Source organism: Mycolicibacterium vulneris (genome assembly GCF_002104765.1).
GTDB lineage: Bacteria > Actinomycetota > Actinomycetes > Mycobacteriales > Mycobacteriaceae > Mycobacterium > Mycobacterium vulneris.
Genome location: NZ_NCXM01000004.1, coordinates 168288 through 224293, shown reverse-complemented (window position 1 = coordinate 224293; position 56006 = coordinate 168288). Strand labels below are relative to the sequence as shown.

General features: G+C 66.8%; 60 protein-coding genes and 1 tRNA gene (2 of these 61 cut by a window edge). 33 read left to right on the top strand and 28 right to left on the bottom strand.

The genetic code is table 11. The features are described 5' to 3' along the window. Positions 1-430, bottom strand: partial view of a DUF559 domain-containing protein gene (locus tag B8W69_RS05985; RefSeq protein ID WP_085288993.1) — the 5' portion only. 410 nt of this gene lie to the left of the window's left edge; the window shows 430 of its 840 coding nt (coding positions 1-430); its start codon is at positions 428-430; its stop codon lies off the left edge, out of view. 103 nt (positions 431-533) lie between these two features. Beyond that, complete coding sequence (locus tag B8W69_RS05980; protein ID WP_439330590.1) at positions 534-1397, bottom strand: crotonase/enoyl-CoA hydratase family protein; 864 nt, start codon at positions 1395-1397, stop codon at positions 534-536. Positions 1398-1431: 34 nt separating this feature from the next. On the opposite strand from B8W69_RS05980, the gene B8W69_RS05975 reads away from it, so the two are divergent. The 4 genes from B8W69_RS05975 to B8W69_RS05960 are packed head-to-tail and all read left to right on the top strand — an operon-like array spanning position 1432 to position 6268. Further along, entirely contained in the window at positions 1432-3090 is a 1659-nt protein-coding gene (locus tag B8W69_RS05975; protein ID WP_085288992.1) for a medium/long-chain-fatty-acid--CoA/3-oxocholest-4-en-26-oate--CoA ligase, read from the top strand. Further along, positions 3087-3854, top strand: coding sequence for a fructosamine kinase family protein (locus B8W69_RS05970; protein ID WP_085288991.1), 768 nt, complete (start codon positions 3087-3089; stop codon positions 3852-3854). The genes B8W69_RS05975 and B8W69_RS05970 overlap by 4 nt, the downstream gene beginning before the upstream one ends. Before the next feature lie 39 nt (positions 3855-3893). Then, positions 3894-4721, top strand: coding sequence for an amidohydrolase family protein (locus B8W69_RS05965; RefSeq protein ID WP_085288990.1), 828 nt, complete (start codon positions 3894-3896; stop codon positions 4719-4721). Beyond that, positions 4718-6268, top strand: coding sequence for an acetolactate synthase large subunit (locus B8W69_RS05960; RefSeq protein WP_085288989.1), 1551 nt, complete (start codon positions 4718-4720; stop codon positions 6266-6268). The genes B8W69_RS05965 and B8W69_RS05960 overlap by 4 nt, the downstream gene beginning before the upstream one ends. Here the strand turns inward: B8W69_RS05960 and B8W69_RS05955 are convergent. From B8W69_RS05955 to B8W69_RS05935, 5 genes are all read right to left on the bottom strand, one after another. Continuing rightward, a complete protein-coding gene (locus tag B8W69_RS05955; protein ID WP_085288988.1) occupies positions 6254-6967 on the bottom strand; it encodes a serine hydrolase in 714 nt (237 codons plus the stop codon). The two genes, B8W69_RS05960 and B8W69_RS05955, sit on opposite strands and share 15 nt — an antisense overlap. A 138-nt stretch (positions 6968-7105) precedes the next feature. Next, entirely contained in the window at positions 7106-7324 is a 219-nt protein-coding gene (locus B8W69_RS05950) for a hypothetical protein (protein WP_085288987.1), read from the bottom strand. A 59-nt stretch (positions 7325-7383) separates the two neighbouring features. Next, entirely contained in the window at positions 7384-8895 is a 1512-nt protein-coding gene (gene fadD17, locus B8W69_RS05945; RefSeq protein WP_085288986.1) for a long-chain-fatty-acid--CoA ligase FadD17, read from the bottom strand. A 5-nt stretch (positions 8896-8900) separates the two neighbouring features. Beyond that, positions 8901-9998 (bottom strand): acyl-CoA dehydrogenase family protein, encoded by a 1098-nt coding sequence (locus B8W69_RS05940; protein ID WP_085288985.1) that lies wholly within the window; start codon positions 9996-9998, stop codon positions 8901-8903. A gap of 37 nt (positions 9999-10035) precedes the next feature. Then, positions 10036-11217: an acyl-CoA dehydrogenase gene (locus B8W69_RS05935; RefSeq protein ID WP_065028524.1), complete on the bottom strand. Its 1182-nt coding sequence runs from the start codon at positions 11215-11217 to the stop codon at positions 10036-10038. 212 nt (positions 11218-11429) lie between these two features. On the opposite strand from B8W69_RS05935, the gene B8W69_RS05930 reads away from it, so the two are divergent. From B8W69_RS05930 to B8W69_RS05875, 12 genes are all read left to right on the top strand, one after another. Next, a complete protein-coding gene (locus tag B8W69_RS05930; RefSeq protein ID WP_007772497.1) occupies positions 11430-11621 on the top strand; it encodes a ferredoxin in 192 nt (63 codons plus the stop codon). Positions 11622-11665: 44 nt separating this feature from the next. After that, on the top strand, positions 11666-12580 hold the full coding sequence (locus B8W69_RS05925) for a 3-oxoacyl-ACP reductase (protein WP_085288984.1): 915 nt from the start codon (positions 11666-11668) through the stop codon (positions 12578-12580). A gap of 236 nt (positions 12581-12816) precedes the next feature. Then, entirely contained in the window at positions 12817-13581 is a 765-nt protein-coding gene (locus B8W69_RS05920) for an MlaE family ABC transporter permease (RefSeq protein WP_085288983.1), read from the top strand. Positions 13582-13600: 19 nt separating this feature from the next. Next, positions 13601-14443: an MlaE family ABC transporter permease gene (locus tag B8W69_RS05915; protein WP_085289029.1), complete on the top strand. Its 843-nt coding sequence runs from the start codon at positions 13601-13603 to the stop codon at positions 14441-14443. A gap of 20 nt (positions 14444-14463) precedes the next feature. Next, positions 14464-15666 (top strand): MCE family protein, encoded by a 1203-nt coding sequence (locus B8W69_RS05910; RefSeq protein WP_085288982.1) that lies wholly within the window; start codon positions 14464-14466, stop codon positions 15664-15666. Further along, positions 15666-16718: a virulence factor Mce family protein gene (locus tag B8W69_RS05905; RefSeq protein ID WP_085288981.1), complete on the top strand. Its 1053-nt coding sequence runs from the start codon at positions 15666-15668 to the stop codon at positions 16716-16718. Before B8W69_RS05910 ends, B8W69_RS05905 begins: the two co-directional genes overlap by 1 nt. After that, positions 16708-17772 carry a virulence factor Mce family protein gene (locus tag B8W69_RS05900; protein ID WP_110881847.1) on the top strand — a complete coding sequence of 355 codons (1065 nt, stop codon included), beginning with the start codon at positions 16708-16710 and terminating at the stop codon, positions 17770-17772. Before B8W69_RS05905 ends, B8W69_RS05900 begins: the two co-directional genes overlap by 11 nt. Next, on the top strand, positions 17769-19211 hold the full coding sequence (locus B8W69_RS05895; protein WP_085288979.1) for a virulence factor Mce family protein: 1443 nt from the start codon (positions 17769-17771) through the stop codon (positions 19209-19211). The genes B8W69_RS05900 and B8W69_RS05895 overlap by 4 nt, the downstream gene beginning before the upstream one ends. Next, on the top strand, positions 19208-20362 hold the full coding sequence (locus B8W69_RS05890; protein WP_085288978.1) for an MCE family protein: 1155 nt from the start codon (positions 19208-19210) through the stop codon (positions 20360-20362). Before B8W69_RS05895 ends, B8W69_RS05890 begins: the two co-directional genes overlap by 4 nt. A gap of 12 nt (positions 20363-20374) precedes the next feature. Further along, entirely contained in the window at positions 20375-22102 is a 1728-nt protein-coding gene (locus tag B8W69_RS05885; RefSeq protein WP_085288977.1) for a virulence factor Mce family protein, read from the top strand. Continuing rightward, positions 22102-22809 carry an Rv1363c family protein gene (locus tag B8W69_RS05880; RefSeq protein ID WP_085288976.1) on the top strand — a complete coding sequence of 236 codons (708 nt, stop codon included), beginning with the start codon at positions 22102-22104 and terminating at the stop codon, positions 22807-22809. The genes B8W69_RS05885 and B8W69_RS05880 overlap by 1 nt, the downstream gene beginning before the upstream one ends. After that, entirely contained in the window at positions 22809-23300 is a 492-nt protein-coding gene (locus tag B8W69_RS05875; protein WP_085288975.1) for an Rv1363c family protein, read from the top strand. The genes B8W69_RS05880 and B8W69_RS05875 overlap by 1 nt, the downstream gene beginning before the upstream one ends. Positions 23301-23316: 16 nt before the next feature. Here B8W69_RS05875 and B8W69_RS05870 read toward each other — a convergent pair whose 3' ends face one another. The 3 genes from B8W69_RS05870 to B8W69_RS29790 all read right to left on the bottom strand — a co-directional run bounded on the left by B8W69_RS05870 (position 23317) and on the right by B8W69_RS29790 (position 25626). Next, a complete protein-coding gene (locus B8W69_RS05870; RefSeq protein ID WP_439330592.1) occupies positions 23317-23877 on the bottom strand; it encodes a hypothetical protein in 561 nt (186 codons plus the stop codon). Between the two features lie 102 nt (positions 23878-23979). Further along, a complete protein-coding gene (locus B8W69_RS05865) occupies positions 23980-25461 on the bottom strand; it encodes an alpha,alpha-trehalose-phosphate synthase (UDP-forming) (RefSeq protein ID WP_085288973.1) in 1482 nt (493 codons plus the stop codon). Next, entirely contained in the window at positions 25462-25626 is a 165-nt protein-coding gene (locus B8W69_RS29790) for a hypothetical protein (protein WP_007772513.1), read from the bottom strand. It abuts the gene before it with no gap. A 150-nt stretch (positions 25627-25776) separates the two neighbouring features. Here B8W69_RS29790 and B8W69_RS05860 point away from each other — a divergent pair, with 150 nt between their 5' ends. From B8W69_RS05860 to B8W69_RS05840, 5 genes are all read left to right on the top strand, one after another. Then, on the top strand, positions 25777-26472 hold the full coding sequence (locus B8W69_RS05860; protein ID WP_245843132.1) for an ABC transporter ATP-binding protein: 696 nt from the start codon (positions 25777-25779) through the stop codon (positions 26470-26472). Continuing rightward, complete coding sequence (locus B8W69_RS05855; RefSeq protein ID WP_085288972.1) at positions 26472-27260, top strand: ABC transporter permease; 789 nt, start codon at positions 26472-26474, stop codon at positions 27258-27260. Before B8W69_RS05860 ends, B8W69_RS05855 begins: the two co-directional genes overlap by 1 nt. Before the next feature lie 110 nt (positions 27261-27370). Then, positions 27371-28306 (top strand): enoyl-CoA hydratase, encoded by a 936-nt coding sequence (locus tag B8W69_RS05850; protein ID WP_085289027.1) that lies wholly within the window; start codon positions 27371-27373, stop codon positions 28304-28306. A 102-nt stretch (positions 28307-28408) separates the two neighbouring features. Beyond that, the gene (locus B8W69_RS05845) at positions 28409-29239 is read left to right on the top strand and encodes an SDR family oxidoreductase (RefSeq protein WP_085288971.1); all 831 of its coding nucleotides are present in this window, start codon (positions 28409-28411) and stop codon (positions 29237-29239) included. Positions 29240-29252: 13 nt separating this feature from the next. Beyond that, positions 29253-30044 carry an SDR family NAD(P)-dependent oxidoreductase gene (locus B8W69_RS05840; RefSeq protein ID WP_085288970.1) on the top strand — a complete coding sequence of 264 codons (792 nt, stop codon included), beginning with the start codon at positions 29253-29255 and terminating at the stop codon, positions 30042-30044. Between the two features lie 7 nt (positions 30045-30051). Here B8W69_RS05840 and B8W69_RS05835 read toward each other — a convergent pair whose 3' ends face one another. Beyond that, positions 30052-31617, bottom strand: a complete 1566-nt coding sequence (locus tag B8W69_RS05835) for an LCP family protein (protein ID WP_110881846.1) — start codon at positions 31615-31617, stop codon at positions 30052-30054. A 347-nt stretch (positions 31618-31964) separates the two neighbouring features. Beyond that, on the bottom strand, positions 31965-32207 hold the full coding sequence (locus B8W69_RS05830) for a hypothetical protein (protein WP_085288968.1): 243 nt from the start codon (positions 32205-32207) through the stop codon (positions 31965-31967). Between the two features lie 90 nt (positions 32208-32297). On the opposite strand from B8W69_RS05830, the gene B8W69_RS05825 reads away from it, so the two are divergent. Together B8W69_RS05825 and B8W69_RS30515 are read left to right on the top strand one after the other, a co-directional pair. Continuing rightward, positions 32298-33446 carry a TDT family transporter gene (locus B8W69_RS05825; RefSeq protein WP_085288967.1) on the top strand — a complete coding sequence of 383 codons (1149 nt, stop codon included), beginning with the start codon at positions 32298-32300 and terminating at the stop codon, positions 33444-33446. Positions 33447-33746: 300 nt separating this feature from the next. After that, positions 33747-33923, top strand: a complete 177-nt coding sequence (locus B8W69_RS30515; RefSeq protein ID WP_165762557.1) for a hypothetical protein — start codon at positions 33747-33749, stop codon at positions 33921-33923. Positions 33924-33940: 17 nt separating this feature from the next. On the opposite strand, the gene B8W69_RS05820 is transcribed toward B8W69_RS30515, so the two are convergent. Beyond that, positions 33941-35434, bottom strand: coding sequence for an amidase (locus tag B8W69_RS05820; protein WP_085288966.1), 1494 nt, complete (start codon positions 35432-35434; stop codon positions 33941-33943). 119 nt (positions 35435-35553) lie between these two features. Here B8W69_RS05820 and B8W69_RS05815 point away from each other — a divergent pair, with 119 nt between their 5' ends. The 5 genes from B8W69_RS05815 to B8W69_RS05795 all read left to right on the top strand — a co-directional run bounded on the left by B8W69_RS05815 (position 35554) and on the right by B8W69_RS05795 (position 39249). Then, positions 35554-36429 (top strand): alpha/beta fold hydrolase, encoded by an 876-nt coding sequence (locus B8W69_RS05815; protein ID WP_181447335.1) that lies wholly within the window; start codon positions 35554-35556, stop codon positions 36427-36429. Positions 36430-36517: 88 nt separating this feature from the next. Further along, complete coding sequence (locus B8W69_RS05810) at positions 36518-37186, top strand: S1 family peptidase (protein WP_085288965.1); 669 nt, start codon at positions 36518-36520, stop codon at positions 37184-37186. A 184-nt stretch (positions 37187-37370) separates the two neighbouring features. Then, a complete protein-coding gene (locus B8W69_RS05805; RefSeq protein WP_085288964.1) occupies positions 37371-37850 on the top strand; it encodes a lipoprotein LpqH in 480 nt (159 codons plus the stop codon). Positions 37851-37890: 40 nt separating this feature from the next. Next, the gene (locus tag B8W69_RS05800) at positions 37891-38898 is read left to right on the top strand and encodes an MAP_0585 family protein (protein ID WP_085288963.1); all 1008 of its coding nucleotides are present in this window, start codon (positions 37891-37893) and stop codon (positions 38896-38898) included. Between the two features lie 111 nt (positions 38899-39009). Then, on the top strand, positions 39010-39249 hold the full coding sequence (locus B8W69_RS05795; RefSeq protein WP_085288962.1) for a hypothetical protein: 240 nt from the start codon (positions 39010-39012) through the stop codon (positions 39247-39249). A gap of 13 nt (positions 39250-39262) precedes the next feature. On the opposite strand, the gene B8W69_RS05790 is transcribed toward B8W69_RS05795, so the two are convergent. Further along, on the bottom strand, positions 39263-40210 hold the full coding sequence (locus B8W69_RS05790) for a lytic transglycosylase domain-containing protein (RefSeq protein ID WP_085288961.1): 948 nt from the start codon (positions 40208-40210) through the stop codon (positions 39263-39265). A gap of 154 nt (positions 40211-40364) precedes the next feature. Here B8W69_RS05790 and B8W69_RS05785 point away from each other — a divergent pair, with 154 nt between their 5' ends. From B8W69_RS05785 to B8W69_RS05775, 3 genes are all read left to right on the top strand, one after another. Continuing rightward, positions 40365-41150 (top strand): DUF732 domain-containing protein, encoded by a 786-nt coding sequence (locus tag B8W69_RS05785; protein WP_085288960.1) that lies wholly within the window; start codon positions 40365-40367, stop codon positions 41148-41150. A 194-nt stretch (positions 41151-41344) separates the two neighbouring features. Then, a complete protein-coding gene (locus B8W69_RS05780) occupies positions 41345-43192 on the top strand; it encodes a hypothetical protein (protein ID WP_085289025.1) in 1848 nt (615 codons plus the stop codon). Positions 43193-43528: 336 nt separating this feature from the next. Continuing rightward, positions 43529-43741: a dodecin gene (locus tag B8W69_RS05775; RefSeq protein ID WP_085288959.1), complete on the top strand. Its 213-nt coding sequence runs from the start codon at positions 43529-43531 to the stop codon at positions 43739-43741. A 928-nt stretch (positions 43742-44669) separates the two neighbouring features. On the opposite strand, the gene B8W69_RS32190 is transcribed toward B8W69_RS05775, so the two are convergent. The 4 genes from B8W69_RS32190 to B8W69_RS05760 form a co-directional block, all read right to left on the bottom strand. Beyond that, complete coding sequence (locus B8W69_RS32190; RefSeq protein WP_439330589.1) at positions 44670-44819, bottom strand: DUF7239 family protein; 150 nt, start codon at positions 44817-44819, stop codon at positions 44670-44672. Between the two features lie 55 nt (positions 44820-44874). Beyond that, positions 44875-45027: a hypothetical protein gene (locus B8W69_RS30510; RefSeq protein ID WP_165762556.1), complete on the bottom strand. Its 153-nt coding sequence runs from the start codon at positions 45025-45027 to the stop codon at positions 44875-44877. A gap of 200 nt (positions 45028-45227) precedes the next feature. Further along, positions 45228-45299 (bottom strand) — tRNA-Thr (locus tag B8W69_RS05765). Between the two features lie 28 nt (positions 45300-45327). Beyond that, entirely contained in the window at positions 45328-46044 is a 717-nt protein-coding gene (locus tag B8W69_RS05760) for a hypothetical protein (protein WP_085288957.1), read from the bottom strand. 158 nt (positions 46045-46202) lie between these two features. Between B8W69_RS05760 and phoP the strand changes: the two genes are divergently transcribed. Further along, positions 46203-46922 carry a two-component system response regulator PhoP gene (gene phoP, locus B8W69_RS05755; protein ID WP_085288956.1) on the top strand — a complete coding sequence of 240 codons (720 nt, stop codon included), beginning with the start codon at positions 46203-46205 and terminating at the stop codon, positions 46920-46922. Positions 46923-46948: 26 nt separating this feature from the next. Continuing rightward, positions 46949-48391: a sensor histidine kinase gene (locus B8W69_RS05750; RefSeq protein ID WP_085288955.1), complete on the top strand. Its 1443-nt coding sequence runs from the start codon at positions 46949-46951 to the stop codon at positions 48389-48391. Here B8W69_RS05750 and B8W69_RS05745 read toward each other — a convergent pair. The 10 genes from B8W69_RS05745 to B8W69_RS05695 all read right to left on the bottom strand — a co-directional run. Then, positions 48379-48783 carry an HIT family protein gene (locus tag B8W69_RS05745; protein ID WP_065028492.1) on the bottom strand — a complete coding sequence of 135 codons (405 nt, stop codon included), beginning with the start codon at positions 48781-48783 and terminating at the stop codon, positions 48379-48381. The two genes, B8W69_RS05750 and B8W69_RS05745, sit on opposite strands and share 13 nt — an antisense overlap. Before the next feature lie 38 nt (positions 48784-48821). After that, complete coding sequence (locus B8W69_RS05740; RefSeq protein ID WP_085288954.1) at positions 48822-49241, bottom strand: ketosteroid isomerase family protein; 420 nt, start codon at positions 49239-49241, stop codon at positions 48822-48824. 17 nt (positions 49242-49258) lie between these two features. Beyond that, positions 49259-49975, bottom strand: coding sequence for an FAD-dependent oxidoreductase (locus tag B8W69_RS05735; protein ID WP_245843131.1), 717 nt, complete (start codon positions 49973-49975; stop codon positions 49259-49261). A 24-nt stretch (positions 49976-49999) separates the two neighbouring features. Next, positions 50000-51127: an NDMA-dependent alcohol dehydrogenase gene (locus B8W69_RS05725; protein ID WP_085288953.1), complete on the bottom strand. Its 1128-nt coding sequence runs from the start codon at positions 51125-51127 to the stop codon at positions 50000-50002. A gap of 146 nt (positions 51128-51273) precedes the next feature. Beyond that, positions 51274-51828, bottom strand: a complete 555-nt coding sequence (locus B8W69_RS05720; protein WP_085288952.1) for a hypothetical protein — start codon at positions 51826-51828, stop codon at positions 51274-51276. Between the two features lie 6 nt (positions 51829-51834). Then, the gene (fdx, locus tag B8W69_RS05715) at positions 51835-52047 is read right to left on the bottom strand and encodes a ferredoxin Fdx (protein WP_085288951.1); all 213 of its coding nucleotides are present in this window, start codon (positions 52045-52047) and stop codon (positions 51835-51837) included. A gap of 12 nt (positions 52048-52059) precedes the next feature. Further along, the gene (gene cyp51, locus B8W69_RS05710) at positions 52060-53415 is read right to left on the bottom strand and encodes a lanosterol 14-alpha demethylase (protein WP_085288950.1); all 1356 of its coding nucleotides are present in this window, start codon (positions 53413-53415) and stop codon (positions 52060-52062) included. Then, entirely contained in the window at positions 53412-54239 is an 828-nt protein-coding gene (locus tag B8W69_RS05705) for an SDR family oxidoreductase (RefSeq protein ID WP_085288949.1), read from the bottom strand. Before B8W69_RS05705 ends, cyp51 begins: the two co-directional genes overlap by 4 nt. Next, positions 54240-55457, bottom strand: coding sequence for a cytochrome P450 (locus B8W69_RS05700; protein WP_085288948.1), 1218 nt, complete (start codon positions 55455-55457; stop codon positions 54240-54242). Beyond that, positions 55458-56006, bottom strand: partial view of a TetR family transcriptional regulator gene (locus tag B8W69_RS05695; RefSeq protein WP_085288947.1) — the 3' portion only. It continues 87 nt past the right edge of the window; 549 of the gene's 636 nt are visible here — the last part of the coding sequence; its start codon lies off the right edge, out of view — the gene reads right to left on this strand; the stop codon is at positions 55458-55460.

Sequence of the window (56006 nt, the reverse complement as noted above, 5' to 3'; positions counted from 1 at the left end):
GTTTCGTTGCCCGCGCGAGCGCATCGAGGGCGGCGACCGCTCTGTCAATGGGGTTGCGGCAAGCAATGTCAAAAGCTGTCCGCGCCGCGGATGTCGTGGGTACGCCACCGATCACTCGGACTTCATTGCGTGCCAGTGAGTCCGACCATGTGTTGATCCCGGCCGGCGGACGACGGTGTTGGTAGAACAATTGCGCTGGTGCCCGGTGGTCGATCCATTTGGCCCCATGCAGCGCCGAGGCGGAACGGCCGGCGACGATGCCACGGCGCCGCGACCACAGCCACGCCGCGCACGCACGTGATGTGGCAGTCAGTTCCGTACCAGGGGCGACGTAGACGTCGGGGTGCAGAGCGACGAATCGACTCCGCAGCTGATGCCGGGTAAGGGCGCCGGTCGCGAGCGCCTCGCTGCCGATGAAGGGTTCGTGCACGCGAGCAGTGTGGCGCGAAGGGCTGACAGTGACGCCGAGCGTGCACTCAGGGCGATGAATCGGCCAAAAAGCCACCCTGAGTTCACACTCGGCGATCAGCTGCCTAGCGGTTTTTGAAGTTGGGCTTGCGCTTCTCGGCGAACGCCCGTGGGCCTTCCTTGGAGTCCTCGGAGAGGAACACCGGGATGCCGTTGGCGGTGTCGGGCTTGAAGGCCTCTTCCTCGTGCATGCCCTCGGTCTCGCGGATCGTCTTCAGGATCGCCTGGACGGCCAGGGGCCCGTTGTTCTCAATGACCTCGGCGATCTCGAGCGCCTTGGTCAGCGCCTGCCCGTCGGGAACGACGTGCCCGATCAGGCCCATCTCCTTGGCTTCGGTGGCGGTGATGTGCCGTCCGGTCAGCAGCAGGTCGCAGGCCACGGTGTAAGGGATCTGGCGCACCAGGCGGACCGCCGAGCCGCCCATCGGGTACAGGCTCCACTTGGCTTCGGAGATGCCGAATTTGGCGCTCTCGCCGGCGACCCGGATGTCGGTGCCCTGCAGGATCTCGGTGCCCCCGGCGATGGCCGGGCCCTCGACGGCGGCGATCAGTGGCTTTTTCAGCCGACGGCCTTTGAGCAACGCGTCGATTCGCGACGGGTCGTAGCTGCCGTCCTTGAACGACTCACCCGGCGGCTTCTGGGTTGCAGTCTTGAGGTCCATGCCCGCGCAGAAGTAGCCACCGGCGCCGGTCAGGATGCAGCAGCGGATGTCGTCATCGTTGTCGACGCGGTCCCAGGCCTGGACCATGATTTCCATCATTTCCGTGCTCAAGGCGTTGCGGCGGTGTGGCCGATTCATGGTCACGATGAGGGTGTGACCACGCTGTTCCACCAGCGCGTCAGGTCCGGTCTCCCCGTTTTCTGTGTTTGCTGGGGTTCCGGCATTCTCCACGGACACGGCTACCGCCTTTCCCTCGACAATGGGCACGAGCTTGCCTCGAAATGTAACACGTTCTAATTTGGTGGCCGTGGCCTTGAATATTGCCGACCTTGCAGAGCACGCCATTGACGCTGTGCCCGACCGTGTCGCCCTGATCTGCGGCGACGAGAAGTTGACCTATGCCCAGCTAGAGGAGAAGGCCAACCGCCTGGCTCACTACCTGTTGGAGCAGGGGGTGAAAAAGGACGACAAGGTCGGACTGTACTGCCGCAACCGCATCGAGATCGTCATCGCGATGCTCGGCATCGTGAAGGCCGGCGCCATCCTGGTGAACATCAACTACCGCTATGTCGAGGGCGAGCTTCGCTACCTGTTCGAGAACTCCGACATGGTCGCGTTGGTCCACGAGCGCCAGTACTCCGACCGGGTGGCCAACGTGCTGCCCGAGACACCCGAGGTCAAGACGATCCTGGTCGTCGAGGACGGCAGCGACAACGACTTCAGCCGCTACGGCGGTGTGGAGTTCTACTCCGCGATCGCGGGGAGCTCGCCCGAGCGCGACTTCGGTGAGCGCAGCGCCGACGACATCTACCTGCTCTACACCGGCGGCACCACCGGCTTCCCGAAGGGCGTGATGTGGCGCCACGAGGACATCTATCGGGTGCTGTTCGGTGGAACCGACTTCGCCACAGGCGAATTCGTCAAGGACGAGTACGACCTGGCCAAAGCCGCCGCGGCCAACCCGCCGATGGTCCGCCACCCCATTCCGCCGATGATCCACGGCGCCACCCAGTCGGCCACCTGGATGTCGATCTTCTCGGGCCAAACCACCGTGCTGGCACCGGAATTCAACGCCGACGAGGTCTGGCGCACGATCCACGACCACAAGGTGAACCTGCTGTTCTTCACCGGCGACGCGATGGCCCGGCCGCTGCTGGACGCGCTGCTGGCAGCACAGGAAGGCGCAGAGAGCGAGGCGTACGACCTGTCGTCGCTGTTCCTGCTCGCCTCCACCGCGGCGCTGTTCTCGCCGAGCATCAAGGAGAAGTTCCTCGAACTGCTGCCCAACCGGGTCATCACCGACTCCATCGGATCGTCGGAGACCGGATTCGGCGGCACCAGCATCGTCGCCAAGGATGCGCCGCACGCCGGTGGCCCGCGCGTGACGATCGACCACCGCACCGTCGTGCTCGACGAGGAGGGCAACGAGGTCAAGCCCGGCTCCGGTGTGCGCGGCTTCATCGCGAAGAAGGGAAACATTCCCATCGGTTACTACAAGGACGAGAAGAAGACCGCCGAGACGTTCAAGACCTTCAACGGCGTGCGCTACGCCATCCCCGGCGACTTCGCCGAGGTCGAGGCCGACGGCACCGTCACGATGCTCGGCCGCGGCTCGGTGTCGATCAACAGCGGCGGTGAGAAGATCTACCCCGAGGAGGTCGAGGCCGCGCTCAAGGGCCACCCCGACGTCTTCGACGCCCTGGTGGTCGGAGTGCCCGACCCCCGGTACGGCCAGCACGTCGCCGCCGTCGTACAGCCCCGGCCGGGCACCCGGCCCGCGCTGTCGGAGCTGGACAGCTTCGTGCGCTCCGAGATCGCGGGCTACAAGGTGCCGCGCAGCCTGTGGCTGGTCGACGAGGTCAAGCGCTCGCCCGCGGGTAAACCCGACTACCGCTGGGCCAAGGAGCAGACCGAGGCCCGTCCGGCCGACGACGTGCACGCCGCTCACGCCACTGCGTGACCGACTTCGTCAAACGTAATCCGGCCGCACCGACCGGTTTCTTCGCGGCCGAAGCCGCAGGGCTGCAATGGCTTTCGGCCGTCGAGGGTGGTGTGCCGTGCGCGCAGGTCGTCGCCGCGGACGACACGAGCCTGACCCTGCGGCGGCTGGAATCGGTGGGCCCGACCCCCGAGGCCGCGCGCACGTTCGGCGGCCGGCTGGCCGTCACGCATGACGCCGGTGCCCCGGCGTTCGGGGCCGGTCCGGACGGCTGGGACGGGCCGGGCTTTTTCGGCCCGCTGTCACAGCCTCTGCCGATGTCGTTGCGCCCGCACCGCGACTGGGGCGAGTTCTACGCCGAGGAACGGCTGGCCCCGATGGCCGAACTCGCCGGCCCGCGGCTCGATGCCGGCACCCGCGACGCCGTCGACTCCGTCGCGGCGCGTTGCCGTGCGGGCGATTTCGACGACGACGACCGGCCGGCCCGGCTGCACGGCGATCTGTGGAGCGGGAACGTGATGTGGACGCCCGACGGTGTGGTGCTCATCGACCCCGCCGCGCACGCCGGTCACCGCGAGACCGACCTGGCGATGCTAGCGCTGTTCGGCTGTCCGCACTACGACGCGGTGATCGCCGGCTACCACGAGGTGCGACCGCTACGGCCCGGCTGGCGCGACCGCATCGGGCTGCACCAGCTCTTCCCGCTGCTGGCGCACGTCGTGCTGTTCGGCGGCGGGTACGCGCAGCAGGCGCACGCCTGCGCCCGCGCGGCGCTGACCATCTGACCTCGGTCCGCGACGGGCCCCGGTCTAAAGTCGAATCGCATGACGATCGATGTCTGGATGCAGCATCCGACTGCGCGGTTCCTGCGCAGCGACATGCTGGCATCCCTGCGGCGGTGGACGGGCGGGACGATCCCCGACACCGACATCCCGATCGAGACGACCCTGGCGTCGATGGACTCCGCCGGCGTCGAATTGGGCGTGCTCAGCGCCTGGCGCGGGCCGGGCGGAGCGGACCTGGTCTCCAACGACGAGGTGGCGCAATGGATTGCCGCGCACCCGGACCGGCTCGCCGGCCTGGCCACCGTCGACCTGGACCGGCCGATGGCAGCCGTCCGGGAGTTGCGGCGCCGCATCGCCGACGGGGGATTCGTGGGGCTGCGGGTGGTGCCGTGGTTGTGGAATGCCCCGCCCACCGATCGTCGCTACTATCCGCTGTTCGCCCAGTGCGTGGAATCCGGCGTACCGTTCTGCACCCAGGTCGGCCACACCGGCCCGCTGCGCCCGTCGGAGACCGGCCGGCCGATTCCCTACATCGACCAGGTGGCGCTGGACTTCCCGGAGCTGGTGATCGTCTGCGGCCACGTCGGCTACCCGTGGACCGAGGAGATGGTCGCGGTGGCCCGCAAGCACGAAAACGTCTACATCGACACCTCGGCGTACACGATCAAGCGGTTGCCCGACGAACTCGTCCGGTTCATGAAGACCGGAACTGGGCAGCGAAAAGTGTTGTTCGGCACCAATTATCCGATGATCACCCACGAGCACGCGCTGGCGGGACTGGACGAACTCGGGCTGACCGACGACGCTCGCCGAGACTTCCTGCGCGGCAACGCCGAACGAGTTTTCCGACTGGAGGTAATGAAGTGAACGGTGCCCAGGCCCTGATCAACACCCTGGTCGACGGGGGCGTCGACGTGTGTTTCGCCAACCCGGGCACGTCGGAGATGCACTTCGTCGCCGCACTGGACGCCGTGCCGCGGATGCGCGGCGTGCTGGCGTTGTTCGAGGGGGTCGCCACCGGCGCGGCCGACGGTTATGCCCGCATCGCCGATCGCCCGGCCGCCGTCCTGCTGCACTTGGGCCCCGGGCTGGGCAACGGCCTGGCCAACCTGCACAACGCCCGTCGCGCGCGGGTGCCGATGGTGGTGGTGGTCGGCGACCACGCCACGTATCACAAGAAGTACGACGCCCCACTGGAATCCGATATCGACGCGCTTGCCGGCACCGTCTCGGGATGGGTGCGCCGAACCAGTGACGCCTCCCAGGTATCCGCCGACGCCGTCGAGGGCATCGCGGCCAGCCGGTGGGGTTCGCAGATCTCGACGCTGATCCTGCCCGCCGACGTGTCCTGGTCCGACGGCGCCCAGCTGTTCTCCAACCTGGAAACGCAGCCGACGGGCGCCGATTCGCTGCTGGCGCCCGAGGTGCTCGAGGTGCTTCGCTCCGGGGAGCCGACGGTGATCATGGTGGGCGGCGACGCCACCCGCCACGCGGGCCTGGCGGCGGCCACCCGCATCGGGGCGGCCACGGGCGCCCGCGTGCTGTGCGAGACCTTCCCGACCCGGCTGGAGCGCGGCGCCGGCGTCCCCGCGGTCGACCGGCTGGCGTATTTCGCCGAGGCCGCGATGGCCCAGCTGGACGGCGCCAAGCATCTGGTGCTGGCCGGCGCCAAGTCGCCGGTGTCGTTCTTCGCCTACCCGGGCATGCCCAGCGATCTGGTACCGGCCGGCTGCGAGGTGCATGTGCTCGCCGAATACAGCGGCGCGGCAGACGCTTTGATCGCCCTGGCCGATCAGCTGGCACCGGGCACCGAAGCGCCGGTGGCGCCCGCATCGCGTCCGCAGCTGCCGACGGGTCCGCTGACCTCCGCGTCGGCCGCCGACGTGATCGGGGCGCTGTTGCCCGAAGCCGCGATCGTGGTCGACGAGTCGAACACCTCCGGTGTGTTGCTTGCGGGGGCGACGGCCGGCGCGCCGGCGCACGACTGGCTGACCCTGACCGGTGGGGCGATCGGCTACGGCATCCCGGCCGCGGTGGGCGCCGCGGTGGCCGCCCCGCACCGTCCGGTGCTGTGCCTGGAATCCGACGGCTCGGCGATGTACACGATTTCGGGATTGTGGACCCAGGCCCGCGAGAACCTCAACGTGACCACCGTGCTGTACAACAACAGCGCCTACGACATCCTCCGGATTGAGCTGCAACGCGTCGGCGCGGGGTCCGCGCCCGGGCCCGAAGCGCTCGCGCTGCTCGATTTATCAGACCCCACAATGGATTTCGTGAAGATCAGCGAGGGCATGGGAGTGCCCGCGCGGCGCGTCACCACCGCCGAGGAATTGGCCGACGCGTTGCGCGCCGCCTTCGCCGAACCCGGACCGCACCTGATCGACGCCGTGGTGCCGTCAATAACGGGCTAGGGTCGGCAGCCGGCTCAGCAGCCAGTCCGTCATCGTATTGACTACCTCGACGCCCGTTTCGAACGCGCCGTCGTCCGCGTCCGCTGCCAGCGCCACACCCCATTGGCCGGACGGCGTCGGGACGATGCCGAACTGGCGGACCAGATACCCGCCATGCACGCCCGGGCCCCAACCGCCCTTCGCGGCATGGCCTTTGGCGGCCAGCCCCCACTGGTCGCCGGCGACCAGCCGCTGCATGAGGTCGATCACTTCCACGGCATCGGGGATGGTCGACAGCTCCGCGGCGAATCGCGCCTGGCGCTGCAAGCTCCACTGGGTTTGGCCGAAAGCGGTGAAGCCACGGCGAAGTCGCCGCGATTCGACCACCGTCGCGGTGTCACCGCCTTCGGCCACCACGCCCTGGACCCGCCGCGCCGCGTCCATCGGCGCGCCCAGTTGCGACCACAACTGTTCGGAGGCGCGATTATCGGATTCGGTGATGGCCTTCACCACCAGCTCGCGCGAGCCCAGCCAATCGTTGCGCAGCGCCGCGATCGCCAGGGGCACCTTGATGGTCGACCATGCCACGCCCGACCACCAGCTGCCCAGGGAAAACGTTCTGTCCGGCCGGGCGATCGCGACGCCGACGCTCGCCGGTGCCGCGTCGGAGAGCTGTTCGAAGCTGGCTTCCAGCGCGAGTTCGAGAGGCCGTGCGGTCATGCGCTGATTTCCCTATCCGCGTCCGTGACGATGACGCCGAGGTGGGCGACCGGCGCATCCACCATCGCGTCTCCTTGTCCTTGCGGCATTTTCATTTGCGGCCCCGCATTCATCTGCGGCGTGTGCGGGGCAAGGTCGTCAGCCCGCCGGTGGCGGGAGCGGCGGCAGCGGCGGCCCTTGCTCCGGCGGGGGAGGAGCTTCCCACCGTTCGGGGTCCGGCGTCGGCGGTGACCACACCAGCGGCAGCGGGGGCGGCGGGGGCGGCTCCGCCGCGGCGGGGACCGCACCCAGCCCGAGCGCGGCGGCGCCCAGCGACCCGACCAGGATCGAGCCGGCGATCACTTCGCGGATTTTCATCAACCGCTGAGCTTACTGCCAGGAGCACGCATCAGGCGGCAACGCCCGCCCTCGGGCGGCTAACGGTGGATCTTCCACACCGGGTCGCCGCAGTCGACGCCCTGGGCGGCCAGCTGTCGCTTCAGCACTTTGAACGTCACCGTCCGCGGGAGTTCGGCGCTGATCCGCACGTACGACGGCCACTGTTTGGGTCCCAGGTCCGGCTGCTCCGCCAGGAAGGCGCGGAACTTCCCGTCGTCGAACTCGGTGCCCGGCGCCATCACCACCGCGGCCATCACCTGGTCGCCGACGACCGCGTCCGGCACCGGGTACACCGCGACCTCGGCGATGTCGGGGTGGCGCAGCAACACCCGTTCGATCGGGGCCGCACCAAGGTTTTCGCCGTCGACCCGCATCCAATCGCCCAGCCGTCCAGCGAAGTACGCGTACCCGGCGTCGTCGCGGTAGGCGAGATCACCGCTGTGGTACACCCCGCCGGCCATCCGCTCGGTCTCGGCCGCCTCGTCGTTGTAGTAACCCTCGAAACGCCCCGGCCCCGCGGTGTTGACCAGTTCGCCGACCACGCCCGGCGGGCATGACGCGCCGGTGTCGGGATCGATGATGTCGATGCCGTCGGGAAGCGGGCCCAGTGAACCCGCCGGCGTATCGGGCGTGCGCGCGATGGCCACGCCGCCTTCGGTGGAGCCGAATCCGTCCTGCACAACGCACCCGAACCTGCGTGCGAAGCGCTCGATGTCATCGGGCACGCCCTCGTTGCCGTAGACCGCGCGCAGCGGGTTGTCCGCGTCGTCGGGACGCTCGGGCGTGGCGAGCACGTACGACAGCGGCTTGCCCACGTAATTGGCGTAGGTGGCGCCGTAGCGGCGCACATCGACGATGAAGTTCGAGGCGGAGAACTTGCGCCGCAATGCCATCGAGCCCTCGCAGGCTGCCGCCACCGCCCAGCCGACGAGCACCGCGTTGGAATGAAACAGGGGCATCGACACATAGCAGACGTCGTCGCGGCCGAGGTCGAAGCGCTGTGACATGGTCACGCCCGCGATCGCGACCTTACCGTGGCTGCACTTGACTGCCTTGGGCTCGCCGCTGGTGCCTGACGTGAAGATCAGCATGAAAAGATCCGCCGGCGAGGCGTTCTGAAAAGAGATTGGCGCGTCGCGGTGCGCGGCGATCTCGTCGGCCCAGGCGGGGGAGTCGGCATTCAGATGCTCGATGTCGCCGAGCGTCTCAGCCGACTTCGAGTCGGCCAGCACCAGTTGGCAGTCGGCCCTTGCGATGTCGCGTTGCAGCGCCTCGCCGCGGCGCACCGGGTTGAGCCCCACCGGCACGATCCCCGACATTCCCGCCGCCGCCAGCATCGCCGAGAAGAACGGGGTGTTCTCCAGCAGCACGCCGACATGCGGCGGCCGGCCGGGGTCGAGCCGCGCCCGCAGCGCCGCGGCAATGGCGGCACCGTGCTGCAGGTGATCGCGCCAGCTGGTGAACGAGTCCTCGAAGTAGATACCCCGGTCGTCGATTTCGGTCAGCGGCGCCAGCAGCTTGGCGACCGTCAATTCATCGGTGAGATCCATTGCGCCTAAGCGGGTGTCTCGGCCAGCTCCCGGCCGATCCGGCGCAGCTGCCCGGTGGCACCGCCCAGGGCGAACTCGGTCTCCTTGGCGGCCAGGAAGTAGCGGTGCGCGGGGTGATCGGTGTCGACGCCGACGCCGCCGTGCACGTGCACGATGGTGTGCGCCACCCGATGACCGGCGTCCGCTGCCCAGAACGCCGCACTGGCGACGTCGATCTCGGCCGGAATGTCCTCCGAGACCCGCCATGCCGCCTGGGTGAGGGTGAGCCGCAGCCCCTTGACGTCGATGTAGCCGTCGGCCAGTCGCTGCGACACCGCCTGGAAGCTGCCGATCGGGCGGTCGAACTGCTCACGCTCGCGTGCGTATTCGGCCGTCATCTGCAGGCCCCGCTCGAGCACCCCGAGCTGGAAAGCGCTGCGGCCCAAGGTACCCAGCGTGCCGAGCCACGTCACGACCTCGGCGCCGCCGACCTTGCGGCCCTCGTCCACCTCGGTCCCATCCAGGGCCAGGCGCCCGACGCTGCCCAGGCCGGTGGTTTCCAGTGCGGTCACCGTGACGCCGGGGGCGTCGGCGGCGACCAGGAAAACCGCCGTGCCGGAGTCCGTTTCGGCGGGCACCAGGAACGCGTCGGCCACCGGGCCGAAGCCGACCTGGGTGCGGGTTCCGGTCAGCCGGTACCCGCCGCCGGCGCCGACGGCCTGCACGGGGCCGTCGCCCATCTCGCCGTCGAGGGCGACGGCGAGCGTCTTCTCACCGTTGACTGCCGGCACGCCCCAACTCTGTTGCAGCTCTTCGGAGCCGAACCGGGCCAGCGCTCCGGCACCCAGCACCACCGACTCCAGGTAGGGCACCGCCGCCAGCTGGTGTCCCAGCGCGACCAGGATCGCGATCTGCTCGAGCGCGCCGAAACCGTCGCCGCCCAGCGATGAAGCCGAGGCGCTGGACAGGATGCCGGCGTCGATCAGCTTGCGCCACAGGTCGCGGTCGAACCGCTGATCGAGCCCGTCGAGCTCACGCTGGTGTTCGGGGGTGCATACCGAGTCCACGATGGTGTCGACCAGGTTGCCGAGGTCGTTCGCCGCTTCGGTGGTGGTGAAATCCATGAACGTCCGTCCTTCTATTCCGTAGCGGCTCAGCGGCTCAGCGGTTCCGGGGCAGGCCTAGGGCGACCATGCCGATGATGTCGCGCTGCACTTCGTTGGTGCCGCCGCCGAACGTCAGGATCAGGCAGGCCCGATGCATCCGTTCGACCCGGCCGCGCAGCAACGAGCCCGGCGAATTCTGGCGCACCGTTGCGGCGGTACCCAGCACCTCCATCAGCAGCCGGTAGGCCTCGGTGGCCAGCTCGGTGCCGTACACCTTGGCCGCCGACGCGTCGGCGGGTGACAGCGCTTCGTCTGCCGCCGAGGCGAGTTCCCAGTTGATCAGCTTGAGTACTTCGGCCTTGGCGTGCACGCGGGCCAGGTTGATCTGCACCCATTCCGAGTCGATCAGCCGGGCGCCACCGGCGTCCTTGGTGTTCTGCGCCCATTCGCGAACCTCGCGCAGGGCCAGGAAGATCGGTTGCGGCGAGACCAGCGCGACCCGCTCGTGGTTGAGCTGGTTGGTCACCAGTTTCCAGCCGCCGTTCTCTTCGCCGACCAGGTTGGTCACCGGGACGCGCACATCGGAGTAGTAGGTGGCGCTGGTGTCCACGCCGGCCATGGTGTGCACCGGCGTCCAGGAGAAACCCTCGGCGGTCGTCGGCACGGTCAGCATCGAAATGCCGCGGTGCTTCTTGGCCTCGGGGTTAGTGCGCACGGCCAGCCACACCCAGTCCGCATAGGCGATCAGGCTGGTCCACATCTTCTGGCCGTTGATGACGTAGTCGTCACCGTCGCGCACCGCCGTGGTGCGCAGGTTGGCCAGGTCGGTGCCGGCGCCGGGCTCCGAGTAGCCGATGGAGAAGTGCAGCTCGCCCGCCGCGATCTTGGGCAGGAAGAACTTCTTCTGTTCCTCGGTGCCGAACGCCATGATCGTCGGCGCCACGCTGTTGATGGTCAGGAACGGCACCGGCACGCCGGCGATGGCAGCCTCATCGGTGAAGATCAGCGAGTCCATCGGGGAGCGGTCCTGGCCGCCGTACTCCTTGGGCCAGTTCAGGGTGAGCCAGCCGTCCTTGCCCATCTGCGCGACGGTGTCGCGGTAGGCGGTGCCGGTGCCGACCTCGCCGCCGCCCGAGGAGGTCAGCGCCTCGCGGCGCTCGGGGGTCATCAGCTCGGTGAAGTACGACCGCAGCTCGCGACGCAGCTCCTCTTGTTCGGGGGTGTAACTGATACGCATTTCGGCCGTCCTTGAGGTTAACGACGTTCGGAGTAACAAGCCTCGTCACAGGCTGCAGCTCGACCAACGGCTACCCGTTCGCCTCCCCGGTTGTAACACGTTCTAGTCTGGGAATCCAGCGACCGTTTCGCCAGATGTGTCGGGGCCCTATGGTGGACCTACATACTGATGAGGCGTGTCCTCAGGTGAAGGCCAGGTTCAAGGAGGGTGCTGTGCGGGTGATCGTGGACCGTGACCGATGCGAAGGTAACGCAGTGTGCTTGGGAATTGCGCCAGATATCTTCGACCTGGACGACGAAGACTACGCCGTGGTGAAGCTCGACCCGATTCCCGCCGATCAGGAGCAACTGGCCGAGCAGGCGATCGCCGAATGCCCGCGCGCGGCACTTCAGCGCGGCGACTAATGCGAGCCCAGAGCGCGTAACCCGAAACTAGAGGTATTCATAAATTGACTAGCAGCACGAACGTGACCGATCTCTCCGGAAAGGTCGCGGTGGTGACCGGTGCGGCCGCGGGCTTGGGACGCGCCGAGGCGCTCGGCCTGGCACGCCAGGGCGCGACCGTCGTCGTCAACGACATCGCCGCGGCGTTGGACGCCTCCGACGTCATCGACGAAATCAACTCCGCCGGTTCGAAGGCCGTCGCGGTGGCCGGCGACATCAGCGAACGCTCCACCGCCGACGAACTGGTTGCTCAGGCCGACTCGCTGGGTGGCCTCGACATCGTGGTCAACAACGCCGGGATCACTCGCGACCGGATGTTGTTCAACATGTCCGACGAGGAGTGGGATCTGGTCATCGCCGTGCACCTGCGCGGTCACTTCCTGCTGACCCGCAATGCGGCGACCTACTGGCGCAACAAGGCCAAGGACGCCGGCGGCCAGATCTTCGGGCGCATTGTCAACACCGCCTCGGAGGCCGGGCTGGTCGGTCCGGTGGGGCAGGCGAACTACGGCGCCGCCAAGGCGGGCATCATCTCCCTCACCCTGACGGCAGCGCGGGCGCTGGGCCGCTACGGCGTGTGCGCCAACGCCATCTGCCCACGTGCGCGCACCGCGATGACGGCCGACGTCTTCGGCGACGCACCCAAGGTGGAAGCGGGCGGCATCGACCCGCTGTCGCCCGAGCATGTGGTCAATCTGGTGCAGTTCCTGTCGTCCCCGGCGGCGGCCGAGGTGAACGGTCAGGTCTTCATCGTCTACGGTCCACAGGTGACATTGGTCGCTGCGCCGACCGCGGAGCGGAAATTCAGCGCCGAGGGCCCCGCCTGGGACCCTGCCCAGCTGAGTTCGACGCTGCAGGATTACTTTGCTGGCCGTGATCCTGAGCACAATTTCTCCGCGGGCGCACTGATGGAGCAATAGCCTTAAAAGGCTGGCTGACCGGGGGGGAATCGCCAGTAGAACGTGTGTCAGTTTTACACGTGACAAGTGCTTCTGAGCTGGCAAATTAACGGTTCGGATAAGGAAGCCCTGTTCATTGACATGGTCAACTTGTTCTGAGTTAATATGATCCGGCTCACACCCAGCCGCATGGGACCGTAGACGACGCAAAGGCCACACATAGACTTCGCCGAGACCAGACCGAGGGGGGAACCGCGTTGAGGGAACAACTTGCGGTTCCCGCCCGCGCCGTCGGCGGATTTTTCGAAATGATGTTGGACACAGGCCGCGCGGCTTTCCGCCGGCCGTTTCAAATCGGTGAGTTTCTCGACCAGACGTGGATGATCGCGCGCGTGTCGCTGGTCCCCACGCTGCTGGTGTCCATCCCGTTCACGGTCCTGGTCGCCTTCACCCTCAACATCCTGCTGCGCGAGATCGGCGCCGCCGACCTGTCCGGCGCCGGGACGGCATTCGGCACCATCACCCAGCTGGGGCCGGTGGTGACGGTGCTCGTCGTGGCCGGCGCCGGTGCCACCGCGATCTGCGCCGACCTCGGCGCTCGCACCATCCGCGAAGAAATCGACGCGATGCGGGTGCTCGGCATCGACCCGATCCAGCGGCTGGTCGTGCCCCGCGTGCTGGCCTCCACGGTGGTGGCCCTGCTGCTCAACGGCTTGGTGTGCGCCATCGGTCTTTCCGGTGGCTACGTGTTCTCCGTCTTCCTGCAGGGCGTCAACCCCGGCGCGTTCATCAACGGCTTGACAGTGCTGACCGGCCTGCGCGAGCTGGTGCTGGCCGAAGTCAAGGCGCTGCTGTTCGGCGTGATGGCCGGCATGGTGGGCTGCTACCGCGGCCTCACCGTCAAGGGTGGGCCCAAGGGCGTCGGCAACGCGGTCAACGAGACCGTGGTCTACGCCTTCATCTGTCTGTTCGTGATCAACGTGGTGATGACCGCCATCGGCGTGCGGATCTCGGCGAAGTGATGGGATGGGTGCGCACGCCATGAGTTACGACGCAACACTGCGGTTCCGCCGCATCTTCACCCGGCTGCAGGAGCCCGTCGACGACTTCGGCGAGCAGGCGTTGTTCTACGGGCAGACCATGCGGTATGTCCCCAACGCGATCACCCGCTACCGCAAGGAGACGGTCCGGCTGATCGCCGAGATGACGATGGGCGCGGGAGCGCTCGTCATGATCGGCGGCACGGTCGGTGTGGCCGCCTTCCTGACCCTGGCCTCCGGCGGTGTCATTGCCGTGCAGGGGTATTCGTCGCTGGGCAACATCGGCATCGAGGCGCTGACGGGATTCCTGTCGGCATTCCTGAACGTCCGTGTCGTCGCGCCGGTGATCGCCGGTATCGCGCTGGCCGCCACCATCGGCGCCGGCGCCACCGCCCAATTGGGCGCCATGCGGGTGTCCGAGGAGATCGACGCCGTCGAATGCATGGCGGTGCACTCGGTGTCCTACCTGGTATCGACCCGCCTGATCGCCGGCCTCATCGCGATCATCCCGCTGTATTCGCTGTCCGTGCTGGCCGCGTTCTTCGCCGCCCGCTTCACCACGGTGTACATCAACGGGCAGTCAAAGGGGCTCTACGACCACTACTTCAATACATTCCTTATTCCGTCGGACCTGCTGTGGTCGTTCCTGCAGGCGATCGTGATGTCGATCGCGGTGATGCTCATACATACCTATTACGGCTACAACGCCAACGGCGGTCCGGTCGGCGTCGGGATCGCGGTCGGCCAGGCCGTGCGTACTTCGCTGATCGTCGTGGTCGTCATTACATTGTTCATCTCGCTCGCTGTGTATGGGGCGTCCGGTAACTTCAACCTCTCCGGATAAGAGGACCGCTTAAAAGGGACATGGCAGAAACAGACGCGCGACGCACAACCGTCCGGCTGGCAGCAGCAGTGCTGGCCAGCCTGATTGTGGCTTTCGCTGTGCTGACTTACCTTTCCTACACAGCGGCCTTCGCGTCGATCGACACCGTCACGGTGTCAGCACCCCGGGCCGGGCTGGTGATGGAGAAGGGCGCCAAGGTCAAATACCGGGGTATTCAGATCGGCAAGGTCGAAACCATCGACTATTCCGGTGACCAGGCGCGGCTGACGCTGGGCATCAACAGCGACGACATTCGTTTCATCCCGTCCAACGCGACGGTGCACATCGCCGGTAACACCATTTTCGGTGCCAAGGCCGTGGAATTCATTCCGCCGCAGGCTCCCTCGCCGACGTCGCTGCGTCCGGATGCGCATGTGGCGGCCTCTTCGGTGCAGCTGGAAGTCAACACCTTGTTCCAGTCGTTGATGGACCTGCTGCACAAGATCGACCCCGTCGAACTCAACGGCACGCTGAGCGCGTTCGCGGAAGGCCTGCGCGGCCACGGCGACGACCTGGGCGGCATCCTGACCGGCCTGAATACGCTGACGCGCCAGGCGAACCCGAAGCTGCCCGCGCTGCAGGAGGACTTCCGCAAGACCGCGGTGGTGGCCAACGTCTACGCCGACGCGGCGCCGGACCTGACCACCGTGATCGACAACCTGCCGACGATCAACAAGACGGTTGTGGACCAGCAGAAGAACCTGGACAGCACGCTGTTGGCCACAATCGGCCTGTCGAACAACGCGTATGAAACGCTGGCCCCTGCCGAAGAGGACTTCATCGCTACCATCAACCGGCTGCGGGCCCCGCTCAAGGTGGCCGCCGACTACTCGCCGGAACTCGGCTGCCTGTTCGCCGGCGTCGAGCGCGGTATCAAGGAATTCGCCCCGTTGCTCGGTGTCCGCAAGGCAGGCCTGTTCACGTCGTCGAGCTTCGTGCTGGGTGCTCCTTCCTATACCTACCCCGAATCGCTGCCGATCGTGAACGCCTCGGGCGGCCCGAACTGCCGTGGGCTGCCTGACATTCCGACCAAGCAGACCGGCGGATCGTTCTTCCGTTCCCCGTTCCTGGTGACCGACAACGCGAACATCCCGTACGAGCCGTTCACCGAGTTGCAGTTCGACGCGCCCTCCACGCTGCAGTTCTTGTTCCACGGCGCCTTCGCGGAACGGGACGACTTCTGATGGCCGACTCGGGGATGCCGTCGCACCGCGAGATGATGACCAAGGTCAGCATCTTCGTGGTGGCCATGCTGCTGGTGTCTGCGGGGCTGGTGGTAATCTTCGGCGACTTCCGCTTCGGCCCCGAAAGCACTTACCACGCAACGTTTACCGACGTGTCACGGCTGAAGTCCGGCCAGAAGGTGCGCATCGCCGGTGTGCCGGTCGGCGCGGTGTCGGGCATCAAGCTCAACCCCGACAACACCATCGACGTGAAGTTCAGGGTCGACAAGCGCTACACGCTCTATTCGTCCACGCGCGCGGCGATCCGCTACGAAAACCTGGTCGGCGACCGGTTCCTGGAGATCACGTCGGGCCCCGGGGAGCTGCGCAAGCTGCCGGCCGGCGCGACGATCAACAGCCAACACACCCAGCCCGCACTGGATCTCGACGCGCTGCTGGGCGGACTGCGGCCGGTGCTCAAAGGGCTTGACGCCGACAAGGTCAACACCATCAGCAGCGCGGTCATCCAATTACTGCAGGGTCAGGGCGGCGCGTTGTCCAACGTGCTGGCCGACACCAGCGCGTTCTCCTCGGCCCTGGGCCAGCGGGACCAGCTCATCGGCGACGTGATCAACAACCTCAATACGGTGCTGACGACCGTGGACCAACGCAGCGCACAATTCTCGACCAGCGTCGATCAGCTGCAACAACTGATCACCGGGCTGGCCCAGCACAAGGACGACATCGCCGGTGCCATTCCACCTCTGGCGTCGACGACGACGGATCTGACTCAGCTGCTGAAGAATTCGCGCCGACCGCTGCAGGGCATCCTGGAGAACACCCGCCCGCTGGCCACCGAACTGGACAACCGCAAGGCCGAGGTGAACAACGACGTCGAACAGCTGGGCGAGGACTATCTGCGGTTATCCGCCCTCGGCGCCTACGGGTCGTTCTTCAACATTTACTTCTGCTCCGTGACGATCAAGATCAATGGCCCGGCCGGTAGCGACATCCTGCTGCCGCTCGGTGGCCAGGTGGATCCCAGCAAGGGCAGGTGCGCTTTTGTCAAGTAACTCAAGGCGCGAGCGCGATCCACTGCGCACGGGCATCTTCGGCGTGGTGCTGGTTCTGTGTGTCGTGCTCATTGCGTTCGGCTACTCCGGGTTACCGTTCTGGCCCCAGGGCAAGATCTACGACGCCTACTTCACCGACGCCGGCGGCATCAATCCCGGCAACGCCGTTTATGTTTCGGGTTTCAAGGTCGGCAAGGTGACCTCGGTGGGTCTGGCCGGCGACAGCGCCAAGATCAGCTTCAGCGTCGACCGCCACGTCGCGGTCGGCGACCAGTCGCTGGCCGCGATCCGCACCGACACCATTCTCGGTGAGCGCTCCATCTCGGTGACCCCGGCCGGCGGCGGCAAGGCGACCACCATCCCGCTCAGCCGCACGACCACGCCCTACACGCTCGCCGGCGCGCTCGAGGATCTGGGCCAGAACGCCAACAACCTGGACAAGCCGCAGTTCGAGAAGGCGCTGAACGTCCTGACCGACACCCTGCACGACGCCAACCCGCAGTTGCGCGGTGCGCTGGACGGCGTGACGTCGCTGTCACGCACGCTGGACCGCCGTGATGAGGCGCTGCAAAGCCTGCTGGCACACGCGAAGTCGGTCACCGGCGTGTTGTCGCAGCGCGCCGACCAGGTCAACAGACTGGTCGATGACGGTAACGAGTTGTTCGCCGCCCTCGACGAACGGCGCAGCGCCCTGAGTCAGCTGATCTCGGGGATCCAGGACCTTTCCACGCAGATCTCCGGCTTCGTCGCCGATAACCGCAAGGAATTCGGTCCTGCGCTGAACAAGCTCAACGACGTGCTGTCCAACCTCAACGAGCGCCGCGACTACATCACCGAAGCCCTCAAGCGGCTGCCCACCTACGCCACCGAGCTGGGTGAGGTCGTCGGTTCGGGTCCCGGATTCAACGTCAACGTCTACGGCGTGATCCCGGCGCCGCTGATTGCCACCATGTTCGACTTCTTCTATCAGCCCGGCAAGATGCCTGCCAGCCTCGCCGACTACCTGCGTGGCCTGATTCAGGAACGCTGGGTGATCAGGCCGAAGTCGCCATGACGCAGCGAATCCTCGGCAGCAGGGGGCTGCGCTACGCCACCATCATCGCGCTCGTCGCGGTGCTGGTGGGTGGCGTGTATGTGCTTTCGTCGCAAGCGAACAACCGCAAGATCGTCGGCTACTTCGCCTCAGCGGTCGGCCTGTACCCCGGTGACCAGGTGCGCATCCTGGGTGTCCCGGTCGGCACCATCGACACGATCGACCCGCGGCCTTCCGACGTCAAGATCACCATGTCGGTGAGCAAGGACGTGAAGATCCCGAAGGACGCCAAGGCGATCATCATGTCGCCAAACCTGGTGGCGGCCCGGTTCATTCAGCTGACACCGGCGTACACCAGCGGTCCGGAGATGGCCGACGGCGCCAGCATCGGCCCGGGCCGCACCGCGGTCCCGGTGGAATGGGACGAAGTCAAGGAGTCGCTGACCCAGCTGGCCGTGCAACTCGGACCCACGGCCGGATCGATGCAGGGCCCCCTGGGTGCGGCGATCAACCAGGCCGCCGACACGTTCGACGGCAAGGGCCAGTCCTTCCACAACGCGTTGCGTGAGCTCTCGCAAGCCGCTGGGCGGCTTGGGGATTCGCGCGGCGACATCTTCGACACGGTGAAGAACCTGCAGGTGCTGGTCAACGCGCTGTCGTCCAGCAACGAGCAGATCGTCCAGTTCGCCGGCAACGTCGCCTCGGTGTCGCAGGTGCTCGCCGACAGCTCGCGCCACCTCGACACCACGCTCGGCACCCTCAACAAGGCGTTGTCGGACATCCGCGGTTTCCTGCACGAGAACAACTCGACGATCGTCGATACGGTCAACAACCTCAACGACTTCGCGAAGACGCTCAGCGACCAGAGCGACAACATCGAGCAGGTGCTGCACGTCGCGGGCCCGGGTATCGCCAATTTCTACAACATCTACGACCCCGCCCAGGGCACACTCAACGGTCTGCTGTCAATACCGGAATTCGCCAACCCCGTGCAGTTCATCTGCGGTGGATCCTTCGAAACCGCCAGCGGCCCAAGGGCACCCGACTACTTCAAGCGCGCCGAACTCTGCCGGGAGCGATTGGGACCGGTGCTGCGCCGGCTCACCGTGAACTACCCGCCGCTGATGTTCCACCCGCTCAACACAATTACGGCGTACAAGGGCCAGATCATCTACGACACCCCGGAGACGCAGGCCAAGTCGGCGACCCCGGTGCCGCAGCTGACCTGGGTCCCGGCCAAGGGTGCCCAGACGCCGCCCGCCGCCCAGAACCCGGCGGATCTGCAGGCCCTGCTGGTCCCGACGGCCCCGCAGGCCGCCCCCGGGCCGGGCCAACCGGCACCGGCGGGTGCCGCTCCCGCGCCTGGCCCCGCTCCCGGAAGCGCGTTCGGTCCGTTGCCGGGTCCGGCTCCGGGCCAGGCACCCAGTGGGCCGGCGGCCGACTTGGGCGGTGGCGGATGAACCGAATGTGGTTGCGCGCCGGTGGATTGGCGACCGGCAGCATGCTGCTGGCCGGCTGTCAGTTCAGCGGGCTGAACTCGCTGGCGATGCCCGGCACCGCCGGTCACGGCAGCGGCGCCTACTCGATCACCGTCGAGCTGCCCGACGTGGCGACGTTGCCGCAGAACTCTCCGGTCATGGTCGACGACGTCACCGTCGGCAGTGTCGCCGGAATCTCGGCCGAACAGCGGGTCGACGGATCGTTCTATGCGGCAGTGAAATTGGCGCTCGACAAGAACGTGGTGCTGCCCGCCAACTCGACCGCGACGGTCGCCCAGACCTCGCTACTCGGTTCGATGCACATCGACCTGGCCCGGCCGAAGGACAAGCCGGCCGTCGGCAAGCTGAAGGACGGGTCGAAGATCGCCGAGGCCAACACCGGCCGCTATCCCACTACCGAAGAGGTGCTCTCGGCGCTCGGCGTGGTGGTGAACAAGGGCAATGTCGGTGCCCTGGAAGAGATCACCGACGAGACCTACCGGGCAGTCGCCGGCCGCCAGGACCAGTTCGTCGACCTGATCCCCAGGCTCGCGGAGCTGACCTCGGGACTGAACCGTCAGGTCAACGACATCATCGATGCCGTCGACGGACTGAACCGATTCTCGGCGACCCTGGCGCACGACAAGGACAATCTGGGCCGGGCGCTGGACACGCTGCCCGAGGCAATTCGCGTGCTCAACAAGAACCGCGGCCACATCGTCGAGGCCTTCGCCGCGCTGCACAAACTGGCGAACGTCACCTCGAACATCCTGGCCAAAACCAAGGTGGACTTCGCCGCCGACATGAAGGACCTGTATTCGGTCGTCAAGGCGCTGAACGACAACCGGAGGAACTTCATCACTTCGCTGCAGTTGTTGCTGACGTTCCCGTTCCCCAACTTCGGTATCAAGCAGGCCGTGCGTGGCGACTACCTCAACGTGTTCACCACCTTCGACCTCACCCTGCGCCGCCTTGGTGAAACATTCTTCACCACCGCGTATTTCGACCCGAACATGGCCCACATGAATGAGATCCTCAACCCGCCCGACTTCTTGACCGGCGAGATGGCCAACCTGTCCGGACAGGCGGCCGATCCGTTCAAGATCCCGCCCGGCACGGCTTCAGGACGGTAGGGGCGGGCGCAGATGCACGACAGACTGACCAAGATCCAGCTCGCGATCTTCGCCGTGATCACGGCCATCACCCTGACAGTGATGGGGATCTTCTATCTGCGGCTGCCCGCGACGTTCGGTATCGGAACCTACGGCGTGAGCGCCGATTTCGTCGCCGGCGGCGGCCTGTACAAGAACGCCAACGTCACCTACCGCGGCGTCGCCGTCGGCCGGGTGGAGTCGGTGGGCCTGAGCCCCAACGGCGTCATCGCCGACATGCGGCTGAACAGCGGCACCGCCATCCCGTCGAACGTCACCGCCACCGTCAAGAGCGTGTCGGCGGTCGGCGAGCAGTACATCGACCTGGTGCCCCCGAGCTCGCCGGCATCGACGAAGTTGACCAACGGATCCCGCATCCAGCGGCAGAACACCCGGATCGGCCAGGACGTCGCCGACCTGTTGAAGCGCTCGGAAACCTTGGTCAACAGCCTCGGCGACACCCGGCTGCGCGAGCTGCTGCACGAGACCTTCATCGCGGCAAACGGTTCCGGCCCGGAGATGGCCCGGCTCTACGAGTCCGCCCGGCTGCTGGTGGACGAGGCCAACACCAACTATCCGCAAGTCTCGCAATTGATCGATCAGGCAGGCCCGTTCCTGCAGGCCCAGATCCGCGCCGGCGGCGACATCAAGTCGCTGTCCGACGGGCTGGCGCGGTTCACCTCCGAGGTGCGTCAGGCGGACCCGCAGCTTCGGGACACGCTGGCGACGGCCCCGGGCGCCACCGACGAGGCCAGCACCGCGTTCTCCGGCATCCGCCCCTCGTTCCCGGCCCTGGCCGCCAGCCTGGCCAACCTCGGCCGGGTCGGCGTGATTTACCACAAGTCGATCGAGCAGCTGCTGGTCGTCCTGCCGGCGCTGTTCGCTGGCATCACCACCGCCGCGGGCGGCGCGCCGCAGGATGAGGGCGCCAAGCTGGACTTCAAGCTCGACCTCAACGACCCGCCGCCGTGCGCCGTCGGCTTCCTGCCGCCGCCGTTGATGCGCACCCCGGCCGACGAGACGGTGCGCGAGCTGCCGAAGGACATGTACTGCAAGACCGCGCAGAACGATCCGAGCACCGTGCGCGGCGCGCGCAACTACCCGTGCCAGGAGTTCCCCGGCAAGCGCGCCCCGACGATCCAGCTGTGTCGCGATCCGAAGGGTTACGTGCCGGTCGGCCGCAACCCGTGGCGCGGCCCGCCGGTGCCGTATGACACCCCGGTGACCAACGGCTTGAACGTGTTGCCGCCCAACCACTTCCCGTACATCCCGCCGGGCGCTGAGCCGGATCCGGGTACACCCATCGTCGGGCCGCCGCCCCCGGGCGTGGTGCCGGGGCCGGGGCCACTGCCGAACAAGCAGCCGGCCTTCGCCCCCCCGCCGCCCAACGACAACGGGCCGCCACCGCCGTTCACCTCGTGGCAGCCTCCCGGGGTACCCCCGGTGCCGCCTCAGCTCCCGTATCCGAAGTGGCTGCCCCCGCCGGCACCGCCGGAGGGCATCAACCCGCCACCGGCGGGCCCGGGGCCGGAGAAGCCGTGGGGTCCGCCGCCCGGAGGGCAGCCGCAGGCCAGCGGGCCGCCGGCATATGCGACTTACGACGAGAAGACCGGCGCGTTTGTCGATCCGGCGGGTGGCACTGGTATCTTCGCGGCCGGCGCCACCGGTACCTCCGGCGCCGAGAACTGGGTGGACCTCATGCTTGATCCAAGGCCGATGTAATGGACCCTGCCGTGGCAGACGAACCGAAGACCACGCCGCGGGTTCGTCGACGAGCTTCGCGTGCGGCGGGCCCGGCCAAGGGTGACCCGGCCCGCGACGTCACGGTCAAGACCGAGGTACCGGCCGCACCCAAGCCGTCGGCGAAACCCGTCAAGGCCCTCAAGTCCATCAAGCCGCCGCCACGACGGCAGCCGCACCGCGCCCTGGTCGCGTGGATTTCGTTCGCCGCGGCACTGTTGGCGGTCGGGGCGCTGGCCGGTTGTGTGGCAGCGCTGCTCGTTCAGCAGCGTCACGCGTCCGCGGCGCAGGCGCGCGATCAGCGTTTCGTCGACACCGCCACGCAGACGGTGGTCAACATGTTCAGCTACAAGCAGGACAACATCGACGAGAGCGTGAACCGCTTCGTCAACGGCACCAGCGGCCCGTTGCGCGGCATGCTCGGCGCCAACAACAACGTCGAGAACCTCAAGGGCCTGTTCCGCTCCACCAATGCGACGTCGGAGGCCGTCATCAATGGCGCCGCACTGGAAGGCATTGACGCCGTGAGCGATAACGCGTCGGTGCTCGTCTCGGTGCGCGTCACCGTCGCCGACATCGACGGGGTGAACAAGCCGTCCATGCCCTATCGCTTGCGCGTCATCGTGCACGAAGACGAGGCCGGGAAGATGACCGGCTACGACCTGAAATATCCAGACGGGGGTAATTGATGCGATGGCGGCGTTGGCTGCTGGTCGTCGCGGGTTACCTCGTAACCGTGGCGTTCGTCGCGTTGTCCGCGGTGGCCGGCTGGATGTACTGGGACCGGGTGCAGACCCGCGGCGAGCAGGCGGCGCGTGCGGTGCTGCCCGGGTTGGCAGCTAAGGAGATCCCCGAGGTCTTCGCGTACGACTACCAAACCGTCGAGCGGAGCCTGTCGGCAGCGTATCCGTTGTTGACCCCCGACTATCGCGCCGAGTTCCAGAAGAGCGCCAACAACCAGATCATCCCCGAGGCCAAGAAGCGCGAAGTGGTCGTGCAGGCCAATGTCGTTGGCGTGGGCGTGATGTCGGCCAAGCGGGAATCGGCGTCGGTGATGGTCTTCATGAACCGGACCGTGACGGACAAGTCACGCCAACCGCTGTATGACGGCAGCCGGTTGCGGGTCGACTTCAAGAAGGTCGGCAAGCAGTGGCTGATCGCCTACATCACGCCGATCTGACGCCGCCGGTCGACGTTCAGTAGCACATCGCAATACCGTTGCAGTACAACGGGTAACGGTTGATCGGGCTGGGCGGCGGACCGATCATCGCCAGCGAGAAGGGTTCCTTCTTCATCCCCGGCTGCATCCCGCACACGGCGCCGTGCAGCGTGGTGTGGGTGCCGCTCATCGTCTCGTCGCTGAACGCGAAGGTTTCGGTGGAGGGTGCGGTGCCGCCGCCCGGGCATGCCACACCGTCGGCCTTGTCGACCTTGAAAGTCCACAGCATGCTGGACATCCGCGCCCGGCCGCCGAAATTCTGCTGCTTGTCCGCGGCGCTGATCTGCTCGGGCGTCGAGCTCACGATGTTCAGCGCGCAGTTCATCGCGAACACGATCGGGTCGGAATAGTCGTTCATGTTCCGGGTGCCCGAGGGCTGATCACACAGCGCCGAGATGGTCCAGGTCACCCCGGACACGCCCGCCTCGTTGAAGTTGTAGGTGCCATCGGCCGGTGGTCCGAGCGCCTTGGCCGGTTCACCGGACTGCAGCGCGATTCCCACCGCGACGGCCGTGCAGATGCCGGCACCCGCGGCCATGCCGTGACGGAGCTTCACCTGATACTCCTCCCTCGCGTGCGACGCTGCACCTGAGTATCACAGCGTTCCGGCGTCAACACCATGGGGTCCTGCCCGCGCGAGCTAATCGGTGTCACCGGTTCGAGATTCGGCGAGCGCATCGAGGAACGACCGTGCCCAGCGGTCGACGTCGTGCACGAGGACCTGGCGGCGCAGTGAGCGCATCCGGCGCCTTCCGTCTTCGGCGGATTGGTTCAGCGCGGCCTCGATCGTGTCCTTGACGCCTTCGAGGTCGTGCGGGTTGACCAGATACGCCTGCCGGAGTTCGGCGGCGGCGCCGGTGAATTCGGACAGGACGAGCGCGCCGCCGAGATCGCTGCGGCACGCGACATACTCCTTGGCGACCAGGTTCATCCCGTCGCGCAGCGGGGTGACCAGCATGACGTCGGCGGCAACGAAGAAAGCGATGAGTTCGTCGCGGGGGACCGGCCGGTGCAGGTAGTGCACCACCGGATGTCCGACTTCGGCGTACTCGCCGTTGATGTGGCCGACCTGGCGTTCAATGTCGTTGCGCAGCTGCTGATAACTGTCCACCCGTTCGCGGCTGGGTGTCGCCAGCTGGACCAGCACCGTGTCGTCGCGCTTGACCCGGCCCTCCGCGAGCAGCTCCGAAAAGGCTTTCAGCCGAACGTCGATGCCCTTGGTGTAGTCGAGCCGGTCGACGCCGAGCAGCACCTTGCGGGGGTTGCCCAGCTCGGCCCGGATCTCTCGGGCCCGGCGCTTGATGTCGCGGTGCCGCGCCGCCTGGTCCAGCGAGCTGGAGTCGATGGAGATGGGAAAGGCGCCCACCCGAACCGCACGGGACTCGAGTTCGACCTCGCCGTACCGCGCCCGCACTCCCACCGCCCCGCGCGAGGTGTTGGCGCCGGTCAGCCGTCGGGCAAGAAACAGGAAGTTCTGTGCGCCGCCGGCCAGATGGAAGCCCACCAAGTCGGCGCCGAGCAGGCCTTCGACGATCTCGGTCCGCCACGGCATCTGCATGAACAGCTCGACCGGCGGAAAAGGAATGTGCAGGAAGAAGCCGATGGTCAGGTCTGGCCGCAGTTCGCGCAGCATCTTGGGGACCAGCTGCAGCTGGTAGTCCTGCACCCAGACCGTCGCGCCTTTTGCCGCGGCGCGGGAGGTGGCTTCGGCGAAGCGGCGGTTGACGGCGACGTAGCGGTCCCACCATTCGCGGTGGTAGATCGGTTTGACGATGACGTCGTGATACAGCGGCCACAGCGTGGCGTTCGAGAAACCCTCGTAGTACTCGGCGACGTCGGCGGCGCTCAGTTTGACCGGCCGAAGCTCCAGGTCGTCCTGAACGATGGGCTCGTCATCGTGGTCGGTGTCCTCGTCGACGGTCCCGGGCCAGCCGACCCACGCCCCGCGCTGTCGACGCAGCAGCGGCTCGAGGGCCGTGACCAGCCCGCCCGGGCTGCGTTTCCACGCGGTGGTGCCGTCGGGGAGGCGCTCCTGATCGACCGGCAACCGGTTGGCAACCACGACGAAGTCGGAATTGCCGAATTCGGCTGCCTTCGAGCCCCGCCCTCCCCCGGAAGACATTTACGCGTCGAGTTTCGCCGGCCCGATACCCAGCATGGACAGAAACACGCGGCACTCGTCGGCGTCGTTGGCGTACGCCGCGACGACCCGCCTGGCCTGGCTCGCAGTGTCGTCGGCCACCGGCTCGACGTCGCCGATTTCGCCAGGATCAGATTTTGTAGGCATGACTTAACTGTAGGCGACGTCTGCGACCGGTCGCAGGCCGTTCTCACCAGCTAACGGGCTCTAGCCGCATTTATGGCTGGTTTGCAGGGCTTCGCCGCGCCGCTCGCGAAGACACGATCGGCCGTCGCCGCGGTGGTGCAGGATTAGCAGGTGGTCGATTGGGACGCCGGTAATGACGTGGTATTCGAGTTCGTCGATGTCGTCGTGGAACGGCAGGGAGTGCGGGCTCTGGACGTGCTGACCGCCGCCATTCCGGGTCACGGTGTGACGGCGGTGTTCGGGCCGTCGGGCTCGGGCAAATCGACCCTGCTTCGGCTGTGCAACCGGCTGGAGCTGCCGACGAGCGGACGGGCCTCTTTCTACGGGTCGGACATCGCCGGGCTCGACCCGCTGTGGCTGCGGCGCCGGGTGGGCATCTGCTTTCAGCGCCCGACGCCATTCCCCGGCACGGTCGCCGACAACCTGCGGGCCGCCGATCCCGACGCGTCCGACGCGCGGATGCACGAAACGCTGGCCCGTGTGGCGCTGACCGGATCGTGGTTGGAGCGCGACGTGGCCGCCCTCTCGGGTGGCGAGGCGCAACGCGTGTGCCTGGCCCGCACCCTGATGGCGCAACCCCAGGTGCTGCTGCTGGACGAACCCACTTCCGCCGTCGACACCGAGGCGGCCGAAGTCATCGAGCGCGCGGTGCGCGAACTAGCCGCCGACGGCGTTCCCGCCCTGTGGGTCACGCATGACTCGGCGCAGGTGGAAAGGGCGGCCGACCGGGTCCTGCGCCTGGAGTCCGGCCGGAGCCTGGGCCTGGGCCCGGTCGCCTCGAAGCCCGGCGACGGCTCGGTGGCGTGATGAACGGTCAAGTCGGCTGGGTGGGCCTGGCGACCTCGCTGATCCTGGTGGCGTTCGCGGCCGGGATCTCGCTGTGGCGGCGGCTGGGTTTGGAGCGGCAGCTGCTGTGGGCCGCCGCCCGCGCGCTGGTGCAACTGCTGCTCGTGGGCGGTGCGCTGACGCTGCTGTTCGAGCCGGGCCGGTCGCTGTGGTGGTCGTGGGCGTGGGTCGCCGGAATGGTGGCCTACGCGGGGGATGTCGCCCGGCGCAGGGCGCCGGAGGTCCCGCGGTTTGCGCCGCTGGCCGTGGCCGCGTTCGCCGGCGCGGCCGTGGTGACGCTGGGGGTGATCTTCGGCCTGCGGGTGTTCCCGCTGCAGGGGCGCACGCTGGTGCCGGTCGCCGGGATGATGATCGGCAACTCGATGACTGCCATGGTGCTGGTGGCCCGGCGGTTGGTCGATGAGCTGCGCGACAAACGCGATGAGGTCGAGGCCCGCCTCGCGCTGGGGCAACCGTCGAGGCAGGCCGCGGCGCCCTACCTGCGAATCGCCTTGCGGTCGGCGATTTCTCCGCAGATCGAGACGACCAAGGCCACCGGCCTGGTGTTCCTGCCGGGCGCCATGACCGGCCTCATCCTCGCCGGGGTGCCGCCACTGCAGGCCGTGCTGGTGCAGGCGGTGGTGATGTTCTTGATCCTGGGTTCGGTCGCGGCCACCACCGTGGTCGTCGCGATGGGCATCGTCCGGCTGGTGTTCACCCGCGACCATCGCCTGCTGCCGCTGGGTCGGCGGCCAGAAACCGTTGGGTGAGAACGCATGGTCGGCGGGGCCAGGCAGCCGATCACCCCAGCGCGTGCGCGGTTACACACTGGCCGTAATCTGTAAACAAGGCCAATTCAACGATGAACGAGGTGGGCGGAATGACAGTCTCCGAGCAAGCCGACGCCGGGGCGGCCGAAGCCAACGCCCCGGAACTGGTGGCCTACGAAACCCTCGACGAGGGCCGCATCGCCCGGATCTGGCTGAACCGGCCCGATGCCCACAACGCGCAGAGTCGCGGCCTGCTGGTCCAGCTCGACGAGGCGTTCGGCCGGGCCGAGGCCGACGACACGGTTCGCGTGGTGATCCTGGCGGCACGCGGCAGGAACTTCTCCGCCGGCCACGACCTGGGTTCCGAGCAGGCACTGGCCGAGCGCGCACCGGGACCGGGGCAGCATCCGAGCTTCCGCTCGCGCGGGGCCACGCTCGAGCCGATCATGGAGAAGCTGTACCACCAGGAGTGGCACTATTTCTTCGAAAACACTTGCCGCTGGCGCGATCTGCGCAAGATCACCATCGCCCAGGTGCAGGGCAATGCGATCTCCGCCGGCTTGATGCTGATCTGGGCGTGCGACCTGATCGTCGCGGCCGACAACGCGAAGTTCAGTGACGTCGTCGCGGTCCGGCTGGGCATGCCGGGTGTCGAATATTACGCTCACCCTTGGGAGTTCGGACCACGCAAGGCCAAAGAGCTGCTGTTGACCGGTGATTCGATCGACGCGGACGAGGCGCACCGGCTGGGCATGGTGTCCAAGGTTTTCGCTCTCGACGAATTAGAGGAAAAAACACTGGAATTCGCGCGACGCATCGCCGAGCGGCCCACGATGGCGTCGCTGCTCATCAAGGACTCGGTCAATGCCGCCTCCGACGCGATGGGTTACACCGAGGCGCTGCGGCACGCGTTCCACGTGCACCTGCTGGGGCATGCCCACTGGGCGGCGTTCAACGAAAACCGGTGGCCGGTGGGCCAGCCTCCGCACGTCGAGGATTGGCGTGACGCGAAGCCGACGAAGGTGGCGCGCCGCGACACGCCGTAGTGCCGCACCTCGGAGGGCCTAACGAGACCGGGGGTAGCGATATTCACCCCGAGGGGACATGCTTCTATAGCTAGAACTTGTTCCAGTTTGAAAGGGCCTCGCGTGCAGCTTTCGTTCGAAGACCGGACCTATCTGATCACCGGCGGCGGCAGCGGGATCGGCAAGGGCGTGGCCGCAGGGCTGGTCGCGGCCGGCGCCTCCGTGATGATCGTCGGCCGTAACGCCGATCGGCTCGCGGAGGCCGTCAAGGAGATCGAAGCCCTCCCCGGCGACGGCTCCATTCGTTACGAGCCGGCCGATATCACCAACGAAGAGGAGGCGGCTCGCGCCGTCGACGCCGTGACGGCCTGGCATGGCCGGCTGCACGGCGTGGTGCACTGCGCGGGCGGATCGGAGACCATCGGACCGATCACCCAGATCGACTCGGAGTTGTGGCGACGGACCATCGACCTCAATGTCAACGGAACCATGTACGTGCTCAAGCACTCCGCGCGCGAGATGGTGCGCGGCGGCGGCGGATCGTTCGTCGGCATCTCGTCGATCGCGGCCAGCAACACCCACCGCTGGTTCGGCGCCTACGGCGTCGGCAAATCGGCGCTGGATCACTTGATGCAGTTGGCCGCCGACGAACTCGGAGCGTCATGGGTGCGGGTCAACAGCATTCGCCCCGGCCTGATCCGCACCGAGCTGGTGGCCCCAATCCTCGATTCGCCCGAGCTGAGCGCGGACTACCGCGCCATCACGCCGCTGCCCCGGCCTGGCGAGGTCGAAGACATCGCGAATGTCGCGATGTTTCTGCTCAGCGACGCTGCCAGCTACGTGACCGGGCAGATCATCAACGTCGACGGCGGGGTGCTGTTGCGTCGCGGCCCGGATTTCTCGGCGATGCTGGAACCGGCCTTCGGCGCCGACGCGCTACGCGGAGTGGTCTAGCCGGGAGAATCAGATGAAAAGGCTTGAGGGCAAACGGATTCTAATCACCGGCGCCGCGTCGGGGATCGGTCAGGCCACCGCGTTGCGGCTACTGAGCGAGGGCGCCGGCGTGGTGGCAGCCGACGTCTCGACGGACGGTCTGAGCGACACGCAAGGCCATGCCGACGAGGCCGGCACCGCCGCCCGGCTGACCACGATGCCGATGGACGTGGGCAACGAGGACTCGGTGATCGACGGCGTGGGCTCGGCCGTCGAGAAGCTGGGCGGGCTGGATTCACTGGTGAACGCGGCGGGCATCCTGCGCGCCTGGCACACCCACGAGACCACCCTCGAGCAGTGGAATCGGATCATCGCCGTCAACCTGACCGGAACCTTCCTGGTGGTGCGGGAAGCGCTTCCGTCCCTGCTGGCGAATCCCCGCAGCGCGATCGTGAACTTCAGCTCCACCTCGGCGTCGTTCGCCCATCCCTATATGGCGGCCTACGCCGCGAGCAAGGGCGGCATCCAGGCTTTCACTCATTCGCTGGCGCTGGAATACGCCAAGGACGGTCTGCGCGCGGCGTGCGTCGCCCCGGGCAGCATCAAGTCCGGCATCACCGATGCCACCGGGGGCTACATCCCCAAGGACGCCGACTGGTCGCTGTTTCCCCGGCTGATGCCGATCCTGCCGACCACGACGGAATCCAGCGGCGCGGGGATGGCCGGACCCGAAGCGGTGGCCGGTGTGATCGCCATGCTGGTCTCGGATGACGGCGCCTGGATCACGGGCACCGAGATTCGGATGGACGGCGGCACGCACGCCTAGAGCGTGGCTAGTTGACGCAGGGCACGCCGCCGCCGTCGATCGGCTTGCCCTGATCGGGCGTCGGATACGTCGTGGTCGTGCCGTTGTAGTAGTAGCTCTTGGCCTTGGTCGACGTCGTGCTGGAGCTGGTGCTCGTCGAGTCGTCCATCTGGGTCTCGTCCGGTGTGGGCATCGAGAAATTCGTGTCCACGGTGAGCCGGATGTGTCCGGCCGCGATGCTGGGGCTGGGCTGCTTGGGCGCGTCCACGCCGACCAGGTTGGCCAGGTTCTGCGCATCGGTCTGCGCGCCGGCCCCGTACTCCACCGTGGTGGTGGTCGGGTCGCCGGATTCGCGGTCGCGGACCTGGCCCGGGGTGTAGCCCTTCTTTTTCAGCGCGCGTGACACCTCGCTGGCCAGACCGCTCATGCTGCCGGAGTTGACCACGTCGACAACCGTGGACGGGTCGGGTTTCACGGCGGTGGTGGCCGGCGCAGTCGTCGTCGAGGTGTCGGTGCCGATCGCCTCGGCCACCTCGGACTTGATCGCCGCCGGGTCGACGATGTTGACGTCCTGGCCGTCGATGTTGTCGTAGCGCACCACCGGCAGCGTCCGGAACTCGACGTTGCCGCCGGCCAGCCCGCCGAGCCGTTGGATCATGTCGTCGTTCCAGCCCGCCGACAGCACCACGTCTTTGCGCGCCACCGCCATCAGGTTCTTGAGCTTGTCGATGTTGGTGAAGGTGCCTGAGGCCTGCAGCTCCTGCATGACCGACGAGATGAACGCCTGTTGCCGGTGGGTGCGGTCCAGGTCGCCGTTGTCCAGGCCGTGCCGCTGCCGGACGAACGACAGCGCCTCGGACGCATCCAGCCGCTGGCGGCCGGCCGGGAAGTCGGCGCCGGAGTACGAGTCGTAGACGGGGTGATTCAGGCAGACGTCGACGCCGCCGAGGGTCTGCGCCAGATCGAAGAAGCCGGCCAGATTGACCTCGGCGAAGTAGTCGATGGGGACGCCGGTCAGGTTTCGCACCGCGCGCAGTGTCGCCGCCCGGCCGGCCTCGCGGCCCTTGGTTTCGAGTTCCTTCTGGGTGCTGTCGCCCTGGTTGGCCAGCTTTTGGGCGACGTACTGCTTGGTCAGCCCGTACGCCTCCTTGATCTTGATGTGGTTGTATCCCGGGACCCCGGTGAAGGGCACCCAGTCGTCGCGGGGGATCGAGAAGGCCACGACCCTGTTGTCGGCGCTGACATGCACCAGGATCATCGTGTTGGTGTTGTAACCGCCGTCGTCGGAGTCGCCGGCGTGCAGATGCTTCAGGATCGAGTTGGGCAAATCGTTGCCGTCCTGGTCCTTACGCGAGTCCAGCCCGATCAGCAGGATGTTCATGTTGTCGCCGCTGGACCGCGGATCGTCGGGCTGCAGGGCGTTCGAGACGGTGATACCGCCCAGCGCGCCGTGCGCCACGTAGTACCCCGCCCCGGTGAGCCCGACGGCCGCCACGGAGACGAGCGCGCCCAGGGTGCGCGTCAGCCCCTTGCGTATACGGGAGGGTTGACGGACGGCTCGATGACGGCGATGGGCGCCGCCCGAGCGGGCCATCACAAACCTCTGCCCACGCCCAGCACATCACCAGGCACCGCAACGGTGCTTCGCGGCGATGTCGCTTCAAGCATGGTCACAAGTATGCGTTAGCTTGCTATGAAGCCCCCAATCGAGAGCACCCGTCACACGGTCGGCGCGGGCGCGTTCGTCGGGCCGACCAGGCGCAATCCGCGCCCGTCGTACTCCCTCTACCTGCACGTTCAGCCCGGCCGCGGCGGCGGTGGTCTCCGGAAGGTCTCGGGCCGGCCACATCGGCGCCCGGATCGAGCCGAACTTGTTATCCAGCGGATACTGCCCGGTGGACCGTTGCCGCCCCGACCGGGCCAGCAAACCACCACCGTCGGCTAGCGGGCTTTGACCAGGTCCTCGCCCGAGCTGTAAAAGAACGTGATGTTGGTGCCGGTGGCGATTTCGGCGAGGTAGACCCCGACGGGTTCGACCTCGTAGTAGAAGTGGATGTTGCCGTCGTTGTCCAGCGCCGACGCGCACGAAAATCCCGGCGCACCGCACCGTTGCTTGATGGGCGCCGCGAGGACGGCAAGCAGCACGACGATGGCAACGCTGACGATCAGCGGGACCCTGTTCACCGCCGACCTCGGCTGCGCCGAATTAACCACGGATGGAGTGTAAGCGGTGGATCGGCGGTTTCAGCGCGCGGCGCAGTAGGTTCTTCACCTGTGAAAATTGCGAACCCGCACGACGCACCGTCGGCGCACACCCGGGTCGAGATTCTCGGCAACATCGGGCCGAACTGGTTCGCCTCGGTGATGGGCACCGGGATCGTCGCGACGGCCGGCGCCGCGTTGCCCGTCCACGTCGCGGGGCTGCGGGCATTCGCGCTGGTGATCTGGGTGATCGCGGCCACCCTGCTGGTGGCGCTGATCGCGGTGGTCGGCGGCCATTGGCTGCGCCATCCGACCGTGGCGCGCACCCACGCCCGCAATCCGCAGATGGCGCACTTTTACGGCGCGGCCCCCATGGCGCTGATGACGGTCGGCGCGGGAGCCGTGCTGGTCGGCAGGGACCTGCTCGGTGAGCGCATCGCCGTCGATCTGGACTGGGCGCTGTGGACCGCCGGCACGCTGGGCGGCCTGTTCACCGCCGTCAGCATTCCGTTCCTGATGTTCACCCAGCACGACGTCGAGCCCGACGCGGCCTTCGGTGGCTGGTTGATGCCGGTCGTTCCGCCCATGGTGACCGCGGCGACGGGGGCGCTGCTGCTCCCTCATATGGCGGCCGGCGGCGGGCGCACCACCATGCTGTACGGCTGTTACGCGATGTTCGGTTTGTCGTTGCTGGCCTCGCTGAACATCATCGCGATGATCTGGAGCCGCCTGACCCTGTACGGCACCTCGGGTTCCGCACGGGTGCCGACGTTGTGGATCGTGTTGGGTCCGCTCGGCCAATCCATCACGGCCGCAGGCCTTTTAGGAGCCAACGCGGCATTGGGAGTCGACCCCGAGCTGGCCGAGGACCTCGATGCCTTCGCGATCCTCTACGGCGTGCCGGTGTGGGGTTTCGCGGTGTTGTGGATCGCGCTCGCGACCGCGTTGACGGTGCGCACGCTGCGCCGCGGAATGCCGTTCGCGCTGACGTGGTGGAGCCTGACCTTCCCCGTCGGAACATTCGTCACCGGGACTTCGCAGCTGGCCGGTCACACCCACCTGCCCGCGTTCAGGGTCGCGGCGGCCATCGCCTATGCGGGACTGCTGTTCACCTGGCTGCTGGTGACGGTCCGCACCGCGCGGGGCAGCCTGCGTGGCAACCTGCTCAAGCTGCCGCCCAGCACCGCGCCGATCAAGGCGCACAAGGACTCCATCCGCTAGGGATCGCCGTCGCGGAGGCTCTGATGCCGCCGCGGGCGTTTGGCCGCCCCGGTACGACGGGTACGCGGCCATGAGGCGAACAGAGGACTGAGCATGATCGACACACGCCTCAGGCCGTTTTCGGCGGAATGGCCGACGAATTCGGAGCCCAGCCGGGCTCTCCCGGCGAGACGCCGGAGCGGCTCACCCCGACCGAACCGCCCGAACGGCTGACGCCGGCAGAGCCGCCAGAGCGCTTGACGCCCTCGGAACCACCCGAGCGCCAGGCGCCGGAATAACGATCACGATTGGAGAGCAGACATGCGCGCCGAAGAAGGCGACGAATCCGTCAAGGACTACGCGAACGAGGGGCGGGAAACCCTTGGCCGCATCAAGGCTTCGCAGCACGCGCGCGGTCGCCTCGGTGACATCGCCCGGCGCTTCGCCAGCCTGTGGCGAGGCCCGAGTAAGGGTGAAGGCACTGGGCCTGCCGAGTAAAATCGTTCAGCGACAGGCTAATTCGGTGTCACGGGCGCCGGATGGCGGTCGGCCCACGGGCGCGCCTCCTCAAGCTGCGCGGCCAACTGCAGCAGATCGCCGTCTGCGCCCGGCTTCCCGACGAATTGCACACCCAGCGGAAGCCCGGCATCCGTCCAATGCAGCGGCACGTTGATCGCCGGACGCCCGGTGAGGTTGGCAAGCTGCGTGTAGGGCACCCAGCCCAAACTCTCCTGGATGAGGTCATCGAGGATTCCGCTGAGCCCCATCAGTTTTCCGGCCCGAACTCTGCTGACCAGCCGGGCCACCCGCTGCAGCGCGGCCGTCGTCGTCGTGGCACCGACCGCGAGGGGCGGGGTGGCCAGCGTCGGCGTCAAGAAGAAGTCGTAGCTGTCGTGGAACGCGGCCAGGGACTGGATGTAGTCGTTCCGGTTTTCCAGGGCGGACATGACGGGTAGTACGCCGCCGGACCGGCCGAGTTCGGCGATTGCCAGGGTATCGGCCTCAAAGTCGTTGTCACGCGCGCCGGTTCGCTGTTTGGTGTCGGCGACTTGCTGGTGCAGCTGGGCGAACCAGATGGTCAGAAAGTCACGGCCGAGCGCGGCGTCGTCGTAGGGCGGTGCAACCTCATCGACCTGATGGCCCAACTCGCGAAGGAGCGCCGCGGCTTTTTCGACCGCGGCGACGGCCTCGCGGTCCGGCCGCGCGTTGATGGCCGAGCGTGCCGAGTAGCCGATCTTCAGCGTGCCCGGCCGGTTCTTGATCTGTTCGCCAAAGGGCTTGTCGGGCAGCGCAACCCGATAGGCGGCGTCCGGGTGGGGTCCGACGATCGCGTCTAGCAGCGCCGCACTGTCTCGCACGGTGCGCGACACCACGCCCTGAGTCGCCATGCCCAGCATCAGTTCACCGGTCTGCGGGCCGTAGGGCGCCAGACCCCGGCTGGGCTTGAGGCCGACCAGCCCGTTGCACGCTGCGGGGATGCGGATCGAGCCGCCACCGTCGTTGGCGCCGGCGGCGGGAACGATGCCCGCCGCCACGGCCGCCCCCGATCCGCCCGAGGAGCCGCCGGGCGTGTGCCCGGTGTTCCACGGGTTGCGGGCCGGGCCCCAGTAGTCGGGTTCCGTCACACCCTTGGCCCCGAACTCCGGGGTGTTGGTCTTCCCGAAGATCACCAGACCCGCGTCCAGGAACCGCTGGGTGACCAACGCGTGCCGGTCGGCCACGTCGTGGGCCAGCGAGCGGGACCCGCATGACGTGGCAAAGCCGCGGTATTCCTGGCCGAGGTCCTTGAGCAGGAACGGCACACCGGCGAACGGCCCGCTCAGATTCGGGTCGGCGGCCCGGCGGTCGGCGACGTCGTCGAGGCGGCAGACGATGGCGTTCAGCCGCGGATTGACCGCATCCGCTCGTTGCCGCGCCAGGGCGAGCAGCTCGGCGGGGGTGACCTGTTTGCGCTCGACCAGCTCGGCCAGGGCGGTCGCATCCAGCGACATGTACTCGTCAAGATGCATGCGTTCTCCTTGGCTCCGGTCCGGGTGCGCGCGCCCGGCGTCCTCTTAATTGACGCCGCTGCGTGCCGTTGACGTTAAGCCAACGCGAGCTTCTCGTGGGGGCGCCTTAGTATCACCTGATGCCCACGGCAGCCGAACCGTTCACGATCCGGGGCCCCGGCGGGGTGCAGATCGTCGCTGACCGCCTCGGGGATCCGCGGGCGCGCGCCGTGGTCTTCTTACACGGCGGCGGACAGACCCGCCGGTCCTGGGGCAAGGCGGCGGCCGCGGTCGCCGCGCGCGGCTGGCAGGCCGTCACCGTGGACCTGCGCGGGCACGGCGAATCGGACTGGTCGGACGACGGCGATTACCGCGTCGTCAGTTTCGCCGCCGACGTCCACGAGGTGTTGCGCACGCTGCCCACGCAACCGGTGTTGGTCGGTGCCTCCCTGGGTGGGTTCACGTCCATGCTGCTCGCCGGGGAGCTGTCCCCGGGCATCGCCAGTGCAGTCGTGTTGGTGGACATCGTGCCCAACATGGACCAGTCGGGGGCGAACCGGATCCATGCTTTCATGGCCGACCGGGTGGAGTCTGGTTTCGGCTCGCTCGACGAGGTCGCCGACGCGATCGCCGAATACAACCCGCACCGGCCGCGACCGACCGACCTGGAAGGCCTGACCACCAACCTGCGTCGCCGCGGCGATCGCTGGTACTGGCATTGGGATCCGCAATTCATCAGCGGCACTGCGGCTTTCCCTCCTTTTGAGGTCACCGATCCGGACCGGATGCACGCCGCCGTTGAGGCAATCCTGCGCGGCGGGGTGCCCATCCTGCTGGTCCGCGGCCAGATGAGCGATTTGGTCAGCCAGGAGCGCGCCGACGAATTCCTCGCGCGTTTCCCGCAGGTGGAATTCACCGATGTCCGCGGCGCCGGGCACATGGTGGCCGGTGACCGCAACGACATCTTCGCCGGCGCTGTGCTGGACTTCCTTTCCCGGCACGTCGACGCCGGGTGAATCACGTGCCCGGAACGGACTGGCCGCCACCTCATTTCAGGTCGGCAGCGCTGCTATTATCTGCCGGGCGCAAGCGGAGGGGGACGGCGTGACCATACCGTGGTTGCGGGGGTTGGGGCTCTTGGGAGCGGTGATGGTGACCGCGACAGCCACAGCGAAAACCGCTCTGGCAGCGCCGCCGCCGGCTCTGCCGTCGCCGCCGCCCTCGCCGGGCATCGGTGTCGATCACGAATCCGGCAGGTGCACAGCCGGATTCGCGGCGCAGGGATCCGACGGCAGTTACTACCTGATGACCAGCGGGCACTGCGACGCGCACGACGGCAGCGAATGGACGTACGGTAACGACGCCCCGCTGGGCCGGATCTCCGCCAGCGAGCACGACGGCGATAAGCGCGACGCCGCGATCATCCGCCTGGAGCCCAGTGTCGGCATGCCGGTGGGTGACGTCGGCGGCAGGTATCAGGTTCGGGATGTGTTGAGTCGCCAGCAGATTCAGGTCGGCATGCCGTTCTGCAAGATCGGCGCCGTAACCGGTGAGACGTGTGGCGCCATCAAAGGCATCCATGGTGACGTCGTCGAAGCCAGCGTGTTCAGCCTGGACGGCGACAGCGGCAGTCCCGGTTTCGTGATGAACCCGGACGGCACCGTCAGCGCGGTCGGCCTGTTAATGTCATCGCCCGACGGTGATGACTACACGACCTACTTCATGCTCATCAATCCGCTGCTGGGCAAGTGGGGGCTTCGGGTGCTTCCGTGAAAAGCGCTCGCGGACTGGTGACCAGGCCGGCCAGGGGCACGTAACGTAGCGTTTGCAATTCTCGGGTATCGGGTACAAGTGGACCGGCCGCAACGTGTCGGCCCGCAGGGACCAGGTAGTCCACCTGTGTTGACGCGGCCGACGTAAAGAGGCAGCGGAACCAGCGACACGAAGGGAAGCAGTAGTGAAGCGTGGGATCGTGGTCGGCGTAGCCGGGGTGGCCCTGGTGGTCGCGGCCAGCGCCGGATGTTCGAGCAACAAGTCGAGTACCGGGTCGTCGGGTTCGTCGTCAGCTGCGGCGGCCGCGTCGGGTTCGGGTCCGGTGCTCACCGTCGACGGGCAGAATCAAAACATCAGCGGGCAGGTCACCTGCAACGCCGCGGGGGACAACATCACCATCGGCATCGGTGACCCGACAAACGGCCTCGGTGCCGTGGTCAGCAACGGCAATCCACCGCTGGTGCACTCCGTCGGACTGGGCACCGTCAACGGCGTCGCACTCGGTTTCTCCGACGCCGCCCCCAACCAAAGCGGCAGCGCCGGGGCCGCGGTCAACGGCAAGGACTGGGCGATCAAGGGGACCGCTACCGGCACCGACACGAGCAACCCGCAGCAACCGCAGCAGGTAACCAAGCCATTCGAGTTGGATCTCACCTGCCCGTAGTGCAGGCCGATAATTCCCAAGAGGGGACGCAGCTATGTCTATGAAACGTGTTGTCAGCGCCGCCGCGTTGGCCGCTGGCCTGAGCATCTCCGCGGCGACCCTGAACGCCGGGTCGGCCTACTCCGCTCCACTCGACCCGCCGCCTCCGTGCCCGAACTGCCACGGCGGTGGCGGCGGCGGGGGCAACCCCGGTGGGCCGGGCGGCGGGCCCGGTGGGCAGCCGGGCGGCGCCCCAGGCGGCCAGCAGGCGGGTGGAAACACTCCGCCGCAGGGCGGACACAACAGTCCGCCTGCGCAGGGTGGGCAGAACAACCCCCCGCAGGGTGGCCAGAACAACCCGCCGCAGGGCGGGGAGAACAACCCACCGCAGGGTGGACACAACAATCCGCCGCCGCAGGGCGGTCAGAACAACCCGCCACAGGGTGGCGAGAACACCCCGCAGCCCAACCAGCACGGGCAGTACCCGCCGCAGACGGGGCAGAACAATCCTCCGAACGAGCACGGGCAAAACCCGCCGCAGGGCGGGCAGAACAACCCACCCAACGAGCATGGCCAGAACCCCCCGACGCAGGGCGGGCAGACCAATGCGCCGGCGAACCAGAACCCGCCGCCGAACAACCGGCAGCGGTACCAGGCGCTGAATCCGCCGGCCACGCAGCCGCCGCACCCGCCGTACATCCCGCGCCACGACGTGGTCACCGCCAGCGCTCAGATCGGCGGTCCCGCGGGCCCGGATGTCCAGTTCAGCATCGTGGGCCACGGGGCGCCACCGCCGCCGCGCGAGCACGGCTACGGCTGGAACGACGGCCCGGCTCCCGGTCACCCGCCGCCACACTGGGAGGGCCCGCCGCCTCCTGGGGGCTGGAACGGTCCGCCGCCTCCCGGAGGCTGGAACCGGCCGTGGGACGGGCCGCCTCGTGATGTCGCGGCGGCGCGGGCAGACTTCGGACCCTTCAACTACAACACCTTTACCGTCATCCCGGTCTTCAACTGGCAGTACGGGGGCTGGGGCTACTGGTTCTTCGGTGTGTGGGTGCCGCTCTACTGATCGTTGATCCAGTGTCAGCGGGCGCAGCCGTTCTTCGGCGCGCCCGCTGACGCGTCTCCGGGGCGTTTTCTCGACCCTGCGGCGGAGTCGCCGGCATGGCAGGCTCCGGGGATGGACGTGAGAGAAAACGTTCGCCGAGCCATCGACGTCATGACGGCTTGGTCGTCCGACGGCGGCCCTGAGTTCACCTGGAGCCGGCTGGTCGAGAACGTGCTCGACGAGCCCGACGGCGACCTGATGCTGCTGATGGGCTTCGTCAATCTCGCGGGCGAGCTCGTGGTCAGACTCGAGAAGGCCACCGGTCAAGACGTGCAGTCGCACCTACAGGACATCGCCCGCAAGTACCTCTGAGCGCGCACCCGCGCTACTGCGGGTGGGCCGCCACGTACGCGGCTGCCGGGATCGGTGACGCCTCGTCGTAGCCGATGGGCAGCAGCACGTCGCCGGCCGTCGTCAGGCAGTAGACGTCCCACCGGTAGAACGCGGCAAACGTCGCGGGATCGGCGGCAATCAGTGCCGCGTATTGGTCGACCGCGCGCACGTATTCGCCGGCATGGTTGTAGCCGTAGATGGCGTGATCATGGTCGTTCGCGAAGCCATTGGCGGCCAGGAAGCGGCCCGCCGCCAGGATGCTGTCGTGGGGTGAATGGATGTCGCCGCCCTGGCCGTAGCCGGCGAACGTCGAGGGCAGGAACTGCATGGGTCCCTGGGCGCCGGCGGTGCTCGCGCCGACGATGCTGCCGAAGCGGCTCTCGACGAAGTTGATCGCGGCCAGGTAGTTCCAGCTGACGCCGGATTCCGCTTCCGCCTGGTGGTAGTAGTTCATCAGCACGTCGGCCGGCGCCGGCGGCTCGATCCGCCACGCCGGCAGGGCATCTCGCACCTGGGTCAACGCGGTGAGTTGGCGACGGGCGTCGACGTTGCGGTCGTAGACATCGACCAGTCCCGGCGGGATGCGCGGGCGCGTGGTGGCGTCCCATTCGGGGTGGCGTCCGATGGCGCGGTAGGCCGCCTGTTCGCGATGCGCCGCCGCCGTCAACGCGGGCTCGGCTGCCCCCGGATCGCGCAGCGCTCGCTCGTCGGCGACGAGGTCGTCGGCCAGCTGCGCGGGGTCCGACGCCAGTCGCGGCTGCGCGCCACCGGGCGTTCCCGCGTCGGCGGGCACCATGCGTGTCGTCGGCGCCGGCGCCGCGGGAACTCGTGCGGACGTGGTCGGGCCGGTTATCGCCGTCGGGTGCGGCGCCGAACACCCGACGAGCGCGAACACGATCGCGCCGACGACGAGTGGCGCGGCGCGCCGGTCACGGCTCACGGTGATGACGTCCGTCCATTGCCTCGCATCCCCCGGCTCCGGTTGGTTGGTTCATCGCGAGTCTGTCGCATCGGACCGGGTGACTTCAACGTGGTGACGGTCTTTTGTTCACCGGTGGTTGTGACATTCGCGCGGTGCTCTCAAACTGATTGATATGCGCGACCGCGAGAAGATCGACTCGGAGTTGCGGCTCATCGCGCTGCGGCGCCAAGCGATCCGCGAGCAGGGCGGTCGGCCGTCGTCCCTAGAGGCCGATGCGCTGCTCGACGAGATCTTGGCCCATGGCGCGGGGTCGTCCGAGCCGGGTGCGTTCGATGACTGGGAGACCGAGGCTGCCGCCGCCGCGTCGCGCGACGGGAAAACCGGTGTCCTCGCGTCTCGGCGCCGGAAGGCGGCCACGCTGCGTCGGCTGGGTCTGTTCGCGGCGCTACCGCTGTCTCTGGTGGCCGTGGTCTCCGCGGTGGTGGTGATGTTCGCGCTCCACCGCCAGGATTTGTCGGCAGAGTCGGAGGACTCCCCGCCATCGACAGCGCCGTCCGCACCGGTCGTGCCGAAGGCCTCCGCTCCGGCAGTCAACGTCGCCGACTCGGCGTTCGTCGCCGCGTTGAAGCAGGAGGGTGTGCCCGTCCCCAGTCAGGAATACGTGACGAACCAGGGACACGCGGTCTGCGACTTCCTGGCGCACCAGCCCAACTTCGCCGATGCGGTCGGGTTCGTGCAGCGGAACTCGATCTGGGACGCCAATCAGAGCACCGCCGTCACGGCGGGCGCCATCGTCGCGTACTGCCCTCAATCGCGCGCTGCGGCCTCGAACCAGATCTCACAGGCCGATCAGAACGCGCTCTCCGATCTGCAGGCCATCGAGCGAAACCTGCAAGGCATCCAGGGGAATCTGCATGACATCCAAGGCGGTCTGGACGCCATCCCGGGTCACCCGTAACCCGGGTCACACCGCCTCCTGCCCGGCCGAAGGCTCACCCGTCCAGCGGGCGGATTTCCGCGCACCGCTTCCGTCATATTGCCGCGCCGCGTCTCCTCTGCAGAATAAAATGCCGTTCGTCCCGATCATTTTGGCGGCATGGTACGGGGGAAATCATGTTCAATCTATTCCGCAACAAATTGGCGGCAGTCGCGATTATCGTCATTTTGACAGTCGGCGCATGCTCCCCCTCCTGCGAACCGACAGATACCTGTGGGGCCGCTGCTACCGACATGGATACGGATGACGGTATGGACGCCATGGCGATGGCGACCGAGCCCTGTCCTTTGGTTAATTTAACAAAGAATGATCCTGATCCCCCGTTGTATTCCTACATCGGAAGCGCACATTGGTACGTGCCGTGGGCGCAGGATTACTTTGATCAGGGCCTGCGATTCTACTTCGGTTTCAACAACCGCGAAGCATATCGCGCATTCAAAAAAGCGGCCCAGGAGGCCGAGGACAACGGAACTCCGTGCTCGGCATGCTATTGGGCTCAAGCGCTGGTGTTAGGAGTGGATCTCAACCTGGGTAAACAATCGGAGCCCGACCGAGATGCGGCGAATGATGCGCTCGGCCGTGCCACCCAAGAAAAACCGAATCTCGAAGACTGGAAAATCATCCACGCGCTGTCGGACCGCTATCGGGATTGCGGAAAGTCTGACCCGCCCTGGAAATGTCAGAGGGATCGCAACGAAGCCTATTATCACGGGATGAAGGAAGTGGTGGATGAGTTCGGCAGCGACGCCCCCACCGCCATAACCCTCCTCGCCGACGCTGCGATGAACATCACGGCATGGGCTTATTGGGACAACGGCCAGCCAGTCGATCAGCGGATCCTGGAGACGCAGCAGTATCTCAAGAAGGCTTTGAACTTAGTCCAATCCCCGCGAAACGAGGGCCCCATCCACTGGTATATCCACCTGATGGAGCAGTCGCGCACGCCGGCCGCGGCCAGGCAATACGCAGACTGGTTGGCGCCGTTGGCGCCGAATTCGGGTCATTTGGTTCACATGCCGTCGCACATCTATTTCCGCACGGGAGACATGCGGAACGCGATCAGGGCCAACAAAGAAGCTACTGCTGCGGATGACAGATATTTCGCGACGGAGCCGAATTTATATCGACCGGATGGCGACCGCTACCGATACGGATATTACCTTCACAATATACATTTCATACTCGCCGCCGCAGCATTGAGCGGTGACGAAGACGACGACATAAAAAGTTACGCGCAGAAGCTGCTTGACTCGTTACCGGACAAAGCGAACGGATTCCGCGCGGACGAGTACAAAGCCGCTTATTACTTGACAAAGCTGAACTTTTCCAGTCCGGCAGATATTCGCAACTTCAAGAAACCCGATACTATCAATCGGCAGCCGTTCGCCAACATTGCCTACGATTTTACTCAACTCATGGCGGACATCTGGGATCGAAAACCTCAGCCGTCGACCGATAGTTTGGATACCGACGTTGCCCAATATCGTAAGTACGTATCGGACAAGGGCAAACCGAACGCGAGCTGCGACCTACGGATCGAACTTCCGAAACCCAGCCTGTGCCTGGCCGCGATCCTTCGTCACCTGGGTCACGCCCGGGTGGAGGCCGCGAAGGGTAATTGGCGCGCTGCGGTTGACGATGCAAACGACGCTGTCGATATCCAAGACAAGCTGAAGTACGACGAGCCGCCCTTGTGGCCGTACCCCGCGCGCCAGACGCTGGCCTCGATCCTGATCCGGAGGGCGGACGCCGAAGGTCCCGCGGCGGCTGCGGCGTATCTGGCCTGGGCCAAGGACCTGCTATTGGAGAGCCTGAAAGGCAAGGGTGCCGGTCCCGGCGAGATGCCGACGGGGACTTTTCCGGGAAACGGTTGGGCTTACTACGGGCTGCTGCAGATCGCGATCCGGGACGGCTCCTCCGAGAACGTCATTAATGATGCGAGGGTAGACCTTGCCAAGCGGTGGTTCGGAGCCCCCGATTTCCGTTCGCTCGATCGCATGTAGGCAGGCGGGTCCGTCCAAGACTGAAAGGCAGAGCCCCCTGTCAGGATTGAACTCGCCTGACGGCCCAGCGGGGGAGGGCGAAAAGCCGGTTTAGCAGGCGAAACTTCATCACAGGTGATTACTGGTGATAGATGTGACTGTGGGCAATTTGTGGGCAATTTGTGGGCACGCTGCACGGGTCGAAGGAAGACGCGGACCTGCAGCCATACAGCTACTGGTGGTCGACCTGACGGGTAACACGCCCACAACGAAATACGGCCCGGCACTCATATCTGGTGGGGGCTCTGTCGTATCCGGAGCACTATCCTTCACCCGCCGAACGCAGAAAGGAACGCCATGACCAACCACACCTACCGGGTAATCGAAATAGTCGGTACATCACCCGACGGCATCGACGCGGCTATCCGCAACGGGCTGGCCCGAGCGACAGAGACGACACGCGGAATCGACTGGTTCGAGGTGCAGTCCGTCCGCGGCCACCTGGAGGACGGGGCCGTCGCACACTTCCAGGTGACGCTAAAGGTCGGCTTCCGTCTCGAGGACGCTTAGTAGAATCGGTTAGCCAAGCAACGGCTCCCGGCTAGGGGAAGGGCGAACCGAAGTCGGCCTCGGCGAGGATGTCGGCGACCCGCCACGCCTGCTCTAGAAGCTGGACCTTGCCCGGCTCGTCGGTGAAGTCCCCGACGCGGGTGCCACGGCCTCGCAGATAGCCGCACGGACAGCGATACCAGCCCGAAGCGTAAATCGTGTGCTCAGGGAAAAGCTGGTACCCAACCGTCTGGTCTTTGCTTCCGGGAGTCGGAATACACGGTCCGACCCTCGCCGGTCTACCGTCTCGATCCCGAAGCTCCGTTGCTGGTCAAGGTAGCCGAGTCGTTGGGAGTGCTCGACTGCACGAGCGCACCGCGGAGCGGTACGAGCGCGAGCGCGGTGGTTACCGCGAGATCCAACGTCAGCAAGCGGAGCGCGAAGCCGGAGGTTCAAGGCGTCAGCAAAGGCCAAAGACGATGAGTGGCAGGAATGGACGGGAGGGCTGGCCCGCTGGCACGGAGCGAGGCTGAGCTGGCGTCACTTCCGCAGCTCAGACCATGGCACGGCTGGCACAGTGGCTCACCGTCACCCGCGAGGGCCGCACATGGGGGACACGAACGACCAGAACATCGAGGAGCGGAAGAACTCCTCCGCGTTCATGCGGCTCGGAGGGCAGCGGTGCGGGTCACCCATCCATGACGGCTTCTCGGCCCCGCAGTCGCCGCACTGGCTAATCAGTCGCACGTCAATCCTTCAGTCGGATGCGGAAGTGGTTAGAGGAGTGCATCTCCACCACCGGGCCCCGGCCCCGTTAACCACGCGGCTGCGCTGGCCAAGCGTCGGTAGGTGCGGGCCGTCGCGGTCCACACCGATGTTGATGCTGCCGTGGAGCCTACCCCGGCCTTCGAGGTCGAAGTGGACGCGCTGGAGCCGGTGCCGGTGCCGGTCAGGAATTGTAGACGGGGTTCTCGTAGTCCCCGTCCCAGATGTCACTCTTCTCCACTGTACAAAGGTGCGCGGTCACCTTATCCTCCGCGTCACGAACGGCTCTCCGCAGAGCGTGGATCTGGTCACGCTTCCCATGCCGGGAGCTCAAGCTCGGCTAGGTGCGGATTGCGGCTCCGGTTGCCAGCCCCACGCCGACCCACCAGTCAGCCGATCTCGACGCGAAGCCCTTCATGCCGCTGCTCCAGCTCACTGCTCACCCCCGTGAAGAGGTCATGCGCGTCGACCTTGACCCCTTGGAGCTTGACCCTCAGCGCGCCCGGCTCCTGATCAACGGCGACGCTGCCGGCCGGATGCAAAGGGTACTCGTTCCCGGTTCCCGAGGCATTCGCGCTAACTGCTACCACCAACTCGTATCCGTGATCATCCCTGAATCTCAACGGCCTGCTCAGGGAAGTAATTCGGGTTGGGCAAAAATGTGGGCACGAGAGTCGCAGCCGCACAAACATTCGACGCAAAAAAAGACCCTCTACCAGCGCCGACAGGCACTGAAAGTGAGAGCCCCCTGTCAGGATTGAACTGACGACCGCTCGCTTACAAGGCGAGTGCTCTACCACTGAGCTAAGGAGGCGGGGTTGAACCGGACCCAGCCTAATCGGTCACTCGTCGGTATCGATCACGCGCGCTGAGCGCACCGCCCGCGACGACGGACGCCTGCGCCCCGGCAGCGGAATCCGGTCGGCGATGTTGCTCAGCGGGTTGACCACCATGGTGAGCGCGATGACCGCGTCCTGCAGCGTGGCGATGGCGGGCTCGAGCGCCTCCATCCCGGGCGTGAGCCGGGCCAGGGTGTCGGCGACGTCGGCGAGCTGATCCAGCGGTCCGTTCTTCGCCGTCAGCTTGTCGACGAGGCCGCCCTCGGCCAGCAGCCGGTCGGCCAGCCCGTCCTCGGCCAGCAGCCGCTCGATCAAACCCTCCTCGGCGACCAGCTGATCGGCCAGCCCGCCGGGCTGCAGCGTGCGATGCAGGGCGCCGCCCTCGGCGGTGAGCCGGTCCAGCAGGCCGCCTTCCGCCGTCAGCATGTCGACCACCCCGCCCGGGCGCAGTAAGCGGTCGATCGGACCGTCCGCCGCTATGGCCCGGCCCAGCGGGGCGTCGTCGTCGAGCAGCCTGGCCAGCCGGTTGGCCCGGACAATCGCGTCGTCGATCCCCAGCATGGACGTCATGGTGTTGGTGCCGCCGGCACCGCCCTCACCCAGCGCCCGCTTCGCGACGCCGACGGCCGCGCTCGCGACGCCCAAACCCGCATCCGCGGCTGCCAGCCCCACCCGGGCGGGTGCGGTCGCAGCCGACACGATGTTTCTGGCGAGGTTCATCCCACGAGTCTATTCGCGACGTAGGCCGGGAAAGGGCTATACGTCCCAAGGCAATGCGACGATTCCTGGCAGACTACTATCAGTCTGTTGGCACTGAGCTTTCAGGAAGCACACAACCTTTACATAGCAAACGTTCAAGCAAGGGACATGAGCATCTGATGACTTCGACAACCCCCAATGACACGAAACCGGAGGCCCGCGTCCTCGTCGTCGATGATGAAGCCAACATCGTCGAGCTGCTCTCGGTGAGTCTGAAATTCCAGGGGTTCGAGGTCTATACGGCGACCAACGGCGCCCAGGCCCTGGATCGGGCGCGCGAGGCCCGACCCGACGCGGTGATCCTCGACGTGATGATGCCGGGCATGGACGGATTCGGGGTGCTGCGGCGGCTGCGCGCCGACGGCATCGATGCGCCCGCACTGTTCTTGACCGCGCGGGATTCCTTGCAGGACAAGATTGCCGGCCTGACGCTGGGCGGCGACGACTACGTGACGAAGCCGTTCAGCCTCGAAGAGGTCGTCGCCCGGTTGCGGGTCATCCTGCGCCGCGCCGGCAAAGGCGGAGCCGAACCGCGCAGCGCGCGGCTCACTTTCGCCGACATCGAGCTCGACGAGGAAACCCACGAAGTGTGGAAGGCAGGCCAGCCGGTATCGCTGTCGCCGACCGAATTCACGCTGCTGCGTTACTTTGTGATCAATGCCGGCACGGTGTTGAGCAAACCCAAGATCCTCGACCACGTGTGGCGCTACGACTTCGGAGGTGACGTCAATGTCGTCGAGTCCTATGTGTCGTACCTGCGCCGCAAGATCGACACCGGGGAAACGCGGCTGCTGCACACCCTGCGCGGAGTGGGTTACGTACTGCGGGAACCGCGCTGAACCTGGCGGCAGCGAGAAGTAGATAAATGGACACCAAGCCTCGACGTGGATTGCCCCTTCGGATAGGGCTCGTCACCGCGACCTTGACCCTGGTCGCTTGCGGCCTCGCCGTGTCCGGCATCGCGGTGACGTCGATACTCAGGCACAGCCTGGTCAGCCGCATCGACTCCACACTGCTCGACGCGTCCCGCGGCTGGGCGCAGGCCCCGCGGCGGCAGTCGGCGCCGCTCTACGAGGGGCCCGACCCGGGCCGGCCGCCGTCGAAGTTCTATGTGCGCGGCGTCAGCATCGACGGCACCCCGTTCACCGCGATCAACGACCGCAACGCCGAACCGGCGTTACCGGCCGACAACGACGTGGGCCCCAACCCGACGACGCTGCCCTCGGTGAACGGCTCGGACATTCAGTGGCGGGCCGTCTCGGTGCACGGTCCGCACGGGCTGACCACGGTCGCGATCGACCTGTCCGACGTCCAGCACACGGTCAGCTCGCTGGTCTGGCTGCAGATCGGCATCGGGGTGGCGGTGCTCGCCGTGGTCGGGATCGCCAGCTTCGCGGTGGTGCAGCGCAGCCTGCGGCCGCTGGTCGAGGTCGAGCAGACGGCCGCGGCGATCGCTTCCGGTCAGCTGGATCGCCGTGTGCCGGAACGAGATCCGCGGACCGAGGTGGGCCGGCTGTCCCAGGCGCTGAATGGGATGCTCGCGCAGATTCAGCAGGCGCTGGCGTCCTCGGAGTCCTCCGCTGAGAAGGCTCGCGGCTCCGAACACCGGTTGCGCCGGTTCATCACCGATGCCAGCCACGAACTGCGCACCCCACTGACCACCATCCGCGGCTTCGCGGAGCTGTACCGCCAGGGGGCGGCCCGCGACGTCGCGATGCTGTTGTCGCGGATCGAGAGCGAGGCGTCCCGGATGGGCCTGCTGGTCGACGACCTGCTGCTGCTGGCCCGCCTCGACGTGCAACGACCCCTCGAGCACCATCGGGTGGACCTGCTGGCGCTGGCCAGCGATGCCGTGCACGACGGCCAGGCGATCGACCCCGGGCGCACCATCACCATGGAGGTCCTCGACGGTCCCGGTACCCCGGAGGTGCTCGGTGACGAGGCGCGGATCCGCCAGGTGCTGAGCAACCTGGTCGCCAACGCCCTGCAACACACCCCGGAAAGCGCCGCCGTCACCGTGCGGGTCGGCACGGACGGCGACGACGCGGTGCTCGAAGTGGCGGACCAGGGTCCCGGCATGAACCAGGAGGACGCGTCGCGCGTCTTCGAGCGGTTCTATCGCACCGACTCGTCGCGGGCACGGGCCAGCGGCGGCACCGGACTGGGTCTATCCATCGTCGAGTCGTTGGTGCGCGCGCACGGTGGTGCCGTCAGCGTGACCACCGCGCCCGGCGAGGGCTGCCGCTTCCGGGTGACGCTGCCGCGCATCAGCGACGTGCCCGCGTCCGAGCCGGTTCACGCCAACTGAGCCAGCGCCGCCTTGATCTTGGCCTGGGCCTCGTCCAGCGATTCCGCCGACGGGTTGCGGTCGACGTTGGCGAAGCCGAAGTCGCTGAGGCTGCGGGTGGGGAAGACGTGCACGTGCAGGTGCGGCACCTCCAGCCCGGCGATGATCAGGCCGGACCGCTCGGTTCTGAACGCCTTGGACACCGCTTTGCCGATCAACTGGCTCACTTCCATGACCCGGGCGAAGGCCGCGCCGTCGACGTCCTGCCAGTTGTCGATTTCGGCGCGCGGCACGACGAGCGTGTGCCCCTGCGTCATCGGCTCGATCGTCAGGAACGCGACGACGTCGTCGTCCTCGTAGACGAAGCGGCCGGGAAGTTCACGGTTGATGATCTTGGTGAAGATCGACGCCATGGGCCCCAGCATAGGGGCGGCGGTCCGGGGACCCCGACTCACTCGTCCTTGCCGAACTCCATCACGTCGAGGTTCCAGTACCCGCGCATGTTGGTGATCAGCCCGGCTTCGTTGACCTTGTAGGTGAACACACCGCGCACCTTGCTGGTGACTCCGCCTTCAAACCTGCTCTGCAGCACCAGAATATGAGCGATCTCGTCGGGCGAACTCGACGGAAAGGTCTCCTCGCACGTGATGGTCAGCTGGTTGCGCGCGATATTGTTGTCGAAGAATTCGCCGACGGCCGCCTTGCCGCGCACCCCGGCGCCGTCGGGGTTGGTGACGGACTGGCCGATCGGGTCCTCGATGACGACGTCGTCGGTCATCAGCGCGAGCCAGCCCTCGCGGTCCTTGCCCTGTGCGCAACGCCAGGACGATTGCGACGCCGTCAGTGCGGGGGTTTGGGCGGTTTGGGTCATCGTGGTTTCTCCTGTCACTAAATAGCGCACGCGGCGCGCGCGCCTTCCTCGGTGGCTTTGCGGATCAGGCCGAGTCCGGTGCAGTCGCCGACGGCGTGCACCTCGGCGCCGGGCAGGGCGTCGACGATCGCGCCGAACAGGGCGGTGTCGGGCTCGACCGCGCCGGCCGGCACGACGGTGTCGGCGGCCGGCCGCCGGGTGGTGCCGCCCGCGGGGGTGAATTCCACCGCATCGGCGGTGATGCGTTCGGTGGCCGCGCGGACGTGCACGGTGACGCCAAGCCGGTCGAGACGGTCCATGTGTTCGGTCTTGCGCTTGTTGCCCACTTCGGGAGCGATGTCCTTGCCGGCCTCGAGTATGGCCACCAACCGGCCCTGGCTGGCAAGGAATTCGGCCAATTCGAGGGCGACCAGGTCGCCGCCCACGATGACGACGCGGCGTCCGATCGGCATCCAGGCCCGGCTGGCGAACCGGATCGCGGCTGGCCGCAACAGCCGCTGCGGCCAGCCGGACAACGCCGCGGCGCCGACGTTGAGTTCGTCAACCCCGTTGGCGCCCAACGTGATCAGCCCGACCCCGCCGCGGGCGCGTGCCGCGAAGTAGTCGCGGGTGCGCTCCGACGGAAGTCCATCCGGCGTGCCGTACATCGTCTCCATCGGAGACATGACCAGGCGGTTGCGCACGCTCATGGCGCCGATTCGTCCCGGCGCCATGAGGTGGCCGAAGCCGGTCACTGAGCGGACGCGGCTGATACGTGGTTACCGGTCGGCGTCGGTGAACCGGATGACGCCGCGAATGTTCTTGCCGTCCAGCATGTCCTGGTAGCCGTCGTTGATCTGCTCCAGCTTGTACTGCCGGGTGATCATGTCGTCCAGGTTCAGCTTGCCGGCCTTGTACATCGACAGCAGCTGGGGGATGTCGTACTGCGGGTTGCCACCACCGAAGATGGTGCCCTGCAAGTTCTTCTGCATCAGGGTCAGCATCGCCAGGTTCAGGTTGACGTTGGTGTCCAGCAGGCTGCCGATGGCGGTCAGCACGCAGGTGCCGCCCTTCTGGGTGATGTTCAGGTAGTTGTCGACGTCGGCGCCATGCAGCTCGCCGACGGTGACCACCACCTTGTGGGCCATCAGGCCGTAGGTGACCTCGGCCATGCCCGCCATCGCGGCCATGATGTCGGGGTAGACGTGGGTGGCGCCGAACTTGAGCGCCTGGTCGCGCTTCCACTCGACCGGGTCGATCGCGAAGATGTAGCGGGCGCCGGCGTTGACGGCTCCCTGCAGCGCTGCCATGCCGACCCCGCCGACGCCGACGATGGCGACGTCCTGGCCCGGGCGGATGTCGGCGGTGCGGACCGACGAACCGTAGCCGGTGGTGACGCCGCAGCCGACCAGCGCGGCGACCTCGAACGGGACGGACGGGTCGATCTTCACCACCGAGCTGCGGTGCACGACCATGTATGGGGAGAACGTGCCCAGCAGCGTCATGGGGTAGACGTTCTGGCCCTTGGCCTGGATGCGGAAGGTGCCGTCGGACACCGCGGCACCGCCGAGCAGGCCGGCGCCCAAATCGCACAGGTTGCGCATGCCCGCCTGACAGGTCGGACACTGCCCACACGACGGGATGAACGACAGCACGACGTGGTCACCCGGGGCGATGTCTTCGACGCCCGGACCGACCTCGGTGACGATGCCCGCGCCCTCGTGGCCGCCCAGCACCGGGAAGCCGGCCATCGGGATGCCCCCGGTGACCAGGTGATGGTCGGAGTGGCACATGCCCGCCGCTTCCATCTGGATCTTGACCTCATGCGCTTGCGGGTCGCCGATCTCGATTTCCTCGATAGACCAGGGCTGGTTGAACTCCCAGATCAGTGCGCCTTTTGTCTTCACGATGGTCCTGACCCCATTTCGCCTTTGAATTGATCAGCGCTGACCGGCCCCTTCATGCCGGCCAGCTAGGTGACGGGTGCCACAGGCACCCTTGTCGCGTCAGCATAGCGCGTGCAACAAATCAAATGCTTGGTTGGCTCTCGCCGTCACCAGATGGGGACGGGGGCCTCGCCAAGCGGGTAGTAACCGGGCAGCTTTTCGCCGGCGATGCTGCGCTCGATCCGCTTCTGCATGCCCTCGCTCAGGTCGCCGGACTCGATGAGTTTGCCGAACATGTACGCGACGTGACCGAAGTCGAAGAAGTCGCGCTGCCACTCGATCTGCCGGTCGCCGTTGAGCCGGAACCAGCTGCCGCCGATGCCGTAGATCTCGTCCTGGGTGCCGTCGTTCTTGTTGACGATCTGCTTCCAGAAGCCGACGATCTCGCCCTGCTTCTCGTCGATGAGCACCTTCTGATACTCGTACACCCAGTTCTCCAGGCCCTCCATTTCCAGGCCCAGGGCGACGTCGCGGATTTCGTCGACGCCGACGCACATCACGTCTTCCTTTGGGCCGATGTTCCAGCCGTAGGTGGCGTCTTGGGTGTAGAAGTCCGCCAACGGTCGCCAGTCACCGGCCTTCTCGCAGTCCTTGTTGGCCTGCAGCCAGCGGTCGACCCATGCCTCGAGATCTTCGCGCGAGTGTGACGCCCGTGAATTCATGAGCCCTCAGTCTCCTTTGTTTTCCTTGATGAAAAGTGCTTGCGTTGGGCACATATCGACCGCGCGCCCAATTTCGTCGCGGGCGTCTTCGGGCGGTTCGGGGTCGAGGATCTCGACCTTGCCCCGCTTGGGCACCCGGAAGTAGTCGGGCGCCTCCAGTTCGCACATCGCGTGGCCCTGACACAAATCCAGGTCCGCTTCGATTCTGAATCCGCCCATCGGACTTACTCCTTACGCGCTGCGCTTGCGGTAGCGGACCTTGGCCGGTCGGGCCAGCTGCACGACCATCTTGGAGTGGTCGTTGTGATAGCTGTCCGCGGGCTGCGCCATCTCGAACTCGTACTCGCGCAACAGGACGGAGAAGATCGCCTTGATCTGCATCTGGGCGAACGCGGCGCCGACGCAGCGGTGCCGCCCCGCGCCGAACGGAATCCAGGTCCACCGGTTGACGATGTCGGCCTGCTCGGGCTTGTTGTAGCGGTCGGGCTTGAACGCATCCGGGTCGGGAAAGTCCTCGGGAATCCGGTTCGAGATCGCCGGGGACGCCGCGACGTAGTCGCCGTCGTGAATCGGAAAGCCCTCGACCTCGAACTCGCCCTGGGCGACCCGCATCAGGATGATCAGCGGAGGGTGCAGCCGCAGCGTCTCCTTGACGACGTTGTCCAGCTTCGGAATCGACCGCAGCGCATGGAAACTCACCTCCTGGCCGTCGGCGTAGAGCTCCTCGAGTTCGGCCAGCACCTCGGCGTACACGTCGGGATGGCGGATCAACTCGATCAGGGTCCATGCCGAGGTCCCCGAACTGGTGTGGTGCCCGGCGAACATCAGCGAGATGAACATCCCGGTGACCTCATCGGCGGAGAACCGCGGGTTCCCGTCCTCGTCCTTGATCGACACGAGCACGTCGAGCATGTCGCGGTCGGCCTTGTCCTCCGGTGGATTGGCCAGTCGCTGGTTCATGATTTCCTGCACCAGCGCAACGAGTTTGACGCGGGCCTCGTCGCGACGCCGGAAGCTTTCGATGGGCAGGTAGGGGTCGACGTAGCACAACGGGTCGGTGCCGCGTTCCAGCTCGTGGTAGTACTCCGCGAACCGGTGGTCGAGCTGGTTGCGGAATTTCACGCCGATCAGGCAGGCCGTCGAGGTGTAGATGGTCAACTCGGAGAAGAAGTCGAGCAGCTCGATCTCGCCCTCGTCGCCCCAGTCGGCGATCATCCCCTTCACTTGAGCTTCGATGGTCGCGGCGTGACCCTTCATCTGCTCGCCGCGCAGCGCCGAGTTGTGCAGCATCTCCTTGCGCCGCTCCGGGCTGGCGTCGAACACCACACCCTTGCCGAAGATCGGCGCCATGAACGGGTACGCCGCAGCCTGGTCGAGGTCTTCGTCGGCGGACCGGAAGAAGAACTCGTTGGCACCCGCGCCGGACAGCAGGATGACGTGCTTGTCGACCAGCTGGAACCAGCCGACGTCGCCGCACTCATCGCGGACGCGCTTCATCAAACCGATTGGGTCGGTGCGGAATTCCTCGAGGTGGCCGTGCTCTTCTTCGCCGCCGGAAACCCGGGGCACGGTGGCAGTCGTCGTCATTGTCCGGGCATCCCCTCTTCGCCGAGTGCGAGTTTGTGGCGATCTTTGGTGTCGGCCAACGGGGCTTCGGGCTGAAGCTCCATGTTCGCGATGAAGCCACCGCGCGGTGTCTCGGCGACGAACGTGATGGCGCGTCCCAAATCCGCCGCGCGCAAGAAGTAGTCGTGCCGGGCCTGGCCCCACTTCGCCCAGTCCTCCAGTGCGGGCCCGATCTTCTCGGCCGGCAGGCTCCAGCCCATCGACGTCTTCGTCGGGCCGGGATGCACGATGGAGGCCCGCACCCCGGTGCCCTCGAGTTCCATCTGGAAGTTGGTGACCATCGCGACGAGCGCGGCCTTGGCCGCGCCGTAGGCGCCCATGTGTGGGCGCTGGCGCAGGGCCACATCGGAACCCACGAAGATCAGGTCGCCGCGTTGCCGGTCGAGCATGCCGGGCAGCACCGCGGCGGCCAGTCGGTTGGCGCCGACGAGGTGGATCTGCAGCTGCGACTCGAACTCCTCGGTGGTGATCTCGGCGAGCTTGCCGAAGTAGGTGTCGCCGGCGCCGGCCACCAGCACCTCGATATCACCGAGCGCCTCGGTCGACTGTGCGACAAACGATTTCACCGAGTTCGGATCGGTGACGTCCAGATAGAATCCGACCGCCTCGCCGCCGTTGGCGTTGATCTTGCCAACGATGTCGTCGAGCTTCTCGACCCGGCGGGCACCCAGGGCGACCGGGAAACCGTGCGCCGCGAGTTCGATGGCGGTTGCCTCTCCGATGCCGGAGGACGCACCTGCCACGATGGCGGGCCGGCGTTCGGGCAAGGGTTCAAACCGGGGCATTCAGCGGACCTCCACGCTCATTGGTAGGTGAGCGAATCCGCGGACATTGCTCGAGTGGACGCGGACGGCGTTGGCCTCGTCCACCTCGTACCCGCGGATTCGCTTGAACAACTCGGTGAGCGCGACCCGGGCCTCCATCCGCGCAAGATGCGCGCCCAGGCAGAAGTGTGCGCCGCTACCGAAACTCAATAGTTTGGGCCCGATTTCGCGCCCGATCAGGTAGTCGTCTGGATTGTCGAAGACCCGCTCGTCCCGATGCCCTGACCCGGGCAACAGCAACAGGACATCGCCCTCGGGAATGGTGGTGTCGTAAAGGGTGAGCTCGCCGGACACGGTGCGAGCCAGGATCTGGCTGGAGGTGTCGTAGCGCAGGGTCTCCTCGACCCACAGCGGCACCCGCGACAGGTCCTGGTAGACCGGCGTCAGCTGATCCGGGTTCTTGTGGCCCCAAAAGGCGGCATTGGCGAGCAGTTTGGTGGTGGTCTCGTTTCCGGCGATCACCATCAGGAACATGAAGCCGAGCACCTCGTCGTCGGCGAGCCGGTCGCCGTCGATCTCGGCCTCCAGCAGCGCCGAGGTCAGGTCGTCGGTCAGCTTTTCGCGCCGCTCGGCCACCATGCCCTGGTAGTAGACGATCAGGTTGAGGGAGGCCTCCACCGCCTCGGGCGGCACGTCGGTGACGCCTTCTTCGCGGTGCATCACCCCGTCGGCCCAGGCGCGCACCTGATCCCGATCCGGCTCGGGGACGCCCATCAACTCGGAGATGACGTCCATGGGCAGCTTGCCGGCGAACTCGTCGACGTAGTCGACCGCAACGTCCTTGGCCTTGGCCAGCATCGTGTCGAGATGCTGGGTCGCGATCTCGGTGACGCGGGGCTCGAGTTCACGAATCCGGCGCGGAGTGAACCCTTTTGAGACCAGCGTCCGCAGCCGCAGGTGGGCGGGATCGTCCATCGCCAGGAACGACATCGTCTTGCTGGCGTGCGGGCCTCGCGACGCCGGGTCCAGCGAGACGCCGAACTTGTTGGAAAGCGTTGTGCTGTTGCGGAATCCCTGCAGCACGTCCTGGTGCCGCGACAACGCCCAGAACTTCAGCTCGTCATTGCGATACAGCGGGGCCTCGTCGCGCAGCCGCTTGTAGTAGGGGTACGGATCTTCGTGGAAGTCGTAGTCGTAGGGATCGAGGACCAGCTCGTGGTCGCCCACATGGACGGTCATTTAAGTTCTTGTCTCCTGGCTTGTGTTCCGGGGGCCGGGCAGGATCAGGTTCACTACGTAGGCCAACTGGTCGGCGATCTGGTGATAGGTGAACTGGCCACTGGCGGCCTGTACCAATGCGCCGAAGAACATCATCTCGAGCGCGGCCACCGTGTTCGGGTCGGCGCCGGGGCCGATCGCCGTCGCGATGCGCCGGTGGATCTCCGCCCCGATGCGGTCGCGCACGGCACCCACCGCCGGATCGGTGCCGCCGCCGAGCAGTGCCGTCGTGCACGCGGCGCCCACCTCCGGCTCGTCGGCGACCACCAGCGCCAGGTGACGCAACACCTTGTCCACTCGGACCGGCATCGGGTCGTTGACGTCGGTGAAGAACGGAACCTGCCGCACCAAGTCCAGGTAGACCTCGGCGATCAGGTGGTTCTTCGACGAGAAGTAGGTGTACGCGGTGGCCGGGGCGACTTTGGCGCGGGCGGCGACCGCGCGCACGGTCAGGTCGGCATACGACTTCTCCCGCAAGGTCTCGATGCCGGCCACCAGCACCTTGCGGAA

Coding starts and splice junctions, on each gene's coding strand:
- B8W69_RS05950 (WP_085288987.1), bottom strand. CDS start 7,324: ATGAAAATCCGCGAAGTGATCGCCGGCTCGATCCTGGTCGGGTCGCTG.
- B8W69_RS05760 (WP_085288957.1), bottom strand. CDS start 46,044: ATGAACCTCGCCAGAAACATCGTGTCGGCTGCGACCGCACCCGCCCGG.
- B8W69_RS05745 (WP_065028492.1), bottom strand. CDS start 48,783: ATGGCGTCGATCTTCACCAAGATCATCAACCGTGAACTTCCCGGCCGC.
- B8W69_RS05800 (WP_085288963.1), top strand. CDS start 37,891: ATGAAACGTGTTGTCAGCGCCGCCGCGTTGGCCGCTGGCCTGAGCATC.
- B8W69_RS05895 (WP_085288979.1), top strand. CDS start 17,769: ATGACGCAGCGAATCCTCGGCAGCAGGGGGCTGCGCTACGCCACCATC.
- B8W69_RS05870 (WP_439330592.1), bottom strand. CDS start 23,877: ATGGCCGCGGGTGCCGGCATCTGCACGGCCGTCGCGGTGGGAATCGCG.
- B8W69_RS05785 (WP_085288960.1), top strand. CDS start 40,365: ATGCGCGACCGCGAGAAGATCGACTCGGAGTTGCGGCTCATCGCGCTG.
- fdx (WP_085288951.1), bottom strand. CDS start 52,047: ATGGGCGGATTCAGAATCGAAGCGGACCTGGATTTGTGTCAGGGCCAC.
- B8W69_RS05890 (WP_085288978.1), top strand. CDS start 19,208: ATGAACCGAATGTGGTTGCGCGCCGGTGGATTGGCGACCGGCAGCATG.
- B8W69_RS05885 (WP_085288977.1), top strand. CDS start 20,375: ATGCACGACAGACTGACCAAGATCCAGCTCGCGATCTTCGCCGTGATC.
- B8W69_RS05705 (WP_085288949.1), bottom strand. CDS start 54,239: ATGCCCCGGTTTGAACCCTTGCCCGAACGCCGGCCCGCCATCGTGGCA.
- B8W69_RS05700 (WP_085288948.1), bottom strand. CDS start 55,457: ATGACCGTCCATGTGGGCGACCACGAGCTGGTCCTCGATCCCTACGAC.
- fadD17 (WP_085288986.1), bottom strand. CDS start 8,895: ATGGATCTCACCGATGAATTGACGGTCGCCAAGCTGCTGGCGCCGCTG.
- B8W69_RS05795 (WP_085288962.1), top strand. CDS start 39,010: ATGGACGTGAGAGAAAACGTTCGCCGAGCCATCGACGTCATGACGGCT.
- B8W69_RS05850 (WP_085289027.1), top strand. CDS start 27,371: ATGACAGTCTCCGAGCAAGCCGACGCCGGGGCGGCCGAAGCCAACGCC.
- phoP (WP_085288956.1), top strand. CDS start 46,203: ATGACTTCGACAACCCCCAATGACACGAAACCGGAGGCCCGCGTCCTC.
- B8W69_RS05875 (WP_085288975.1), top strand. CDS start 22,809: ATGCGATGGCGGCGTTGGCTGCTGGTCGTCGCGGGTTACCTCGTAACC.
- B8W69_RS05775 (WP_085288959.1), top strand. CDS start 43,529: ATGACCAACCACACCTACCGGGTAATCGAAATAGTCGGTACATCACCC.
- B8W69_RS05865 (WP_085288973.1), bottom strand. CDS start 25,461: ATGTCTTCCGGGGGAGGGCGGGGCTCGAAGGCAGCCGAATTCGGCAAT.
- B8W69_RS05820 (WP_085288966.1), bottom strand. CDS start 35,434: ATGCATCTTGACGAGTACATGTCGCTGGATGCGACCGCCCTGGCCGAG.
- B8W69_RS05880 (WP_085288976.1), top strand. CDS start 22,102: ATGGACCCTGCCGTGGCAGACGAACCGAAGACCACGCCGCGGGTTCGT.
- B8W69_RS30515 (WP_165762557.1), top strand. CDS start 33,747: ATGCGCGCCGAAGAAGGCGACGAATCCGTCAAGGACTACGCGAACGAG.
- B8W69_RS05910 (WP_085288982.1), top strand. CDS start 14,464: ATGGCAGAAACAGACGCGCGACGCACAACCGTCCGGCTGGCAGCAGCA.
- B8W69_RS05965 (WP_085288990.1), top strand. CDS start 3,894: ATGACGATCGATGTCTGGATGCAGCATCCGACTGCGCGGTTCCTGCGC.
- B8W69_RS05835 (WP_110881846.1), bottom strand. CDS start 31,617: ATGGCCCGCTCGGGCGGCGCCCATCGCCGTCATCGAGCCGTCCGTCAA.
- B8W69_RS05955 (WP_085288988.1), bottom strand. CDS start 6,967: ATGACCGCACGGCCTCTCGAACTCGCGCTGGAAGCCAGCTTCGAACAG.
- B8W69_RS05815 (WP_181447335.1), top strand. CDS start 35,554: ATGCCCACGGCAGCCGAACCGTTCACGATCCGGGGCCCCGGCGGGGTG.
- B8W69_RS05915 (WP_085289029.1), top strand. CDS start 13,601: ATGAGTTACGACGCAACACTGCGGTTCCGCCGCATCTTCACCCGGCTG.
- cyp51 (WP_085288950.1), bottom strand. CDS start 53,415: ATGACGACGACTGCCACCGTGCCCCGGGTTTCCGGCGGCGAAGAAGAG.
- B8W69_RS05940 (WP_085288985.1), bottom strand. CDS start 9,998: ATGGATTTCACCACCACCGAAGCGGCGAACGACCTCGGCAACCTGGTC.
- B8W69_RS05935 (WP_065028524.1), bottom strand. CDS start 11,217: ATGCGTATCAGTTACACCCCCGAACAAGAGGAGCTGCGTCGCGAGCTG.
- B8W69_RS05855 (WP_085288972.1), top strand. CDS start 26,472: ATGAACGGTCAAGTCGGCTGGGTGGGCCTGGCGACCTCGCTGATCCTG.
- B8W69_RS05720 (WP_085288952.1), bottom strand. CDS start 51,828: ATGAATTCACGGGCGTCACACTCGCGCGAAGATCTCGAGGCATGGGTC.
- B8W69_RS05840 (WP_085288970.1), top strand. CDS start 29,253: ATGAAAAGGCTTGAGGGCAAACGGATTCTAATCACCGGCGCCGCGTCG.
- B8W69_RS29790 (WP_007772513.1), bottom strand. CDS start 25,626: ATGCCTACAAAATCTGATCCTGGCGAAATCGGCGACGTCGAGCCGGTG.
- B8W69_RS05750 (WP_085288955.1), top strand. CDS start 46,949: ATGGACACCAAGCCTCGACGTGGATTGCCCCTTCGGATAGGGCTCGTC.
- B8W69_RS05905 (WP_085288981.1), top strand. CDS start 15,666: ATGGCCGACTCGGGGATGCCGTCGCACCGCGAGATGATGACCAAGGTC.
- B8W69_RS05740 (WP_085288954.1), bottom strand. CDS start 49,241: ATGACCCAAACCGCCCAAACCCCCGCACTGACGGCGTCGCAATCGTCC.